Raw genomic sequence first — 52873 nt, 5'->3', positions numbered from 1 at the left:
CTCCTCGTCATTCTCAATGCAAAAGCACGCGATGCGCGCATGGAGTTCGCCAATGCAACTTGACACCACAGATAGTCGCTCATTGTCCTGCCGGACATTTCTCCCCGTATAGTGACGGGGAGAAAGGGGCCGGCCGCCACGTTGGCGCTTTTTCTGCGACGCTGGCGATTCGGCGAAATCATCTGACACAGCGTCCTTCTCCCCGTCACTATACGGGGAGAAGATGCCGGCAGGCAGATGAGGGGCGGCACCAGCGCCCGGTGGAGAGCGTATTCAAATCTTGCGGCCACCAGTGCCTCGCGATATCTCCGCACCATGATCACCTTCCGCCGTGCGCAAGCCTCCGACCTGCCTGATATCGTCGCCATGCTGGCCGACGATCCGCTTGGCGCCGGCCGCGAGGACGCTTCCATGCCGCTGGCGCAAGGCTACATCGACGCTTTCAACGCCATCGACGCCGATCCCAATCAGCTGCTGGCGGTGGCCGTCGACGGGGCCGAAGTGATCGGTACCTTGCAGATTTCTTTCCTTGCCGGGCTCTCGCGCAAGGGTGCCTGGCGCGGGCAGATCGAGGCGGTTCGGGTTGCCGGCCACAGGCGCTCGGACGGCATCGGCAGGCAGATGATCGAATGGGCGATCGACGCGTGCCGGGCGCGCGGCTGCAGCCTCGTCCAACTGACCACCGACAAGGGGCGGGCGGACGCGCACCGTTTCTACGAAAGCCTCGGCTTCACCGGCAGTCATCTCGGCTACAAGAAGAGCCTTTAGGCGGTCGGGAAACGCTGCAACACTTTTGTGGAACTGCTCGCGGCATTCGAGCATTGCGCCAGCGCTGGCGCATTCGGGAAATCGTTCAGGCACACTTCAATTCGCGGCGAAGAGGGGATATAGGTCAGCCAAGTTGACCTATATTGCAGCGTCTGGGGAGGCGTGTCGTGGCCCTTATGAATCTGTTGGCTTCGCGCTCGTCGCGCATGAAAGCGTCCGAAATCCGCGAGCTCCTGAAGCTGCTCGACCAGCCGGGCATCATCTCGTTCGCCGGCGGTATTCCCGATCCGGCGTTGTTCCCGGCCGAGGCGATCCGTGACGCCTATGCTTCGGTGCTGGGCGGCGCCGAGGCGGGTGCGGCGCTGCAGTACCAGGTCTCGGAAGGCTACCTGCCGTTGCGGCGCTGGCTCGCCGGGCAGATGGGCAAGCTCGGCGTCGCCTGTGACGAGGCCAATATCTTCATCACCTCCGGCTCGCAGCAGGCGCTGGACTATCTCGGCAAACTGTTCCTGTCGCCGGGCGATACCGCGCTGGTGACGTGGCCGACTTATCTCGGCGCGCTGCAGGCTTTCAACGCCTATGAGCCTCGCTACGACCGGCTGACCCCGGCCGGCGGCAACATGACGCCCGATGCCTATCGCGCGGCAGCGGCAGCAAATGGCGGCAAGGCCAAATTCGCCTATCTGGTGCCGGATTTCGCCAACCCGACCGGCAACACGCTGAACCGTGAGCAGCGCGAAGCGGTGCTCGACCTTGCCGGCGAACTCGACATCGCCGTCATCGAGGATGCCGCCTATCGCGCGCTGCGCTATGACGGCGACGGCGTGCCGCCGATCCTGGCGCTCGACTGCATCAGGTCCGGCGGCATCGACAAGGCGCGCACGCTCTATTGCGGCTCGTTCTCGAAGATACTGTCGCCGGGCATGCGCATCGGCTGGGTTTGCGCCCCGCGCCACATCGTCGAGAAACTGGTGCTGATGAAGCAGGCCTCGGACCTGCACAGCCCGTCGATCAACCAGGTGGTGATGCATCGTGTCGCCGAAGCCGTCTTCGACGGCCAGGTGGAAAAACTTATCGGCGCCTATAGCGAGCGCCGCGACGGGCTGCTCTCGGCACTGGAATCCAATATGCCGGAAGGCGTGACCTGGAGCCGCCCGGAAGGCGGCATGTTCGTCTGGGTAACGTTGCCGGAAGGGGCCGACGCCACCGAGCTTCTGGCGCGGTCGGTGAAAGAAGCGCGGGTGGCCTTCGTGCCGGGCAGCGCCTTTTATGCCGACGGCACCGGGCGCAACACGCTGCGGCTGTCCTTCACGCTCGCCGACCGGCGCGCGGTGAGCGAAGGCATTCCAAGGCTAGCCGCCATCCTGAAGGGATAGGCCGGCGCCGGAGGCCGGCTTTTCCTCCGCCATTACAGTCACCATCCGCTCAAGCTTTGAAAGCCTGGTGCGAGAGAGCTTGCGGACCGGCTTTTCGAAACCTTCTTCGCCGCTTTCGACGACGAAGACCAACGTCATGAAATCGAGCATGAACTCATCTAAGGCTGCCGAGACCTCGCGCGACCTGCCCTTGAACCGGCGCAGCAGAGCGGTTGCTTCCTCGATATCCTCGACACCGGCGCTGTCGACCAGCGCTTCGAGCCTCTGAAAACTATCCAATAGCAATTCCTCCCACCGGGGCACCCAACCCGGTTGTGAGCGGAAAGTTCCAAACTGTGAGTGCTCTCGCGAAGAAATCGCCTCAACCGCTTCCGCGGTTTCGACGGGCCATCGGCAATTTTTTGTTCGGGTGGAACCCCCGCGGCCAACAAAGGTTCTTACCAGGTCTGATCCCCCCTCAGACCCCTGAAGGCTAGACATGCTTTCCAAAGGCCCGCCGGATCCCCTCCCGGCGGGCTTTTTGTTTGCTGGATAGAACAAGTATCCGCATTGACGACGCCCTGTCCGAACCTAAATTCGAACCTCACGAGGAGGCATCTTTATGGAAACCCAGGAATTGCATCGCGGCCGGCTCATTGACCACATCCAACTGGTGGTCAGGGATCTCGCGGCCAGCCGGCGTTTCTACGAGGCGGTCCTGCAGGCGCTCGATGTTCCGATCGGTGGGAGCGGCGACGATTTTTTCTGGGCCGACGAGCTGTTTGTCTCCACTGCCGACAGCCGGGCCGCACAGGGAAAACTCACCGGTCGCCATCACCTGGCTTTCCAGGCAAGGGACCACGCCATGGTCGACGCCTTCTACAAGGCCGGGCTGGCGGCCGGCGGCACGGACAATGGCGCGCCGGGCGAACGGCCCTATCACCCCGGCTATTACGCCGCCTTCCTGCTCGATCCCGACGGCAACAACATCGAGGCCGTCCATCACGGTCCGCATAGTCGCAGCGCCGCTTCGGTGAAGATCACCTTCTAAGCTGCCGATATCAGCCGCCGGGATCGCGGGCGCACGGGCGATGCCGGAGAGAAGCTGCCTTGCGTTGCCAGATTGGTGGCCCCGATGCTAACCGTGCAAATGGCGGGCGGGAATCGGTATCGAAGCAACGCGCGCTGCAAATCCTCAATAAAACTCCCCTTACCCCCTTGGAGATACATTTTTTATGCAAAACCCAACAAGGGCGATCTGTGCCGCCACGCTTTTATTTGCGATCGGGGCCGTGGATCTCACAAGTATATCACCTTTTGCTTATGTTTCATCGGCGCAGGCGCAGGAGGAATATCTTCCGACCCAGAAGGATTTTGTCGGCAAATGGAAACTGAACGGTGGGGCCATCCGGCCGCCGCGCGATATGAAGGATGCGCCGACACCGGAACAGGAAGCGGCCGCCAATGAATTCCAGCAGACGGTAACCGCGTTTTACGGCGCGTTCGACTATCTGGAGATCACGGCGGACGGCCGCTACAATTTTCACCAGCCGGGTGATCCGACGTCGGGGCCTTGCGTCTGGTGCGGAACCTGGTCCTTCAGCAACAGTTCGGCGTGGCTCAAGCTGGAGACGGCGCCCAGGCTGGATATCTACGCCAAGGACGGCGACCTGCAGATGACCTACACTGTCGAACCCGACGAAAAGTCGAAATATGCATGGCTGGTTTTCGGTTGGACGAAGGCCGAGTAGGCGGCGGCGCACGGCTCGCCACACCTAAACGGGCCCAAGCGGCTTTTCATCCATCTCGTATCCTCGTATACGAGATGGAGCCAGCCGCCCGAGGAAGTCCGCATGAGCTCGTTGCCTGAAACCGTGCCGTTTTTCAGCCAGTGGGAAACGCCCGACCTGACGCTGGACGTGCTCGCCGACGGCGCGGATGTCGCGCTGAGGCGCGATCCGCTGTGGCGGGGGTCGGGCGCGGAAACCCTCGATGAATATGCGGTCTGGGCGGCCAACATCTGCGGCATGGCGTGCCTGAAGATGATCCTGGCAAGCCGCGGCGAGATCGTGCCGACGATCGAGCTTGCCAGGCGCTGCACCTTATATGGCGGCTATGTCGTCAACGGGGGATCGATCAAGGGGCTGATCTACGCGCCCTTCGTCAGCTTCGTGAAAGAGGTTTTTGGACTCCGGGCCGAGGTGGTGACCAATGTCGCGACGGCCGAGATTCCGGCGATCATGCAGCGGACGCGCTTCTTCATCGCGTCGGTCAGCAGTTCGATCCGCTGGCCCGAGCGCGAGCCGCCCTCGAAGGGCGGTCATCTGGTGCTGGTCACGGCGGCATCCAATCAGGGTTTCCGCTTCCACAACCCGTCCGGCCATGACCCCGCCACACAGGCAGACGCAGTGTTGGCGCCGGCCGATTTCGACCGCTTCTTCGCCAATCGCGGCATTGCCGTCGCCATTTGATTTTTTGACAGTCGAGGGATTTCGATGACCGGTAAGACAAGAGTGGCCATCCTCTATGGCGGGCGTTCGGCCGAGCATGACGTGTCGCGCCTTTCGGCCGCCAATGTGCTGAAGGCGATCGACCGGACGCGCTACGACATCGTGCCGATCGCCATTACCAAAAGCGGCAGATGGCTGCTGCAACAACTTGATGACGCGGCAGGGGCGCCGGCATCCGAAGATGGTGCCGAGGTCGCGCTGCTGCCCGGCGGCAAGGGCCGGCTGGTCGCCGTGTCGCGGGATGGTACGCAGCCTGACCTGCCCCCCATCGACGTCGTGTTCCCGGTGCTGCACGGGCCGTTCGGCGAGGACGGCTCGGTGCAGGGCTATGCCGAGGTCGCCGATGTAGCCTATGTCGGCTGCGGCATCCTCGCGTCGGCCGCGGCCATGGACAAGGATGTCGCCAAGCGGCTGATGCGCGAGGCGGGATTGGCGGTTGCCCGCTCCGTCACCGTGCATCGAAACGGCAAGCATTCCTTCCAGGAGATTGCCGGGGCGCTCGGCCTGCCGTTCTTCGCCAAGCCGGCGCGCCAGGGCTCGTCCTTCGGGGTCAGCAAGGTGAATGACAGGGATGGCTTCGAGCAGGCCATCGACACGGCTTTCCGCTACGACGGCAAAGTGTTGATCGAGGAGTTCGTCGAGGGCCGCGAGATCGAGTTCTCGGTGCTGGAGCGCGCCGACGGGTCGCTGACGGTGTCGCTGCCCGGCGAGATCATTCCGGCCGGCAAGCACGGCTTCTACACCTATGAGGCCAAATATCTCGATGCCGACGGCGCGCTGGTCAAGGTGCCCGCCGATGTCCCGGGCACTGTGGCCGACAAAGCGAGGGAGATGGCCCGGCAGGCTTTTCAGGCGCTCGGCTGCGAAGCCATGGCGCGCGTCGATTTCTTCCTGCGCGCCGATGGCAGCCTGCTCGTCAACGAGGTCAACACCATTCCCGGATTCACCGACATCTCGATGTACGCCAAGGCGTTGGCCGCCTCAGGCATCGGCTACAGCCAGACCATCGACGTGCTGATCGAGCACGCGCTGGCCAGGCATGCGGCGCGCTGATCCGATCGGTCGAGAGCGGCCGATGCGGCCCGGATCATTGCCTGTGAGCGAGGCGTATTTCATCGTTGGCTAAAGTTGCACGTCCGCTCTATATGCCCGATCATGGCATTTGGCAGGGGAGGCATCACGTGGCCAATCGTCGAAACGGCACGGCGTCTCCGGCTGACGGGCTAGGGGACGCACTTTCAGCAGCCGCGCCCCATCCGCGAACCTCTTTGCCCAATGTGGCGGCCATCGTCACGACGGTGGCCGCACTGTATTTCGGGCGCGAGGTTTTCCTGCCGATCGCGATCGCGCTGCTGCTGACCTTCGCACTGGCGCCGCTTGTCTCAGCTCTTAAAAAAATCGGCATTCCCCGGATTGCCGCCGTCATTGCCAGCGTGCTCGGCGCTTTCGCGGCGCTTGGCCTGTTCTCCTTCATCGTCGCCACGCAGGTCAGCGAACTGGCGCAGAACATCCCGGTCTACCAGACCAACATCCTGACCAAGATCCGCTCGCTCAAGGAAACCGGGGTCGGGGGCGGGATCCTTGCCAGACTGAGCAAGGTGGTCGAACGGGTCGGCCAGGAGATCGACAGGCAGGACCCCTCGCTGCCGGCTGCCACCCCGGAAAAGCCGCCGCGCGAGCCGGTGCCGGTCGAGATCGTCGCGCGCGAAAGGCCGCTCCAGGTCCTGCAGAATATCGTCGGGCCGCTGATCAGCCCGCTTGGGTCGGCCGGACTGATCATCGTCGTCGTCATCTTCATGCTGCTCGAGCGGGAGGATCTGCGCGACCGCTTTATCCGGCTTGTCGGCTACGGCGACCTCCACCGCACCACCGAGGCGCTTCAGGATGCCGCCAAGCGGGTGGGCCGCTATCTCTTGATGCAATTGGTCGTCAACATCGTCTACGCCGTACCGATCGCGATCGGGCTCTGGGCCCTCGGTATTCCCAATGCGCTGCTGTGGGGGCTGCTGGCGCTGGCGCTGCGTTTCGTTCCCTATATCGGCCCGATCATCGGCATGCTTTTGCCGCTGTTCCTGGCGCTGGCCGTTGCGCCGGGCTGGTCGCTCGTGCTGTGGACCGCCGCCCTGTTCGTAGTGATGGAGCTGATCACCGGCAATATCATCGAACCCTGGCTCTACGGTTCGCGGACAGGACTGTCGCCGCTGGCGATCATCGTCGCGGCGATTTTCTGGACGTGGCTCTGGGGGCCGCTCGGGCTGATCCTGTCGACACCGCTCACCGTCTGCCTGGTGGTGCTGGGCAGGCACGTGCCGCAGTTTGAATTCCTCGACGTGCTGTTCGGCAACGAGCCCGTGCTCGAACCCCATGCGCGCCTGTACCAGCGGCTTCTGGCCGGCGATCCGGAAGAAGCCACCGACCATGCCGAGGAGATGCTGGAGGAGAAATATCTGGTCGAATTCTACGACAAGGTTGCCATTCCGGCGCTTTTGCTGGGCGAACAAGACCGTGTGCGCGGCGTCATGGGCGATTTGCAAAGGCGGCAGGTCGCGGCCAGTGCCCTGGTGCTGGTGGCCAATCTCGACGACAGCGCGCAGGAGGAGGCAGGCGAGGAGGAGGCGCCGCCCGTGGCCGCAGAGGCGAGCGACGATGGCGATCCCAGCGGGGAAGACGAGACCGACCTGCCCGATGGAACGGATATGTCCGTGCTTTGCGCCGGTGGGCGTGGCGAGCTCGACGACGCCGCCGCCGCGATGCTGGCGCAGGTGCTGGAGGTCCAGGGCGCGACCGTATCGAAAGCCGGCTTTGCCGATATGGAGCCCGCCAGCATTCGCCGCCTTGAGCTCGAAACCGTCGACACTGTCGTGGTCGGATTCCTGAACCGGGATTCCGTCAAGCACGCCCGTTTTCTGGTTCGCCGGCTGAAGCGTGCCAAGGCCGCACTTCGGGTGGGAATCGTGTTCTGGTCGGAGGCCGGCAGCGAGGACAAGGAGACGGCCGACAAACTGGCCCGTGACTTGAACGCGGATTTCGTGGCGCATGGCATGGTCGACGCCGTGCTGGGCGCGCTGTCAAACGAGCCGCCGGTCGCTCTCAAGCTCGTCGCCAAACGGCGCATGCGGCGACAGCGGGCCGCGTCCAAGAAGGTTACGGCGGCAGCGGCGGATTAGGCCCTGCCTTTGCCTTTTTCGGCAATGTCGGGGTCGACAAGCCAGGCACGAATTGCGGAAAATAGTTCACACCGATGTCGATTTCCGGGAGGCCCATTCGTCTTCACGATAGGGAGCCGAAGAATTCGCCCAATCAGGAACGATGCGATGACAATCACCATCACGGCATTTGAGCGATCGCCCGATCGCGGCAAGGGACTGGCGCGCGATACGCGCGTTCGCTGGGCGCTCGAAGAGGTAGGGCTGCCTTATGAGGTTCGGTTTGTTTCCTTCGCGCAGATGAAGGCGCCGGACCATCTGGCCCTCCATCCCTTCGGCCAGATCCCCACCTACGAGGAGGGTTCTCTCTCACTGTTCGAGACCGGCTCGATCATCCTTCACCTTGCCGAGCAGCACGCGGGCCTGCTGCCCGGCGATCGCGATGCCCGCGCGCGTGCGATCACGTGGATGTTTGCCGCACTTAACACAGTCGAGCCGCCGATCCTCGAATTAACGACGGCAAAGATATTCGAAGCTGACAAGCCCTGGAGCGAGGAGCGTTTGCCATTGGTGAAGGATCGTGTTCGCGCCTGTCTCGACAGGCTCTCGGCTCGTCTGGACGCCGCCGAGTGGCTCGACGATGCATTCAGCGCGGGCGATCTGTTGATGGTATCGGTGCTGCTGCGACTAAGAATGTCGGGCATTTTGGACGAATATCAAAACCTTGCTGCATATGTAGCGCGCGGTGAAGCTCGGCCTGCTTACATCAGGGCTTTCGCTGCGCAATTTGCGATCAACGCTCCACCGGCCAGCTGAAACATTGGCTGATAAAGCCGAGCCGACAGCCGATTTGACATCAGCTGCCGCCGAAGAGTTGAGCGAGAGCATTGCCCTCAGAGCGAGACGGGCGGCGCCCCCTACCGGTCGACCATCGCCATGCCCCGCTCGGTGTAGCGCGGGCCGGAGACTTTTCCCGGCGCAAGCGCTTCGTCGAGCGCGGCCATCTCGGCGGCATCGAGTTTGATTGTGGCGGCGGCGACGTTCTCTCCCAAGTATTTTGTGCGCTTGGTGCCGGGGATCGGCACGATGTCGATGCCAAAGCCGTCGCCCTTCGCCAGCAGCCATGCCAGCGCGACCTGGCCGGGCTTGACACCGCGGGCAGCGGCGATGTCGCGCACCTTGGCGGCTGCCTCGACATTGGCGTCGTAGTTTTCGCCCTGGTAGCGCGGGTCGTTGCGGCGATAATCGCCGTCGGGATAGTCTTCCGCGCGCTTGACCTGGCCGGTGAGAAAACCTCGGCCGAGCGGCGAGAACGGCACCAGGCCGATGCCGAGTTCGCCAAGCAGCGGGATGATCTCCGGCTCCAGATTGCGCTCCCACAGCGAATACTCGCTCTGCACCGCCGACACCGGGTGCGCGGTATGCGCCCGGCGGATGTTGGCCGCGCCGGCCTCCGACAGGCCGAAGAAGCGCACCTTGCCTTGCGCGACGAGTTTGCCGACGGCGCCCGCGACATCCTCCATCGGCACCGCCGGGTCGACGCGGTGCTGGTAGAGCAGGTCGATACGGTCGGTTCCGAGGCGGCCGAGGGAGGCTTCCACGACCTCGCGAATGTGCTCGGGCCGGCTATCGGTGCCGACCTGCTTGCCGTTTTCGATGCGGAAGCCGAATTTGGTGGCGATCGTCACCTGGCCGCGCTTGCCCTTCAACGCCCGGCCGAGCAATGCCTCGTTGGTATACGGGCCATAGACCTCGGCGGTGTCGAGGAAGGTGCAGCCGAGTTCGATGGCGCGGTGCAGCGTGGCGATGGATTCGGCCTCGTCGGCCGGCCCGTAGGACTGGCTCATGCCCATGCAGCCGAGGCCGATGGCCGAGACCTGCAGCCCCTGGCTGCCGAGCTTGCGTGTTTTCAGGGTCATGGCAGGCGTTCTCCGGGAAGGGTCCAGGAATTATAGCAGCCGATCGCTCAATTCCCACAGGGTGTTCGGCCGCATGCCGATGGCTTGAAGACGACGCGGCCGCCCCATGGCTGCTCACCATGCGGCGGCGCTATTCTTCGACGGCCAGGATCACTCCGGCAATCGCGGCGCCGACAAAAGCGCCCACGGATGCGCCGACAAGGGGATCGGCCATGATATGGTTGCCGACCACTTCGCCGACACCGCCTCCAACCAATGTGCCGGCAATTATACCGATGAAAAGGCGGAGAAGTGGATCCGTAGTCAGGCGATTCAGCATCATCATGGCCTTTGCAGCTCGCTCACATGTTGGAGGCGACATCGCGGGTGGACGGAGGCTTGGGCCTATGAGCGGCACGCTGGTTTGACGCCTGCGGCGCAACGCTGGGCGTGGCTTTGGCATTCCCAGCGGTGTTGGACGCTTGCGCCTTGCGGCGCCTGAGCCAGTTGGATGACAGTTCGGCAAGGAGACTGCGCAGAGCCTTCACCACGTCCTCCTGAGTGCGGCGAGGCCAAAACCTCTATGCACCCAGTTTGTTCCACACCGAAAACAATCGTTCGCGAAACGGCGCCTGCCGGTGCGATCGGCCTGTTTGCCGGGTTCTGTCGACGAGTGGATCGGAGGTTGCGGCATGTTCTGCCAAGCAGGCTGGCAGGTGACGTGACGCTGCCCAGGCTCCCAGTGCGCTGAAAGCGGCCGGGCATCACCTGCCGATATAGGCGGCCAGTTCGTCCGGCGTCCCGTTCGGGAAGGCCTGTTTCAGAAAGTCCAGGAAAGCCGACACGCGCGGGCTGAGCAGCCGCCGAGACGGGTAGAGCGTCCACAGAGCGATCTCAGGGCCGTCAATGTCTCCCCAATTCACCAGTGTGCCGTCAGCCAAATCGTGGGCCACCAACGAAATGGGAAGACGTGCTGCCCCGACCCCCGCTCGCACCGCATCGCGCACCATAATGAGCGTTCCCAAAGCGAGGACCGGCTCGATTTTTATCGCCGACCGGCCAGCCTCTGTCTTCACGTGCCATATTTGCCGTTCGCCTGTCCCGCGCGCAACGCCAGGGGCCGGACCACCGGTGCGAGGAAGTTGAGGGCTCGCCACGACGACCAGCCGGTCGCGGAGAAACGCCCGTCCGACCAAGCTTTCGTCGGGATCCGGGTTGACCCGGATCACCAGGTCGTAGCCTTCCTCGATCATGTCCACAGCCCGGTCCTCCGTCGTGACCTCCAGCCTCACCTCCGGAAATTTGAGGGTAAATCCCGCGGCGATCCTCCCCATCGCGGTCTGAGAAAAAAGCAGGGGCGCGCTGATACGCAATCTGCCCTTGGGCTTCCGACCGCCCGAGGCGATCTCCGCAGCCGTCTCGTCCAGTTCGGCAAGCAATACCCCCGTCCGCTCGAAGAGCGCCCGTCCTTCTTCGGTCAGCTTCAGGTTGCGCGCGCCCCGTTCAAACAGGCGCAGGTCAAGGCTGCCCTCCAAGTCTCCAACCCGCCGCGACAAGGTTGCCTTGGGCCGGCCGGTGGCCCTTGCCGCTTTGCCGAAACCGCCATGGCGGGCAACGAGGTTGAAATCGGTGAGGGCCAGAAGATCCATGAGTGTTCCACCAGTGAGACGGCGCGTCTAAAATTTCGGCCTGTTTGACTGTTTGTGAGCCACACATATTGGGCCTGTCAAGCAACCCAACAGGAGAAATTCCATGACCATCCTCGTTACCGGCGCCACAGGCAATGTTGGCCGCCAAGTCGTCGAACACCTCGTCAAGCGCGGCGCCGACGTCCGTGCTCTCGTCCGCGATCCGTCGAAAGCCAGCTTTCCGGCAGGCGTATCGGTCGCGCAAGGCGATTTTCTCGATGTCGATTCACTGCGCAAAGCCATGTCCGGCGTTTCCACCCTGTTCCTCTTGAACGCCGTGGTGCCGGACGAATTCACCCAGGCTTTGGTCGCGCTGAACGTCGCCCGATCGGCGGGCATCGAGCGGATCGTCTATCTCTCGGTGATCCATGCGGACGTCTATGTGAACGTGCCGCATTTCGCCGGCAAATTCGGCGTCGAGCGAATGATCGAGCAGATGGGCTTCCAGGCCACGATCCTGCGCCCGGCCTATTTCATCCAGAACGACCTGATGATCGAAGACGTCATCACCGGCTACGGCACCTACACAATGCCGGTCGGCGCCAAGGGGCTCGCCATGGTTGACGTGCGTGATATCGCCGAGATCGCCGCTCTCGAGCTGCTGCGCCGCGAACGGTCCGCGGAGCCGCTTGCGCTCGAGCGGATCAACCTCGTCGGTCCGCAGACACTGACCGGGACGGATATCGCCGCCATCTGGTCCGACGTGCTCGCCCGCCCGATCAGCTACGGCGGCGACAACACCGAAGGTTTCGAGCAGAATCTCAAGCAGTTCCTGCCTGCCTGGATGGCGTACGATATGCGCTTGATGGGCGAGCGGTTCCTGACCGACGGAATGCTGCCCGAGGCCGGCGACGTCGAGCGCCTGACCGCGCTTCTGGGCCGCCCGCTGCGCCCCTATCGCGACTTCGCCTCACAAATCGCCGGCTCCGCCTGACGGAACGGCTTCGGTCATCACCAAGTACGGAAACAGCAGGGCGGCCTTTTGAGGAGGCCGCCCTGACTGGCATGGGACAAATGCGCGTTCAGCCGGAATTGCCTTACTGCAGGGTGGCCTCACCAGGTCTGTCGAGTTGGGCGTTGACGCGCTCACCATCGTCGCCACCGAGGCCATCCACGAACAGACCAGCTACGCCGTCGAAATTGGTGAGCCCGTCGAATTCAATTGCCGCGCCAATCAGCTGGGCTGCCTGGAAGACAAGGTATTCGACGTCCTCGAGGGCGACGTTTTCGGCCAGATTCCTGACCCTTACATGCTCCGCCACCGCCGTGATGCTGACGATGCCGGTCTTCCTGAAGGCGACCTGGACTGCTGAACGGACGTCATCGCGCAGTCGCGCCGAGTAATCATACCGCATCGAAACCTCCCAAAGGGAATGGTTTTCTGTTCAGGTTGCACAATGCGGCAGGGGCTTGGGCTTGGCAAGTCACTAATTAAATAATACCCAAACAAATCAAATAGTTAGCATAGTTGTGCAACTGTGTGTGTTACGCCGAATACGCATCAGGCTCTTCATGAGCATGACAAGCGGTTCACCCATCGCGAGGTCTTGACGCGCTAGGAGCGGTTTCCTAACTATGAGTTGAGTAAGTTGAATACTCATTCTACGTATTCATGGTGCGGAGCGAGGGAAGCGCGATGACTGAACTGGAACGCCCGGAACGGTTGCAGATCATGCTGACGTCAGACGAACTGGCGGCGCTGGAAAACTGGCGCTTCGACAAGCGCATGCCGAGCCGTTCGGCCGCCGTGAGGGAATTGCTGCGGCGCGGTCTTGCCTCGGATGGCTTCCTGACGGCGGAGCAAGGGACGAAGTCGCAAGACTTCGGCATCCTGCCAACCGCCGGCGGCAACGGCATTTCCGACGGCGGCAAGGAGTAGGGCGGTTCACCGTGCCTGAGCCGCCCTGGTCCCGCAGGCCGGTCGGCGGTTGCCGCGACGCGGCGCCGGCTGGCGTACCGGGACGAGACTCTCGGTTCAGAGGATGTTGGTCGTCACTTCGACGATTATCGCGGCACCTTCCAGGCTGCCATTGGTGACGTGCACGACGCGCGATACCCGCAGATCCTGCGTGGTTCCGTCGATCGACAGCGCAACACTTTCGCCGATCCGGGGAACCGCCTGGAAAACGGCGTCCGTGGCCTCCGGCCGGTTGTCGATCGATATGCGGCAGTTGACGGTCATGAGATGTCTCCTGTGTCGGCCCGGTGGTCAACGCAGGGTCCGCGAAATGGTTTCAGGAGCCGGACGCAACTTAATGGCGCCTGGATTCGTAAAGCAGTAATTGCTCCATCGTTCATCGTAACGGAGCAACAGCTCGCTGGGGAGGGCGTTGGGGCTGCCCCGGCGAGCTTGATCCGATTTGCCCAGGGGCGTGGCGTCACCGAGGCATGGAGACGAGTTTCGGAGCCCGCAATTCCCCGGCCATCCTTGCCGCCTGGAAGATTGTCATCAAAACCAGGATGGGCTCACCCTCGGTCGGGTTGATGGTCAGGACGACGCGGCCGAGCTCGTCGCTCATGCCGCAAGACCAATCCTTGACGGCTATCACTTTTCTCGCGGCCATATGCCTTCTCCTGAACCGGAGATCCCCTGCGGGCTACGCCGTCTGGAGTTGGTCGACAGAACCTTTGCCTGACATTGCAACCAGCCGAAGTGCGGCAAATGCGGTCAATATTATGAAAACCGCCGTGACGTTCAGGGACATCGTCGATGCAAGGACGCCCCCGTCAAAGCAACTCAGTTCCATGGCGCTGCACCCCTTCAATCCACTGACGGACTGGATGATGATCCTGCTTGGGGCGAAATACAAGCGTTCTCTAATACGCCGATGCGGCTGGCCAGCCCTGCGCGCTTTGAGCAGGCGAACGGTTGGTTGCTGGTTCCCGCTCAAGGGCTCGAACCTCGATTCACGCCTTCAAAGGGCGCTGTCCTACCATTAGACGAAGCGGGAAAATGCACGTTGCGCCCCACCCCTAGCCGGTTCGCGCGCCGGGATCAACGCACGGGGGCGGCAAAGCCGATTGGAAGCGCGGTGTCAGTCCGGAAAGTTGGTGACAGGTTCCTCGCAGCGGTAGACCGGGCAGCTGCCGTCGCGGGTTGGGACATAGGCCGACATCGGCACCTCCGGCCAGTCGCATTCGTTGCCGAACTGCCTGACATAGCGGTCATAGGTGTTGGGTCCGGTGGTCAGCACCACGGCATGATGGCTTTGGAGCAATTGCCGGAGTTGGTCGCAACTCATCGTGCGGGTGTCGGGCCTGGCTTCGGCAAGGCCGGTCGCGGCCAGCAGGATCGCTGCCGTCATCAAGGCAATTCGGTGCATCGGCATGGCTATTCCCTCGAATGGAAGTATCGGCCGAAACTCGCATCCCGGCGGGTGGTTCCGCAACCGCCGGCTGGCCGTCTGTGGCGGCGCAACCAAATGGTTCGTCGCGCATTGCTGGGGATGGATGGGAGGAAGCCCTACGAGACCCCGCAATGGCGGCCCGGAAACGGGGACCGCGAGGCCATGTGCTGTTCTTTCTGCGGCGGGCGCGACCACAGCTATGAGGACTGTCCGCAAAGGGATACTGACGCCGATCCAGTGCCGAATGCCCCTGACCCTCCCAAGCCAGACTGATCCGCGCCGGTATGCCGCCAGCAATATGTCAAATGCGACCCGCCGGCATTCGTACATCTGACTGATGTCGTGATTTTCAACGCCGTCCGGCTACATCCTGACCTTACCGGTGTCACCGATTTCCGGGCGGCTGTCGCTGACCGTTGCGGCCAGCATCTTCACATAGCTGACCACGGTGCCGGGGCTGTCCCAATACTGGGCGTCCTTCGGCGTCACCTTAAGCACGCGGATCGAAGGATCATCGGCACTGTCCCACCAGGCCTTGGCCGGGGTCGACCACAACTCCCTGATCTTGGCGCGGTCGTTCGAAACCGCCGCCAGACCGCTGACGGAAACATATTTCTGGCCGCCTGAATCGGCGAAGGCGAGGCCGACATTAGGCTCGGCTTCGATTTCGTCATCCTTGTGACTGTCGACATCGGTGAGGAAGTAGATGGCGTTTTCGTCGCGCACCACATGCGCCGCCATCGGTCGCGAGCGGATGTCATCGCCTTCGCGAGTGGCGAGCATACAGAAACCGATCCTGTCCATCAGTTTCCAGACCCGGTCGAGATCGCTGTTGCCGTCGCTCATTGTTTGCCTCCTTATTAAGCCATCCATGGGGGGTGTCGGGTGCAACTCGCGCAGGCGCGCAAGGTTCCGGTCGTGAACTGCCCGGACTGTTCCTGGGAGGAATGTTGGAGGCGATTGCAACCAAAACGCACCGCGGCGCATTGGTGGCCATGCGCGCGATCCGCGCATGAGGGAGAAGGGGTCGACAGTGACAGATTTGGCGGGCCGTGATGCCTTGATCGCCATCACCGCCGATGCGCGGCTGGCGGCGATTGTCGATTCGTCCTTCGACGCTATCGTCAGCAAGGATCTGAACAGCATCATCACCAGTTGGAACGCGGCGGCGCAACGCATGTTCGGCTACACCGCCGAAGAGGCCGTCGGCCGCTCCGTGCTCATGCTCATCCCCGATCATCTCAAGGATGAAGAGACCGACATCATCAGCCGGGTTCGCAGGGGCGAGCTGCTGGCCAGCTACGAGACGATCCGCCGGCGCAAGGATGGCGGCCTCATCGCCGTGTCGCTGACCATTTCGCCGATCAGGAACGCGTCCGGCGAGATCATCGGCGCCTCGAAGATCGCCCGCGACATCACCGCCAGCAAGGAGAGCGAGCGCCGGATCAGGCTTTTGCTCCGCGAGGTGAACCATCGCGTCAAGAACCAGTTCGCGGTGATCCTCTCGATGATCAGGGAGACCAGCAAACGCTCGACCGATCCGCGTGAATTCGAGGAGTTGATCCGCTCCCGCATCATGGCGCTGTCGCGGTCGCACGATCTGCTGGTGAACTCGGAATGGGCCGGCGCCAGCCTCTTCGACCTCGCCCAGGAGCAGCTCAAGCCGTTCGGTCACGAGGCGCGGGTATCGCTGTCGGGACCGCTTTTGACCCTGCAGCCGAATGCCGTGCAAAATCTCGGCATGGCATTTCATGAGCTCGGCACCAACTCATCAAAATATGGCGCGCTGGCGAGCGAGGCCGGGCGGCTGGAGATCACCTGGCGGATCGTTGAAGGCGTTTCTGACAAGCGGGAAATCCATCTGCTGTGGGACGAGACGATGCCGGTGCGCGAGGGAGAGCGGTGGGACGAAAGCACGCGCAAGGGTTTCGGCACCGTCGTCCTGCAACGGGTCGCGCCGCAATCGCTGAACGGCTTGGCGGTGCTGGATCGCAGCCCGGGCCATCTCAAATGGTCCCTGACGGCGCCGCTGGCTTCGATCATCGTTCCGCAGCTCGGCGCCGACGTGCCCGAAACCGAAACGTCCTGAGGCCTTGAGGATTGGCTCCATCAACCTCCCTTTGGCAGATGCGTATTCAAAAGCGGCCGCATCCTTGCCGCACCTGGCCGTGGATTCAGGAACCGCGACCCGGTGGCCGCGTTGTGGCGTCAAGCTTTTGGAGGGGACATCATGGAACAGCTCGTCGAGGAATTCGGCCATTCCACCTACACCTCGTTTCCGGTCATCGCGGCGCGGCTGTTGCTGGCCACCCTCTATGGCGCGGTCATCGGTTTCGAACGCGAATGGCGCAATCGCCCGGCCGGACTTCGCACGCATATTCTCGTCTGCGTCGCCGCCGCCACCTTCGGCATCCTGACGGTCGAGATCGTGCACGCGCCGATGTTCGCGGGGGAATCGGTCAAGGTCGATCCGATCCGGGTGGTCGAGGCGGTGACCGCCGGCGTCGCTTTCCTCGCCGCCGGCTCGATCATGTTTTCGCGCGGCGAGGTGCATGGGCTGACGACCGGCGCCGGCATGTGGCTGGCGGGCGCGATCGGCGTCGCCTGCGGACTGGGTCTTTGGCAAGTGGCCGGGTTCGGCACGCTGATCGTGCTGATAGTTGCCGGCTTTCTGCGCCGGTTCGAACGCGGGCCCGGCCTTGCCGCCGGTGATGAAGGCAGTCAGGCAAAGGCGGAGAAGGAGGGGGCCTCGGCCCGATCAAAGGGAGGGCGAAGGTAATCCCGTTCGCCGAGAGATGCCGTGACTGGTTTCACCGAAGAAGCCGGCCAGCAGATCGGCCGTGCGCGCCGGGTTCTCCTCGGGAAAGAAGTGCCCGCCCGGCATCGCCTGGCCGCGCACATCGTCGGCCCAGCCGCGCCACAGCGCCAGCGGCCCGCCTTCGCCGGCATACCATTGCGCCAACGCGCCCTGACCGCTCCATAGCGCCAGCAGCGGGCAGCGAATGCGCCGGCCGGCTGCCTTGTCGGCATGGTCGTGCTCGCGATCGAGCGTGGCTGCCGCCCGATATTCCTCGCAGATGGCATGGGCGTGGGCAGGCGCGCGCAAGGCCTCGACATAGGCCTGACGCACTTCGGCTGGAAACGCCGATGACGACGAGCCCCAGCCGTTGAGCGCATTGTCGACGATCGCCTCGGCGGCGCCGGACAGGATCTTTTCCGGCAACGGCTCGGGCTGCGCCAGCAGCGACCATGGCCAATAACCCAGCGCCAGCCTGGCGTCGGCCCGGTCCCAGGCATCGGCGGTCGGCACGATGTCGAGAACGGCGAGCTTGTCGATGCTGCCCCGATGATCGAGCGCCATGCGGTAGGCGACACGCCCTCCGCGATCATGGCCGGCGACCATGAAGCTGCTGAAACCCAGCTTCTCCATCAGCCTCATCATATCGGCGGCCATGGTGCGCTTGGCATAGGGGGCGTGGTCGGGAGTGGATGCCGGACACGAACTGCGGCCATAGCCGCGCAGGTCGGCGCAGACGACGCTGAACCGGCTGGCCAGAGCGGGGGCGATGTCGCGCCACATCAGATGCGTTTGCGGAAAGCCGTGCAGCAACAGCAGCGGTGGCCCGCCGCCGGCGCGCAGGCAGAATATGTTGGCATCGCCGGTGTCGATTTCCGCGCCTTGGAAACCCTCGAACATGATCGCCTCCGGCACGCGCAACGGCGGCAAACGGGTTTGGTTGCAATGCCGCCCGGCGAGGCGGCCAACCTTTTTCGTCGACAGACGTTGTCCCTGTGAAGGGAAGGTCGCCGCGGGCGACCGTGCAAGAAAGAAGGAGGCAGTGATGAGAATTCTCGCCATCATGCCAATCGGCCTCATGCTGGCGCTGGCAGTGCCGGCCGCGGCCCAGCAGCAGAACGACAGCCAGGCACATGCCGACAAATGCAGGGCTCAGACCGAGCAAGGGGCAAAACAGCAGCCTGGACAGCAGGCCGATGACGGCAATTTGACCGCGAAGCTCAACGATTGCGGCGGCGTGCTGAAACCGCCCCCGACGGGCGACCAGGGCATGGCGGCGCCGGCCCCCGAGGAAGGCAAGACGCCGGTGATCAAGCCGGGTGAAGTGCCGCCCCAGCCGCCGAAGCAATAAACGCCGCTGGCTGGTATTATCGCGCAAGCTAATGGAACCTCGTTATCCCAGGAGCGTTTCTCTCACGACTTGGAATTCGGAGAGATTATCGTGAGAGATATTGCGACCACGGCCACGTTGCTTGCCTCGATAGCCATCGTGATTGCCTTGATTCTTCTGGCGCCGAAGAGTTTTGGCTTCGAAAACTCTCAGCCGATTGTCCAGGGCGAGCTTCCGGCGGAATAATCGGATCGATTGTTCGAAGTGACCAAGACCGATTTGCGCGAAGCAGGCGAGGTACGATGCCCCGCCTGCTTCTTTTTATGGAAACCGCTATTTATGGAAACCGCTATCGCACCAGCACGCCGGCATGGCTGCAGAGCGCTGCGAACGCTTCCTGCGCCTCGGCGGCGCCCGTCCCGGTTTCCAATGCGGCTTCGACCTTCTCGCGCGCCGCCTGGTAGAACGGGCCGCGTTTGGCCTGCGGCCAGTCGATCAGGATTTCGCTGGCATCCTTGAGCGTGGCGACGTCGCGGATCGTGTCCGACCCGTGCGGCTTGATCCGCATCGGTGTGGGCAGGATGAGCTCGGACATGTCCTGTTTTCCAACTACTGGAGGAGTTTTGCTTCGCGCGCGGCGTCGATCATCGCCCGCATCGCTTTTTCCGCCGGCGTCCAGCCATCCAGCGCATCGCGGCAACTGCGCAACGCCGCCCGGTAGCGCCGTCCCTGGCCAGACGGCCAGTCGCCGAGGCATTCCAGCCCTTCCCAGGCGCTGCGGATGATGCGCTCGCGCTCAGGCGCGAATTTCAGCCTGATGGGGCGGGGAAACATCTTGTCGTTCAACGGTCGTCTCCATGATTGCCGCAAGTGTCGCTGGCGACATGCGTGAGAGGCGATCGGTAACGTCGCCGGCAGGACAGGGTTCCCTTGCCAGGAGATCAAATCTCGGCGTCGATGTCCGACAGCGATCTCGGCGTCGGCGCTTCGGCGTTGTGCTGCGCTGGGCGGTCATGCTCGAACTGTTCGGTGCCGGGCAGAGCGTGCAGCCAGGTCTCGCGCCTGGAGGTCCACAATTCATATTCGGGCACGAGATCGGTCGGCGCGATGTCGAGGCTGCCGATCGCCACCTCGGCCTCGTTGTCGTCGACCCAGGCGACGCGGCCGCCGCATGTCGGGCAAAAGCTCCGCGTGCCATAGGAGCTGACGAGGCCGGTGGTCTCGAAAGCCTCGCGCGGCCAGATGGCAAAGGCCGAATAGACCGAACCGCCGGCCTTGCGGCAATCCTTGCAGTGGCACAGGCCAACGCGCAATGGCGGGCCGTGAACCTCGAACTGCACGCCGCCGCACAGGCAGCTGCCGGTCCTGCGTATGGTGTCGGACATGGCGACCTCCCTCAATGCGTGGCGCTGCCGGCCGGGTGGGACAGATGCTCGTCTGCCGTTTCGTTGGCCAGGATGAGAAACCGGGAAAAAGACATCCTGTTCACCGTACCACCAGGCCCGGTTGACGCGGCCCGCAGCATCTTCAACGCCGCCCAGGCGAAATGGTTTCGGCTAGCCGCGGGCCGCCATATGGGCGTCGAGCTTCTTGCGCGAGGGGCCGTAGCGCTTGATGATGGTCTGTGCCTCGCTTGGCGGGATGCCGTATTTGCGGGCAAAGGCGGCAACCTCGTAGGGCTCTTCACTCGAGACCTGCTTGCGGTCCTGTTTCGTCTTCGACTTGTCGTCAGCCATCTCAGGCCTCGCTTTCTGTTGTCGGGGACGCGCAGTCTTCGGCGCCCGCGATCAACACGACATAACACAGATTGGCGCCGCCGGTTCCACCAGACGACACGGCCTGGGCTGCGATAGGCCTGTATCAGGCCGAGGGCCGCATGGTATCGGCGGCGGCAGCGTGGTCGCCGTCACATTCGGAGCATGCCGCGCTGAGGCCGGGGCAGCCGCGCCGGTGCGTGCCGGCGGGGCAGCAATGGCCGTTGGAACTCGTCCAGCGCGGGCATTCGAAGACCTGGCCAGCGCCACCGCAGCCGCTGCACTCCAGCGGCGCCGACCGCTCGCCATGAGATGTCGCCCCAAACCTGACGCTTGTACGCAAATTTCAGCCCACCCAAAATCGCTGCGTCGGCACGCCGATGCATTAGCCCCGACTAACGATAGCACTTCCGTGATTACCAACAAGTTTCAATCGCGGCGGCGCCGGAAAGCCGTTCGGGCCGTCGTCAGGCCGGCTTCAGCCGCATCGCGGCGAGATACATGAGCGCCGAGGCGGCCTGCCCGCGGTCCCAGCCGGCGGCCTCGACCTTGCGGAGCAGGGCGTCGAGATGCGGAACCAGCATATCCCTGCATTCCTGTTCGTAGACGGTGCTCGTCGCCGGATGCCGCGGTGAGCCGATGGTCAATGCCTTGGCCATGTCCGATTCCCCCTTGGAGCGAGCAATAATATGCCGTCAGCCGGCAAACCGAAAATCGCTCTTGCCGTACGGTGTGACGCTTCGAAACCCCTCTGCGATCCTGTCGAGAAAAATTGGCCTGATGTGTCGGACCTGGCGCCGGTCGCGCGTCCTAGGAGCGATCAACCTGCAAAGCTGGAGAACGAGCATGTCGTCGCAAATCACTCAATCACCGTGGCAGACCGCGGCCCTTGTCGTCGCCCGGCTGATCTTCGCCGGCGTCTTCCTGATGGCCGTGACCTTCAAGTTCATGGGCATGGACGCCACCACCGGCTATATCGCCGCCGCCGGCTTTCCGTTTCCGCTGTTCCTGGCCTGGTGCGCGGCGATCCTGGAAGTCGCGCTGGTGCTGTGCTTCCTGACCGGCGCCTTCTTCTCGCAGGCAGCCCTGGTCGCCGCCGCCTATGTGCTGTTCCTCGGCTTCGCCTTTCACGGACCCAGCCACTGGGCCGGCAACCAGGCCGAGTTCGGCTTCTTCGTCGACCATTTTTCGTTCCTGGCCGGACTGCTGTTTGCGGCCGTGCATGGACCGGGCAAGGTGCTTTCGCTCAATTCGGGATGGCCGGGCAGGGCTTGAGGCGAGGCAGCGGGCCACCGCGGACGCACGCCGGCCCGCTCACAGCTGGTCGTTGTAGGGTTCCTTTATCTTGCCGACCATGCGGGCCAGCTTCGAAAAGGACGGCATATCCGCCTCCGGCTGGCACTGGTTAGCGAGTTCCAGCAGCCGGATCGGAAAGTTGACGGCGTCGCGGCTGGACGCGGACATGCCTTCGGACCGCTCCTGGTTGGTTTCGCCGGCCTCGGTCTTGCGCAAGGCCAGGTCAATTTCCTCCGCCGTCAGCACCCCCTTTTGAACCAGGAGGCGGTTGATCGAGGCGACGGCCATCAACAGGCCTTCGAGTTGCAGGTTGGCGACATTCATGGCGATTGCTCCCGTGGCTGGGGTTGAAACGCGCGAGCGGCATTTCCGCTCCAGAAAGGCTGCGGGCGAATGCCTATTCCTGCGTCAGCCGTTCGCCATATTCGCGCCACAGCGCCTTGACCTCCAGGTTGCCGAGGCTGCTGATCGAAACATCCCCACAGCTGATGGCGACGGCGGTGATGTCGTATTGGGGGTAGGCGTTGGCGACGAAACGGATGGCTTCGCCCAGCGAACGCACGCGGATGACTGGATCGGCCTGACCCTGGCCGGTGCTGCGCACGCCGGAAACCGTGGCCGGTGCATGCCGCATCCTGAACACGGATGCCATGGCTGGTCTGTCCATCGTCCTCTCCCACAAGGCCGTGCGACGGGAATCATTCCATGAGCTTCGACGAATGATTTCACACCTGCCGGCTTATGACCAGCCGCCGGCAAAAGCAGGGTTTTACGCGCTTGCCAGCGTCGCTCCGAGTGGGAGTTCCGACCGGTCTAGGAATTTTTTCTCAAAAAACGGTTGACGGGGTGAGTGCAGCTTTGCCTTCCAGACGCTGAACCCTGTTATCGGAACCGATGACATTGTGCTGTCGTTCTATCAGTCCGACGACACAGTCGGGGATATCCAGGCAGCCGCGCAAGGCATCATCGACCAAGCCCAGGCCGCTGCGGACGTAGCGACGGGCGCCATGACAACCGTGCTCGATCCGCAATTCGCGACCAAGGCGACGGCGGAGGCATTTTCCCCACCGATAGCACCAACATATATCCGCACCGCCTTCTACGACAGCTCTCAGGTGGCAGGCAGCGGCGCTGTGTACCGCAAGAATGGAACGAATGTCGGGGATTTGGTGATCACGCTGAGCGATGGCATGACGAAAACAGGCTATACGCTCGCCTCAACCCCGGTGACGGCATCAATGCTCGGGGCGCGTGGTGGCGGTGCGAATGCCACGGCTGCTATCAGTGCACTGCTCGCGGGCAGCTATCCGCATGTGCTGATTGACGGCTCCTACCAGACCGACGGCAACCACACGATCTCGACAGCGAAGAAGCGCGTCGAATGCCTGGGCGGCTCTGCCCTGATCCTGCGCGCCCCAGTCGGTGCCGTTACCGGCCACCATCCCGTCATCGATATCGCTGCCGATGACGTCCTGATAGACGGGGACCTCACGATCGATGGTGGATCACATGCCGGCTATCAGGCTTCTATCGGTATTCGCGTCGGCCTCTCTACTGGTGCGCGCCGGAAGCGGCCGACAATCCGCGGCGTGAAGGTTCGCAATCTTGGCCTTGCCGGTGTGATGGCGCTCTGTGTCGACAGCCCGACGATTGAGGACATTGACGGCTATAACATCTTCACGCCAACCGGCGGCGAGTTTGGCGACACGGTTTACGTGGCCGGCGTCCGCAAGCCGATCGTGCGCAACATCCGGTCGGCGAAGTGCAAACGCGACGGTGTCGTATTGACCTATACGGGAAATCTAAACACCACCGACGTGTTGGTCGACGGGGTTTTCGTGGACGCACATCTCGACAGCCCCTCCGCCGGTGTGTGGGTGGAGATGACCGGTGCGCGAGATCCACGAGGGATCATAACTAACGTGGTGGCGAATGACTGTCTGGTTGGCGTAGCCGCGACTGACGCCAACAGCGAGATCGTCATTTCGAATGTCAAGGCAATCGGCAACCGGCTCTCCGGTAGTTCTGCCGGCAACGTCTTCGGCGTTCAGATTCAGTCGGGCCGGCTCGATAACTGGTACATCGATCGCTACAACACCGCCCTGCAATTGGAGCCAAACGGCGAATATCAGTTCGCCCTCAGCTCGCAAGTTGGATCGTTTGCGACTGGCGAAACGGTCAGCGGCGGCACCTCTGGTTCCACCGGAACCATGCGGTTCCAACATTTTGAAATCGTCATCACCGGTTCAACCGTCGACTATGAACTCGGTGAGACGGTGACAGGCGGTTCATCCGGCGCGACGGGCATCTTGGTCGACTTCTTTGCCAACGTGCTGAGGGTCTTGCCGACAAGCGGGACGTTTCAGGCCGCTGAAACAATCACTGGAGGCACCTCTGCGATTGCCAAAACGGCAAACAGCGCGACCCGGCGCATCTATGTGCGCGGTTCGGCCGGCATCTTTCCGGCTGGCGAGACGATCACGGGCGGAACGTCGGGTGCCACAGCCGTAATCGCCGCGCCCTACCAGACGCCTCTTGCGATCGGCCCGGGCACGTTGATGAACTGCTCGACCGATGCCATTGTCGTTGCGAACGTAGTGACACCGGCGAGCCTTAGCCTTTCTGGCATCAGGGGAAACACCCAGTCGCATGGCATCCGGTTCAACCTTTCCGTGGGCCAACGGCTGCGCAAAGCCAGTCTCAGGGACATCGCCCTGAAGAACTCGACCTCCATTGGCGTTGCCTTTAGGGTAACCACCGGCGGCGCGATAGACGAAATGCTGGTCGATGGTTTCGACATATCGGAATGGGTTGGTGATGGCACCGGCAGTTCCATCACGGCCGGCATCGTGACCAAGTTTATTGGCGGCAACAATCCCGGTCTGCAGGGGACGTCGAGTGTGCCGATCAATCTGACCGTCAACACAACGCTGTCCGGGCTTCACAACCGGGCACTCTGCCACAACAACGGGGCCGGCGCGACGTGGACACATACGCTGCCGCCTGCCGTGCCTGGCCTTCGGATCGGCTTTGCCGGAGTACACGCAACCCATGTCATGAACATCGAACCCAACGGGACGGACACGATCAAGGGCGGCGGTGCAGGAAAATATCTCATTCTCGATCCCGGCGAGCGCGTAACCCTGGAGGCATACGCAACGGGCTCATGGGTGGTCAGCGCGACATTCGGCTGGGCGGGCGATTTCGAGTTGTAGACTTTGTCGTTGTGAATGACCGAATCGCCTAGGTTGCTTTTTTGATCCAAATGGTCGAACGAAAGATATGGTCCTCGCTCTGTGGTCAATGGTGGCCGTGACCACCTTTATACTTGTGGCCCGCCACAATCGGGTTTCTGTTGTAGCGATTGGCTATGTCGGCCTTCTTGCTTATTCGGTGCCCGCGCTGATTGGCTTCACGCGGCCTGTGAGCGCGAAAGGATTAGTGCCATATCTCGAGCCGGCCTCGTCGGAAGCAATTCTGGTGATGGTCGCTGCTTGGCTAGGGTTCGGGTTGGCGCTGCTGCTGCTACCTTCGTCTGTGGGCGGGGGACGTCCCCCTTGTTACCAGTTGCACCCGATGCGGGTCACCTGGTTCATTCGGTGCGCGCTGATCATTTCTTTAGCCTGCTATGCATGGATGGCAAACAGGGCTGGACTTGAGTGGTACGCGATGGAGCGTGCCGACATCTATGACGCCGTCGGTGGGCTCATTTCCATCGTGTGGCGTTGGGTCAGCGGCATCGGTCTTCTGGCATCGATCTATTTCGATAGGCTATGGGGTCGCGGCGCTCGTATTTATCAAGCCATCTTTGCGTTAATGGTCGCACTTAATGCGATCGCGGGTGATCGGACTGTCCCGGTGATCTTGGCAATGGCGTTTGCCATCGTGTTATTGTGGGAGTGGCCGATAACGAAGGCGGCCCTGCATTGGAAGGCATGGGCGATCGGGCTGGCGACGCTTGCGATCATCTTCTTTATGAAGCCCTTCTATCTGGCCTACAAACGCGACCTGCCGTTTGGCAGGATGCTGACAGGCGGTTCTGATCCGATGGCTATGGTGGCCTCCTGGGAAGCCTTCGGCACTCATGAAAACATCGAAGGGCTGATTAGGAGTAGCACGACCTATCCATGGTGGAACACGGTTCGCGATACCTTGGCGCAACTGCTAATTCAGCCGTCGGCCTTCGGCTTCGACAGCACTGGGTTCAACACGGTGCTCCAGACCCAGATATTTTCGCAGGCGTTGTACGGCTTGGCTGGTACATTCTGGGGGCAGGCGTGGGCGATTGGTGGTATTCCCGTTGTGATCGTATTTGGGTTGATCTATGGCGGAGCGTTGGTGGCGTTGCATCATGCTTCGCTCAAAAGTAAGGGTATGTGGTTCTTCTTCTGGATCATCCTCGGCAGCGTGATTGGGGTCTATGCGCACCGGAATGCCTTGGAGAACGTTCTTGCGCAGGCACGGCAGCCATTCGTCGGTTTCGTGACGATTCAGGTCTTGGTGTGGGTACTGCTCTTCGGGCGCTTCCATACCAGCGTTCCGGCTGTTCCGATTGTGGGTCGAGACTACGGCAAATGAACTGATGTTGAGCAGCGCCTTGGGGGAGGCATGAAATGGTGGAGCAGGTATATCTTGATCGGCAGCATGATCGTCTTGTATTCATCGACCGACCAGCCGACGAAGGATTCTGGGACGATCGTTGGGCGCAATCCCTAACAGCAGCGGACATTCGGAAAAAGAGCGTCTTTGTCCAGCATGTTACCCGAAAGTATTTAAGCCCGCCTGATCGAGTGATTGATGCAGGCTGCGGTGTGGCAAACACAGTCTTTGGGCTCCATCACGCAGGGTTCGAGGCATACGGATTAGACTTTGCCCCCGTAACCATCGCTAGGATCAAAAAGCACGCCCCCGAACTTAATATCGTTCTCGGTGACGTCCGAGAAATGCCATTCGAGGATGCCTTTTTCGAAGGGGTGTGGTCCTTGGGGGTGATCGAACACTTCAAGGATGGTTACGCATCGATCATCGAGGAGGCACGCCGAGTGCTGAAACCTGGCGGACTCCTTTTCCTAACTGTCCCCAGCGTGTCGCCATTGAGGCGTCTAAAGATGCGGCTCGGTCGATACGAAGATGTGAGTGCCGCGGACATGGCCCGATTTTACCAATTTGCCTTCACCCCGAACGACACAATTAGAACGATCAGCGAGATGGGGTTCCGGCTTTTGGAAAGTCGGTCCAGGGGCGGATATCTGGGGTTGATGCGGGAAAGCAACTTGTTAAAGCGCGTGCTTGAACCATTGTATGAGAGCCGGTCGCGACCGATGGTGACCTTACGACGCGCGATCGACTTAGTGATCAGTCCAGTATCCTTTCATACAAAGCTGTTCGTCTTCAAAAAAGCTAACTGAAACTCACTGAATTTTCGAACTCAGACCTAAGTTACTTGTACCCAGCACTATTTGTCGCGGGATCGTCTTCGTACGGTATGAACGTGACTCGGCGCTTCGACTGAAGTCCTATTGATCATTTCCGCAGCGTCAACGCGCAGAAGGCTCATTCATTGATCTTATCCTGACGGAGCTTCTCATCGATGTCTCTCAGGCTTTTGTTGTACGCGCGCGTCTCTCGCCGCACCCCTATCGTGGCAATAACTACCCACGCGATAGAGAAGGCGCCGATGAGGCCTCCTAAAACTAAATATTTTATGTCAGCCATATGTGCTTTTACGCGTCCTAGGTGCGTCAATGACTTACCGAGCGCACGAGTCTCTTGCCGATACTCAGAATTTAAAGTCTGTATCTGCCAACTTGGCGAATGATATCCAGAATCATAATCGCCCGCGCCAAGCCTAAGCTCCACGTGGCGAACATACCAAAAATCAAAAAGTGAACAACTGCCCGGAAGGGCAGAAAGGAAACACCATGGACCGCAACTTCGCGCGGGCGCTTGCGCTTGTTCTCAAATCGGAAGGCGGGTGGTCGGACAATCCGGCTGATCCCGGCGGCGCCACCATGAAGGGCGTGACGCTTGCCAGCTTCCGCCGCTATGTGAAGGCCGACGCGACAAAGGCGGATCTGCGTGCGATCAGCGACGCGCAGCTCGCCACCGTCTATCGCCGCTTCTACTGGGATGCTGTGCTCGGCGCCGAATTGCCCGATGGCGTCGACCATGCGGTGTTCGATTTCGCCGTCAACAGCGGGCCTGGCAGGGCAGCCAAATATTTGCAGGCGGCCGTCGGCGTTGCGCAGGACGGGCGGATCGGACCGGTCACCGTCGCGGCGGCCAAGGCAAAGCCGGCCGGCGTCACCATCGATGCGCTTTGCGATGCGCGGCTGGCGTTCCTCAAGCGGTTGCCGACATGGGCGACATTCGGGCGCGGCTGGTCGGATCGGGTCAGGTCGGTGCGGGTTCAGGCCCTGCTGATGTCGGCGCAGCGCCCCGCGGCACCGGTGACCGCGGCGCCGCCGCCCAGGGTCGAAACATTGTCCAATGGGGCGTCGTCGATCCAGCCCGTGCCGCCGGCGCCTGGCGGCAAGGCGGCTGCCGCGGCCGGCATCCTCGTTCTCCTGGCCGGAGCGCTCGCGGCTTTCCGGCATCAGGTCGCCGCTTTTTTGGGGAGCCTGTTCCAATGACATGGTTCAACACCAATGCGCTGCACAATCTCCTCAACACGCTGATCGCCATCATCTGCGGCGGCGCGCTCGCCGGCTTCGACTGGACGCTGCTCGGCGTGAGCGACCGCACCGCGCTTCAGATCAGCGGCGCCATTGCCCTGGCCAAGATCATCATCAACGCAGTCCGTGACGGCCCGCGCGGCATGGTCGCGCCGCCGGCCAGGGAGACATGAGATGGGAACACTCGCGCTCGCGCTGCTTGGCCAGGCCTGGCCGTATCTTCTGGCAATGGGCGCCGCGCTTGCCGGTGTCTGGACAGCTTATGCCAAGGGCAAGGCCAGCCAGAAGGCCAGGCAGGATGCCGCCGACGCCGCGGCGCGCACCGAAGCCCAGAAGATCGACGATGCCGTCGCCGGCCGGGCGCCGGACGACAACAGAGGGAGGCTGGCCAGATGGTCAAAATCATAGCGCTCTCGCTGCTGCTGGCCGGCTGCACCACATCAGGCGGGTCGTTCTGCGCGGCCGGGCATCCCATCCGACCGACAAGGGCAGAGGCGGCGGCCCTTTCCGACGCGTCGGTGGCGGCGATCCTGGCTCACAACGAAAAGGGCCAGAAACTTTGCGGCTGGAGGCCATGATGAACGATCTTTTCGACCTGCTCGGCATCAAGGGACCGGTCGTGGCGGCGGGGCTCGCCGGCGGCGTTCTGCGCGCGCTGTCGCGGCATCGCTACAAGCTGCGCGAAATGGTGGCCTCGCCGATCTGCGGCGCGCTTGCGGCGGCCTACCTGACGCTGCCGGCGGTTTCCTACGCCAGGATCGCCGGCCTGCCGATGCCCGATCCCGCCGACGACACCACCACGCTGGCGGCCGCCTTCCTGATCGGCGTCTGCGCCATGTGGATTTCGGACGTCCTGTTCGAGTTCGTGGTGCGGAGAGTCAGCCGCGCGCGGGACGAATAGCTGGTGCGGCGGCGATTGCTTGGCGGAATTGCCGAGGCACGTTTCCCGCGGCATCGAACCATCGAAGACAACCCAAAATAGCCCGTTCCGGTTCGCCGGGCGGGCTATTTTCGCGTGTCGGGTCGATCAAGCGAGGATGTTGACCGCGCGTGCCGCGACCAGCGCGATGGTCAGCAGCGAGATCATGGCCTCGGCCATCATCAGCAGCTTGGCGCGCTGGGAGAGCGGCAAGGTATCGGTCGGCGAAAATGCGGTCGCATTGGTGAAGGCGAGGAAGAAATAATCGACGAAGCCGGGCAGCCAATCTCGAAGCTCACGGTCGTTCAACGTCATCTGCGCGAACAGGAAATCGGCCTGTGCGAGCTTGACGAGGCCGCAGGTCGGCGGACCGCCGCGGTCGGTGCTCCAGAACCACAAGGCAAAAACGATGACGTTGGTGACCCAGATGTTGAGCGCGTCGATCAGCAGCGTCGTACCGCTACTGCCGGCATGGCCCTCCAGCAAGGCACGCACCAGCAGGATCAGCGAACCGCAATTGATGATGCTGATGATGGCGGTCATGGTCAGGGCTGTTCTGCGGATCATGACCCGAAACTGGCCGATCGCATGCCACTCGTGGTCCTCGACCGCCTTTCGGGTGGCGGCCTGCGTCCAGGCGGTGGCCACCGACAAGGGCAGCAGCAGGGCCGCCTCCAGCGCGGGCGCCACCCAGCGCGGCCCGAATGAGAGATTGTTGATGACCAGAAGCTGCAGGCAGATGATGACGAGAACGGCCGCACGGGCCATCCAGAAATCGAGCGCACGGTAGTGAATGACGGCATGGTGGTGGCGCATTTTTCAAATCCTGGATGCTTTTTGGGGACGGTAACCGGTCAGGCGTAGGCGACGCCTGCCGCGATCACGCCCAAGGCGCCATGCCCGGCATGTTCAGGGTGCTGCGCGATGGCGTGTTCCATTGTTGTCTTGCTGGCATGTGATGACGGGAGAGGCGGCATGGTGGCGCGAAACTCTGCCTCAATCTTGGTTTTGCCATGGTCGGCCAAGTATACATTTTCGTAAGCTTCAAGTTCTGGGCTGTTCGTAAAACCGTCCGGTGTGATTTATCCACCGCATGACGCGAATCGACGAACCCATGAACGGTTGGCTGCCGGTCGGCAGTTCTGTTCCAGGCGACTGGTGGCAGTCGTCGATCTGGCCGGGGCTGACGCGCTATCCAGAAGCCGCCCTGGCGCTTTTATGCCTGACGCAGATCCTGTGCTGGACCGTGGTGCCGGCGCTTGTCGATGCCGCCCCGCCCGGCGATGTCGTCGAGAGCTTCATGTGGGGCCGCGAATGGGTGCTTTTGACCTATAAGCATCCGCAGCTCCCCGGCTGGCTGCTCGAGATCAGCCATCTTCTGACCGGATCGTTCCGCTGGCCGCAATATCTGCTCGCCCAGCTTGTCGTCTCGGCGACCTTCGTCTTCGTCTACCTGCTGGCCCGCGACATGCTCGGGAGAACCCGCGCGCTGGCCGCCGTGCTTTTGATGCCGTCATTGTATTTCTTCGGCTGGCCGACACCGCAGTTCAATCATGATTACGCGCAGATGCCCTTCTGGGCCGCAATCTGCTGGCTGCTGTGGCGTGCGGGCCGTGGCGGTGGGCCGGGCTGGTGGCTGGCGCTCGGACTGGTGTCGGGCGTCGGGCTCTATGCCAAGTTTTCCACCGGGCTGCTGTTGCTCTTCGGGGCGATCTGGCTGTTGTCGGACACGCGGGCACGCAATCGGCTCGCCACGCCCTGGCCCTGGCTTGGGCTCGCGGTTTTCCTCGCCGTCGCCGCGCCACTGGCCATCCAGCTCTACCGCATCGATTTCCTGCCGCTGACCTATGTCGCCGGCCGCGATGAATGGGTGTTGGTCCACCGCGCCCGCCTTTACTATATCGGTGTCCAAATGGCGGGGCTCTGCGGCTTATTGCTGGTGCTGTCGATATCGGGGCTGTTGCGGCGTTCGCCCGCGCCGGAACAGCCCATTGAGCGCGGCGCGCTGGCCTATCTCGTGTGGATGGGGCTTGGTCCGGCGGTGCTTGTCATGGTGGCCTCGCTGTTTACCGGCGCCGGCGAGGCGTGGGGCGCGCCGATGTACAATCTGGTCGGCGTTGTGGCGATCGCCTTGCTGGGTCATCGGCTTGGCGCCGTCGAACTGCGACGGCTGGCGATCTGCGCGTTCGCCTGCATCCTCGGCATGTCCGGTGCCTATGCGGGCATCCGCTGGACGAGTTGCAATTTGCGCGGGCGCATGGATGCCGTCTGCTGGCCAGCGCGGCAGATTTCGGACGAAGCCGAGGCGGTCTGGCACGCGGCGGTGCCCGGTCGGCTCGACATCGTCGGCGGCGATACCCGCATCGCGTTGCTGGCGGGCCTCAACGCCTATGACAAGCCGTCGATCTTCACCGACCTCGACATGCGGCTCGCCCCCTGGATCACCAGCCAGCGGCTGCGCGATCACGGCATGCTCCTGGTCTGGCCCGGGAGCGGCGTGCCACCTCGGCTGCTGGCGTGGCTGGGAAACATCCCGGTCAAGACCGTTCTTTTCGACTGGTCGCTCAGGGCACCACCGGTGGCGATCAGCTTTGCCGCCATTCCGCCTGGCATGAAGCTACCGGGTTTGATCGACAGCCTCGCCCAACCGAGCAATTGAGGTAGATCCACCGCGTCCGCTGGACGAAGCAGGTGACAATGCCCATTTATGGCGAGACCACTTGCTTTCACGCAATTCCAGACGGAAAACCGCTACACACTTTTCCTGGAATTGCTTTTGAGGAGACGTGACATGGCGACTTCGACCGAACGTGCAGTCCTTGCCGGCGGCTGTTTCTGGGGCATGCAGGATTTGATACGGCGCTATCCCGGCGTCATCTCCACCCGTGTCGGCTACAGCGGCGGCGACGTGCCCAACGCCACCTACCGCAACCACGGCACCCACGCCGAAGCCATCGAGATCAATTTCGATCCGGCCATCATAAGCTATCGCACGCTGCTGGAGCGCTTTTTCCAGATCCACGATCCGACGACCCGCAACCGCCAGGGCAACGATGTCGGGACGAGTTATCGCTCGGCGATCTATTACACCAGCGACGAACAGAAGCGCGTCGCCGAGGACACCATCGCCGATGTCGATGCCTCGGGCCTGTGGCCGGGCAAGGTCATCACCGAAGTCGCACCCGTTGGTCCGTTCTGGGAAGCCGAGCCCGAGCATCAGGACTATCTGGAGAAATATCCCAACGGATACACCTGCCACTTCGTCAGGCCAGGCTGGAAGCTGCCGGTTCGCGAGACGGCGGTTTCGTAGATTCGCAACTGCGATTTGCCCTGCATTGCTGCTCGACGGTGTCGTCGAGCAGGTCATCGCATCCAAACCCCTTTCAGTCAGCGCACCGTGTCGCGCCGGCCATTGAGCTTTCACAATATCCGAGCGCTCTTCGAACGCCTTCGTCAACGGCGAATGCGGATGCGGTAGGCAAACACGGTCAGGTGGTTGACAGCCTGCCGTATCGCAGTCCAATTGCGCAGGAAGAGCTGATTTCGGGAGACGGGCCGTGAAGAAAATCTGCGAAAAGCCAGTGTTTGTAAAACGCGAGCGTCTTTCGGTTGTCACTGCCTTGGCATCGCCTTCCACTCAGCCGACCTGACAAGCTCGCCCTGATCTGTCGGCCCGTTTGAGCCGCCGAAGATGAGGCCGATCGAATCGACCGATCACTCGGAGCCGATCACAGCCGTTTTTGTCCTCGATATCTCTAACCATACGGGGCCTCTGCTCGCCGGCTGGCTAGAGGCTGGAAATGCAATTGGCGCGATCATCGTGCCCGGGTTCCGGCGTCGTCCCACCGGTTTCAGCATCGGCAATTTCCGACGAAGGCTTCAACGCAAGCTACTGCTCAGGCGGTTTGTCGGTAACACGCCTGTCAAGTTGATCGAATTTGGCCGCCCTTACGATTGGAATGCGCTTGGTCGCCAATTGTCTGACCTCCGCGCCGATGTGCTGGTCTGCTACACTTTGCCTGTCTTGATCCCTCAAGAGGTTCTTGGCCATTTTTCCAAAGGCGGGGTCAACCTCCACCCGGCGCTGCTCCCCGACTATCGAGGGCCACATCCGACCCAGCGCTTGGCCGTGGACGGCCGGTGTGCGGCTCATGGCGGCGTCACGCTCCACAAGATGTCCGCCGGTTTTGACGAGGGTGACATTCTCGGGCAGGTGCCGTTTTCCGAAGCTGACTGGACCTCGAGAGAAGCCTTGGCCGACAGCACGGCAACCGCTATGCGGATTCTGGTGAGCGAGGCGGTGCCGGCCTACTGCCGGGGGCTGTTGTCAGGAATGCCGCAGCCGAAAGGCGACTTCGTCTGGGCACGGCTTCAGCCCAGCCACCTGATAATCTCGCCGGCCATGTCGGTCGAGCATGTTGTACGGCTATGGCATGTGCTCGGCCTTCTGCCAGGCATCTATCTTGAAATCGGAACGCGCAAAGTCAGACTGGGATTCCAGATCAGAAGGCTGGGGCCTTGCACAGGAAAGGCTCCGGTCAGGCGGTGGGGAACAGTGGAATTCGATCTCGCCAACGGTCGGGTCCTGTATTTTACCTACGGTAGAGTGCTCAAACGGCTGCTCAATTCAAAACACCTGTTTTTGCGCCCGCCCGCCGGAAAACCCGCTCCACAAATCCGGCTGTTCGGCAAAACGAGTGCTGCGGACCAGAGAAACGGATGAAGCCGCTGGGCGATGCCCAGCGGCTTCGTCCGTGTGCGGTTACTTGCCACAATTATTATCGTTTACCGTTGGCGCCGTCGCGTTACCATCGGCGTCCGTCTGCGCGCCTTGCGGGTTGGTCGGGCAATTCTGATCCGCGTTCGAATTCATGTCCCCTACCGTGCCAGTCGTGCTGTTGGTCGTGCCCGGGTCGACAGTGTCCGGCTCGACCGTATTCGGTGAAGCCGGCGTGTTCGGCTCAACCGTCACCGATTTGCCGCTGCCGCTTCCATTTGCGTTGTTGCTGCCGGCGCTTTGCGCCATGGCTGACGTGGCCAGACCAATGGTGAGAACCGAAGCTGCGAGGATTTTCATGAACATGGTTTGTCTCCATTTCTGTGAAGTCGTCGCTTGTTTTCTACGAAAGTGATCGCGTTGCGACTGTGGGGACAACCGGTCGCGGCGGCGAAGGTTCCCGACAAAATTCCGCTCAGGCGCACCGTGACTGGCGCAATGCTTTTGGCGCAGTGCTCTGAAAAAACGGCTTTCCCTTGAACTCGAATGATGCTTTAAGGCGCACATCCACAGGGGTGCTCCGTACGGTCGGGGCTGAGACGGGGGCGGCAAGCCCACAGACCCTAGAAGCTGATCTGGGTAATACCAGCGGAGCGAGGCGGGCGATGTTTTCAGGCGCACAGATTTCCCTATACCCCATGACCGACGAATTCGTCGGTGTCATTCTTGGCGCGCTCGGTGCGCTCGATCCCTGGCGCGACAAGCTCAGGATCGAGACCGACGACATCTCGACCTTGCTGGTCGGGCCGCCCGAAGTGCTGTTTCCCGCCATGCGCGACCTCTTCGTGGCGGCGGCACGCAGCGGCAAACATTGCGTGTTGTCGGCCGCCATCTCGCGCGGGTGCCCTGGCGAGCCGGATGACCCGATCTGCCGCTCCGATGCACTTGGCGGGCCTGTCGGGCCACTCGGCCCGCGCAAGGATGCGGCCATCGCGGCGGTGCGCAATGCTGCTGCCACCGGCCAGCCGGCGGCGGCGCAGTTCTCGCTCTATGTGATGGGCACCGACGACCACATGGACGAGATCTACGGCTGCATCGATTTTCTCAAGCAGTCCGGCGTCTATGAGCGTTCCAAGCATTTCTGCACGAAACTGCGCGGTGATGCCGGTGCGATCTTTTCGGCGCTGGACGAGGCCTTCTGCCGCTTCGGACCAGGCGCCGGCCACGTAACCCTCGACGTCACGGTCTCGGCCAACAGCCCGTCGGCTGTCTGAACCAGCCGCGCTTTCGCGCTGCCGTCAAAGGTTGTCTCCCGTGGCCACATCATCAGTCGCTTCGCGCCCGATCGCGAGCCTTCTTGTCAAGGCAATACCGGCCATGATCTCGGTCGGTTTGCTCTTGCTGGCGTGGGAGCTTTATGCCACCTATTCCGGCATCAGGCCGACGACACTGCCGGCGCCGTCGCGCGTTTTCGAACAAGCGCTGCTCAATCGCCAGGCGCTGGCCGACAACGCCATTCCGACCATCGGCGCCACGCTGCTCGGCTTTGCCTGTTCGCTCAGCGCTGCCTTCGTGCTGTCGATGCTGGTCGACTTCTTCCAGCCGCTGCGGCGTGCGCTGTTTCCTGTCTTAATCGTCAGCCAGACCTTGCCGCTGGTGGCGATCGCGCCGCTGGTGGTGCTCTGGTTCGGCTTCGGGCTGGCGCCCAAGATCATGCTGGTGGCGCTGGTTACCTTCTTTCCGATGCTGGTTGCATTGGTCGAGGGTTATGAGTCGACCGAGGCCGAGATCGGGCAAATGCTGCGCGCCATGGGGGCAGGGCGCTGGCGCATCTTCGTGCTGGCACGGCTGCCTTCGGCGCTGCCCTATTTCTTCGCTGGTTTGAGGATCTCCATCACCTACGCCGTGGTCGGCGCGATCTTCGCCGAATATGCGGGGGCCGCGAAGGGGCTGGGCATCTACATGCTCAACGCCAAGAACAATTTCCGTCCTGACCTGGTTCTTGCCGCCGTCGGAGTGAGCGCTGCCCTGACCCTTGTCCTGTTCGGGTTGACTGTACTGCTGCAGCGCCTTGCGATGCCCTGGGAGCGGGCCGGCAAGGAAACCGTCGGGAAGGGGCCCTGGCGATGAGCCGGCTCGAACTGCGGTATGTGCGCAAGGCGTTCGGTGGGCTCGACGTGCTGGCCGATATTTCGCTTAGCGTCGGCGCTGGTGAATTCGTCTCGATCCTTGGACCCTCGGGCGCCGGCAAATCGACACTCTTCCAGCTTCTGACCGGCGCCGAGCATGGCGAGGGCGAGATGTTGTTCGACGGCGCGCCGCTCGACGACCACGGCAGGCATTTCGCTTTCATGCCGCAGCGTGACGCGCTGATGCCGTGGCGGCGCATCCTCGACAACGCAACGCTCGGGCTCGAAGTGCAAGGCATGAGGAGACAGGCGGCGCGGGCGCGCGTTGCGCCGTTGTTTGCCGAATTCGGGCTTGCCGGCTTCGAGCGGCATTTTCCAGCGCAACTGTCCGGCGGTATGCGCCAGCGCGCGGCCTTGCTGCGCACGGTGGTGCAGCAACGCGACATGCTTTTGCTCGACGAGCCGTTCGGCGCGCTCGACGCGCTGACCCGCACGGCCATGCAGCGCTGGCTGGAACAGATGTGGCGGCATCATCGCTGGACGGCGCTCCTGATCACCCATGACGTGCGCGAAGCCGTGTTCCTGTCCGACCGCATCTATCTGCTGTCGGCGCGCCCGGCCCGCATCGTGCGTGAAATCAAGGTGCCGCTGCCGCGCCCGCGCAGCCTTGGCGGCGATGCCGCGCGCCAGGCAAGTACGCTCGAGGCCGAGATTCTCGACATCATCCTCAACGCCACCCCATCCAAAGGACACGATCATGACTGACTTGACGCGCCGGCAGGCCTTGTTGCTGACCCTTGCCACAGGCCTTCCGCTCGTTGCCGGATCGGGGCGAGCCCAAGCACAATCGGCACAAAAGGTCACCGTTGCCCTCGACTGGACTGTCAACACCAACCACATCGGACTGTTCGTCGCCCGCGACAAGGGCTTCTATCGCGAGGCCGGGCTCGAGGTCGACATCCTGCCTTACAGCGATACCGGTGCGGGCACGCTGGTTGCAAATCGCGTCGCCGATTTCGGCATCAACGGCACCATCAGCCTGTTCACCCAGAGAACCGCCGGAGCGGACCTGAAGGGCGTCTATGCGGTGGTGCAATCGGAAACCGGCCGCGTGGTCTTCAATGCGGCCCGCAGCGAGATCGTAAGCCCGAGAAACCTCGACGGCCTGACCTATGGCGGCTTCGGCAGCGCCTGGGAAAACGCCCTGATATCGACCATCATCCGCCATGATGGCGGCAAGGGCAATTTCGAGACGGTGACGCTCGGCACCTCAGCCTATGAGGCGCTGGCCAATGGTTCGGTCGATTTCACGCTCGAAGTCTCGACCTGGGAGGGTGTCGACGCCGAGCTCAAGGGCGTCAAACAACGCAGCTTCGTCTATGCCGATTACGGCGTGCCTGACGAGCACACGACACTGATCTCTTCGAGCGAAGCCTATCTCCAGGCAAACCCCAAGCCTGCGGCCGCCTTTGTCCAGGCGACGCGGCGCGGCTACCAGTTCGCGGTCGATCACCCCGAAGATGCGGCAGCCCTGCTGATCGCGGCCAACAAGGATGCGTTGACCAATCCGGCGCTGATCCACGCCTCACTGAAGGCGCTGATCGACGGCCATTATCTGCGCAGCCAAAGCGGTGCCATCGGGACGATGGATCCGGCCAAGATGGGAGCGATCGGCGGCTATCTCTTCGCGTCCGGCATTTTGCGTGATGCCGACGGCAAGCTGGTTGCTCAACGCCCGGATTTCGGGAGCTATTTCCGCAACGATTATCTGAGCTAGTCTGGCAAAACCAAATGAGATGGGTCGCCAGTCTTTCTGGGCGACCGCGTGGAGCAGGTCGTCTGGGAGTGGCGCCCTGGCTCCCCGACAGCCAGTTTAATGCCGATCTGATCTTGTTGATTAACTGCCCGGCAATGGTTGCGTGCAAAGGTCGCCCTGAGGGATCATTGGGGTGTTTGCATTGCTCATATCAAAAAGCGAGGCGCTTTCGCACATCAGTGACGGCAGGATTTTGTCCGCAGCCCGAACGCGCGAAATCCTGGTGGATTTGCGCGAAGGTTTCTTTCGGATCTGCGCGCTGGCCTTCGCGGGCATGTTCGTCTACCGCGGCGTATCTCACCTGATGCTCGACCCGACCCGCATCAATGTGGCGCTGATGGCAATTTCCGAGATCCTGACCTTTACCTGGCTGCTTCTGTCGCGGCGACCACAGGTACGCGACTGGAACCCGCTGACGGTGGTTGTTTCGGTGGTCGCCAGCTTCGGTGTCGGCTTCATCGACCTGGAACCGGGCGTGGCCATCATCCCGATCTATGCCGCCGCGCCGCTGCAAGTCCTGGCGTTGGGGTTCGTGATCTGGGGGAAGATATCGCTAGGGCGTTCTTTCGCCATTCTGCCGGGCAATCGCGGCGTGATGACCGACGGTGCCTACCGCCTGGTGCGGCACCCGATCTATGCCGGATACCTTGCCGGTCATGTCCTGTTCCTGCTGTCGGCCTTTTCCTTCTACAATCTTGCTGTCTACGCCGCGATCACCTTCTTCCAGGTTCATCGCATCCTGCGCGAAGAGGCGCTGTTAGCCGCGACGCCGGAATACCGGGACTATATGAAGCGCGTCCACTACAGGCTGTTCTATGGGATCGTCTGACAAGCCGGCCAGCGCAGAATCGTTCGGCCTGCAATCACGCTTGCACTCTCTCGCTCCCGCATCCGCCGACAGACTCTGGCCACTTGCAATCATCGTGGCGGTCTTGCTGATCTTGCGAGAGGCTCATGCCCTGTCCGGTGCGGTGTACGGCCTCGCAGTAAAGACGAGCAGAGTAACGTCCGATCATCAATGGCCTTACGCACTGTTAGTGTAAAGAGAAATTATTCCAACTTTATTATAATTTTATTTCAGAAATTTTGTTGATGTATACCACGCTTCAGGTTGAGTATTCTCTCTCTGAAACTGAAATTCACCACCTCGCGTAGTTGATCTTGCAATCGGCCTCTCGCCAATTGCTTTAGCGCAACGACAACAGGAGAGTGTTATGGCTCACACCATCAAGACAGTCGCCAACATGTTGGCGGGTAGTGCGGTAATCTTAGCCCTTTCCCTGCCCGCCAATGCTGCGGGAATCGGCCTTGGCGTTGGTGCCTCGGTGGGTGGTAGCGGCGGCGTCAATGCCGGCGTCGGGGCTTCCGTTGGCGGCAGTGGCGGCATCAGCGCCGGAGTGGGCGCCTCGGTGGGCGGCAGCGGTGGTGTAAAGGCCGGGGCCGGTGCCAATGTCGGCGGCTCGAGCGGTGTCAATGCCGGTCTCGGCGCTTCGGTCGGCGGCAGCAATGGCATCAATGCCGGCGCGGGCGCCAATGTTGGAGGATCTGGCGGCATTGCTGCCGGACTCGGCGCCAATGTGGGCGGGACGAGCGGCGTCGGCGTCGGTGTCGGTGTCGGCGTGGGTATTGGGGGCGGCATCAATCCGTCCAATCCGTCGAACCCGAGCAATCCGTCCAATCCGTCAAACCCCAGCAGGCCGAGCCTGCCGGGTGTCGTGGCCCAGATGTCGGATAGCAACGTGGCGCGAATGAAGAAGCGCTGCGTCGACGTGCTCGGCAGCGAAGGCGCTTACGACCGCGACCTCCGGCAACTCTGCCTCCTGATCGCGCGCCGCTGATGCTGGAGGTGCCGGGACTGGAGGTGCCGAACCGGCCCTGAGGCCCGGCCGCATGTTCCTGGCCTCCGGCTGGTCGGAAGGCCCGCCACACTGGCGGGCTTTCCGCGTTCATTGGCGTGCCGGTATCAAAGTTCTGGCTTCCATCACGTTGGATGGCCGTTTCCGTTGCCACGATCGCACGGAACGGTAGAGCCTTGGGAACGTTCTCGTCCTCGAACATCGCGGCCGCGATGTTCGACCCAATGCGTCAGCGCTAACGGGAGCTGAAAGCCATGAGCCTTGGAACCATACTGATCATCATTCTTATCCTTGCCCTGCTTGGCGGCTTCAGCGGCCTCGGCGGAGGTCCTTTTTATGGCGCCGGCTACTATGGCGGCGGCGGCCTCGGGCTCGTGCTGCTCATCGTCATCGTGCTTGTCGTGCTCGGGCGCATCTAGCCAGGCCCGCCCGGTTGTCGCCGACAGATCGCAATCTCGTGAGCGCCCCCAATGTCGGCGCGCACCGGATTGTGATGCAGGCAAGCCGGCTTGTGATCCTGCACTCTGCAAAACTTTCGTATGGTCATTGCGGTCCACACCCCCCCGTGGAAACAAGAGGAGAGGGTCCCACCCCTTATCCTCCTCCAAGGCCCGCTCCGGTTCACCGTGGCGGGCTTTTGCTTGATGGGCGAGGGAACCGGCTTGCATCAAGCTTCAAGGAAAGGCGGGTGTTTTCTGAGAAGTCTCCGTTCTGGCTGCGGCATTGAGCGCAGGCCGGATCCTGACGCCAGATTACTCCATGTCAGGTACGTCGCCGCTGACGAAGAGCGTGTTCGGCGGGCCGTATTCGCCTAGCGTCGGATCGGCCTCACGGCTCCAGGCGATGACGCCGGCATGCTTTGCCGCCAGAGCCTTGGCGGTGCGTATAGCGCGGTCTTCGCTTTGCTGGTCGGCGGGTCCAAAGGCTGGGAACAGCTCGCCATCCTCACCGCGATCGAAGGCGACCACGACGATCAGCCTGGGATTTTTCTGGCCACTGGAATCGGACATCTTGCACCTTTAGCGCGGAACCTATCACATTGCTCGGGGTTGAAGGCCGCGAATCGATGAATGCCGACTTTGGGGAGTGGCATCGTGCAAGATCAGCGTTTCGATGAGCCGGTCAGGATTGCGCTCGGCCGATCGCGAAACTCGATCTTCAACGTGGAGCGGGTCGCTCAGGCTGCAGACATCCTGCTGAACCGCTGGCCGGTTGCGACCGGGCAAAAGCACATGGTTGCCCGCAAGGTCTGTCTGGCCGTGCTCGAGGGAAAGAAAGAAGTCTCGGCGGCAAGGGCGGCGTTCATCAACGCGGCGATCGAGGCGGACATCCTCGTCGAACCGCGTGAGGTGTCGATCCCGTAGCCTGCCCCGGTGAAATTGAATCAGGATCTGGCTCCATCCCCTTGGATGTGTGCCTCTTTTGGCGACGGCCAACCGGCTTTTCGGGGCTATTGACCTGCCTCTCGGCACGCCCTGCACGGTTATTCCGCCCATTCCGCTGCCTTTCGGTCAGTCTTCAGCATCCGTTGACAAGGCATCCGGGCCTCTGTATTGAACAGGATTATACAGGTTCATTGAACAGGTCCCTTATGAAACGGCGCGCGGTTCAACTGTCTCCCGGCACGGGCAAACCCGAGCAGATCGCCACCGTCCTCGAACATGAGATCCGCTCCGGCGTTCTCGGTTTCGGCGACCGCCTTCAAAGCGAAAACGAACTCGTCCAGCGCTTTTCCGTGAGCCGCAATACGGTCCGCAAGGGCCTCGAGGAACTGTCCAGCCGCGGGCTGATCACCACCAAGGTCGGTATCGGCTCGTTCGTCACCTTCGACGGCAAGCCGGTCGACGACGCGATCGGCTGGTCGCGCGCGCTGGCCGATGCCGGCGCCAATGCCGAGACGCGGACGCTGCGGCTGGAGGTCATTGAAGACCCCGATCTGGCGGCGCTGCTTGGTATAGAAAGCCCGTTCTTCATCGCCGTTGACCGGGTGCGCACCAACGCCAGCGACGGCCATGCGATCTCCATCGAGCGCAGCCGGCTGCCATTGTCACCCGAGCTTGAGGACGTGCCGTTGCGCGGATTGCGCGAGGGCTCACTGCACCAGACGCTGCGCGCCGCCGGCCTCATTCCCGACCATGGCGAGGAATGGGTCGAGATCGAGATGCTCAATGCCGAGGATGCGGCCATCCTCGGCTGCCCGCAAGGCACGCCGTTCCTGCGCGGCCGCCGCCTGACGCGTGCGGCCGACGACCGGCCGATCGAGTATGTCACCAGCCTGCTCAACCCGGCGCATTTCGCGCTGCATATGAGGTTCTGAGCGATGTCGGATGCGACCAGCAAAGCCATTGATCATGCCATGGGCGCGCTTGTCGGTGGAGCGCTGGGAGACGCGCTCGGCATGCCGACGCAGCTTCTGTCGCCGGCCCGCATTGCCGAACTCTACGGCCATGTCGAGGATTTCATCGCACCTTTCGCCGATCATCCGGTATCGAAGGGCCTGGCCGCTGGAACCATCACCGACGATACCGAACAGGCACTGCTGCTCGGCCGCATCCTGGTCGAATCCGGCGACCGTTTCGACCACGCGCGCTGGGTCAATGCGCTGCTCGACTGGGAGCGCGAGGTCAAGGCGCGCGGCAGCTATGATCTTTTGGGGCCGTCGACCAAGCGTGCCATCGATGCCATCAACAATGGCGTGCCGGCCGAGGAAGCGGGACGCAGCGGCGACACCAATGGCGCGGCCATGCGCATCGCGCCTGTCGGCATCATGATGCCGCTTGAACCGTTGGAGACGTTCGTCGGCAAGGTGGCGGAGACTTGCCGGGCGACGCACAACACCTCGATCGCCATAGCCTCGGCCGCAGCCGTCGCAGCCGCCGTCAGCCGCGGCGTCGCCGGCGGCGGTTGGCGCGATGCTTCGGCCAGCGCGGTCGCGGCGGCGAGGCGAGGGGCGACGCTCGGACATTGGGTCACCGGCGGCGACATCGCCGCGCGCATCGTCTGGGCGCAAGACATCGTGCGCGGCAAGGCGATGAGGGATGCGATCCGGCTGATCACCGATCTGGTCGGCACCGGCGTTGCCAGCCAGGAATCCGTTCCGGCGGCCTTCGCCGTGCTGGAGGTCGCGCGTGGCGACCCTTGGCAAGCAGCCGTCATCAGCGCCAATCTCGGCGGCGACACCGATACGATCGGCGCCATCGCCGCCGGCATGGCCGGCGCCTGCAGCGGTTTTTCCCGATTGCCGCAACAGCACATCGCCCGGCTTGTTGGCCTCGACATGTCAGAGGTTCGCGCGCTCGCCGCCGACCTTGTCGCGGCAAGGGCGACGAAAACCGGTTCCAGCAAGGACGCGGCGGCGTGAGCGGCCGTCTCGTCCATGTCGGCAGTGCCGTGGTCGACTATGTCTACCGCATCGACGCCTTGCCGGCGCCCGGCATGGAAAAGACGGCTTCGAGCTTCGCCCAGGTCGCCGGCGGCGGCTTCAACATGATGGTGGCGGCCAGCCGCACCGGCATGCAGGTGGTGTTCGGCGGCCAGCTCGGCAGCGGACCGAATGGCGACTTCCTGCGCGCTGCTTTCATGGCAGAGGGCATCGCGACGCTGACGCCGCCATCGCCACTGATGGACAGCGGCAACTGCGTCGCCATGATCTCGGGCGACGCCGAACGCACCTTCGTCTCGTGGCCAGGCGCGGAGAGCGTGCTCAGCCTCGACATGATGGCGCCGGTCGCGGTGGCGCCGGGAGACTGGTTATTCACCTCCGGCTATACGCTGAGCTATCCCGAGAGCCGCGATGCGCTCACCGACTGGATCGAGGCACTGCCGGCAGATATTCCCTTCGTCTTCGACCCGACGCCGGTCATCTCGGACATTCCGCGCCCGATCCTGTCGCGGGTGCTTGCCCGCACCACATGGCTGAGCTGCAACACGACGGAGGCGGTCGAGATTGCCGGCCCAGGCGATGTCGAGGACCTCGCGGCACGGCTGCTGGGCGACCATTGCCCGACGGCTGCTGGCGTGATCATTCGCGCCGGGGCAAAGGGTTGCCATGTCAGGCTGGCCGACGGCACGGCGCAGACCATTGCCGGCTTCAACGTCAACGCCATCGACACCAATGGCGCCGGCGACACCCATATCGGCGCTTTCGTCAGCGCGCTGGCGCACGGAATCCCGCCCTTCGAGGCAGCGCGCTATGCCAATGCTGCTGCTGCTGTTTCGGTCACCCGCCATGGCGGCTCGTCGGCGCCGACGAACCGCGAAATCCAGACATTCCTGAGCCATGCCGCCGACCCATCGGGAGCAGGCCGGACACAGAAGGCCAATGCATAACAGCTGGAAAGCCTGACAAGCCCGGGAACCGGGCAAACCCACAGAGAGGAACCAACCATGCGCATGCCTGACTTGACTGCTCTGCTGACGGCAACCGCCGTCTTTACCTCCGCACTCGCATTCGCCGCCAAGGCTGACGAAGTGCATGTGCTCAACTGGAAGGGCTACGGCGCCGACGAGCCGTGGGCTGTCGAGGCTTTCGAAAAAGCGACCGGCAACAAGGTCGTCAACGATTTCTTCAATTCCGAACAGGAAATGCTGACCAAGATCCGGACCAATCCCGGCCTCTATGACGTGGTCATGATCAACGCCGCCTTCAACGACCAGGCGATGGCCGGGAAACTGATCCAGCCGATCGACGTTTCCAAGCTGCCGAACTATGCCGACATCAGCAAGGACAAGGCGGGATCGCCGATGCTCGTCCATGACGGCAAGGTCTATGGCGTGCCGTGGGTATGGGGTCTCACCGCACTCGCCATCAACGACAAATCCTTCGACAAGCCACCGACGAGCATCGCCGAAATGTGGGATGCCGCCCACAAGGGCCGCGTCGTCATTCGCGACGATGCCGTTGAAGCGGTGCAGTTCGGCGCCATCGCCACTGGCCAGAACATCAACGACATCAAGGATATGGATGCGGTCAAGACGAAGCTGACTTCGCTGATGCCGCAGATCAAGACCTTCTGGAGCTCCGAGAACGACTGGAACCAGATGGTCGCTTCCAACCAGATCGACATCGGCACCTACTGGAGCGGCTCGGCCGATCGCGCCAAGACGCATTTCAAGCTGCCGGTCTCGCTGGTCGTGCCGCAGGAGGGTGCCGTCGCCTGGCTCGACGCGTTTTCCATTCCGGTCGGCGCCAAGAACGTCGCTGGGGCCGAGGCCTTCATCAACTACATGATCGACCCGAAATTCTACGTCGAATGGGTCACCAAGGTCGGTGCTCCCGTCTCCGCCAACACCAAGGCGGTGGAAGCGCTGCCCGAGGATGCCTTCAACCGCAAGGTCATGGGCGACCCCGAGGTGGCCAAGCGCATCCAGTTCCAGGCGCCGATCACCGATGCCCAGCGCGAAGCCTATCTGGCGCTTTGGCAGCAGCTTAAGGTCGACGTGAAGTAAGATTACAGCCAGGCCAGCCGGCGGTTCGCGTCGGCTGGTTCTTCCAATACTGGGAGGAGGGGACCATGGCAGCTGCGACAGCGTCGCGAAGCGGGCTGAGATCGGCATTGCCGCTGCTGGCGCCAGCCTATCTCTGGCTGACGGTGGCGATCTTCCTGCCGCTGTCGGCCATGGTCTTTTTCTCGTTCATGACCGAACTGCCGCTGTCGGGAAAGCCGTGGGCGTTCACCCTTGGCAATTATGCCGCCTTCCTCTCGCAAAGCCTCTATCTGACGCTGCTGCTGGCCTCGCTGCGGCTTGGCCTCGAAGTGACGCTGTGGTGCGTCGTCATCGGCTATCCCGCGGCTTACGTGCTCGCCAAGGTGCTGAAGGGGCGCAGCCGCGAGGCGATCTTCCTGCTCGTCATCCTGCCGTTCTGGTCGAACGGGCTGGTGCGCATCTTTTCCTGGGCGATGGTTTTGCGCGAAGGCGGCATCCTCGACACAGCGCTTAATGCCGTGCTGCCGTTCAAGATCAACATCGACCTCATGTACTCCTATCCGGCCGTCATCATCGGGTTGGTGCATTCCTATGTGCCCTACATGGTGCTGACCTGTTATCTCACGCTACAGGCCATCGACGATTCGCTGATCGAGGCCGGGCGCTCGCTCGGCGCCTCGCGGCTGCAGGTGCTGAAGCGGGTGATCATCCCGCTGTCCATGCCCGGATTGGTGGCGGGTGCGGCGCTGATCTTCGTGCCGGTCGTCGGTTCATTCATGGAGCCGCGCATCCTGGGCGGTCGCACCGGCACCTTCTACGGAACGGTCATCGAGGACCAGTTCGTCGCCGTGTTCAACTGGCCGCTCGGTGCCGCGCTCTCCTTCATCCTGCTGGCGGTGGTGCTGGTCATCCTGGCGGTGGCGTCGCCGGTGCTGCGGAGGGCCGCGTGATGACGACGACCCGCATCCTCAAAGGACTCGGCCGCCTCTACATCTGGCTGCTGCTCGCCTTTCTTTATCTGCCGATCATCATCATGGCGCTGATGTCGTTCAACGTTTCTCCCTTCTACCAATTGCCGTTCGAATGGACGACCGAATGGTATGCTTCGCTGTGGCAGAATGATCAACTGATCGCAGCGACCTGGAACAGCGTCGAGATCGCGGTCATCACCACGATCATCTGCGTCGTGCTCGGCTCGGCGGCATCACTGGCGCTCTATCGCTATGAGTTTCGCGGCAAGAAGTTCCTGCAGGCGCTTTTGTTTCCGCCGATCGCCATACCGTGGCTGATCACCGGCACGGCGATGCTGATTTTCTTCTTCGGCGTCGGTATCGGCCGTGGCCTGCATGCGATCCTGCTCGGCCATGTCGCATTGGCGCTGCCCTATGTCATCGTCGTCGTCTCGGCCCGGCTGCAGACCTTCGCGCCGGAGCTGGAAGAGGCGGCGCGCTCACTAGGCGCCAACCAGTGGCAGGTGACGCGCCGCGTCACGCTGCCCTGGATCATGCCCGGCGTCATCGCCGGCGGGCTGTTCGCGTTTGCCGTTTCGTTCGACCAGTTCGTGGTGTCCTATTTCCTGGCGACGCCGGGCCAGACGACGCTGCCGGTCGAAATCTACGCCGCGATCCGCAAGGGTTTCACGCCCGAGATCAACGCGGTCTCGACCATCATCATTGTCGTGTCGATGGCGCTGATGCTGCTGACGGCGCGGTTCTTCAAATTCGGCGGAGAGAAATAATGGCCGGCGTGCAGGTATCCGATGTCTCGCGCAGCTTTGGCGCGCACAAGGCGCTGGACAACGTCTCCATCGACTTCGCCGATGGCGGCTTCTACGCGCTGCTCGGGCCGTCGGGCAGCGGCAAGACCACGTTGCTGCGGCAGATCGCCGGTTTCGATTTTCCTGACTCGGGTCGCATCACCATCGGCGGCGAGAGCGTCGAGCGGGTGCCCGTCGAGAAGCGTCGTATCGGCATGGTGTTCCAGAACTATGCGCTGTTTCCCAATATGAGCATCGCCGACAATGTCGCCTTCGGCCTGTCGGTGCGTGGCGAGGCCAAGGCTGTGATTGCGACGGAGGTGCAACGCGCGCTCGATCTGGTGCAGCTCGGCAAGCTTGGTGGCCGCCGGCCGCACCAGCTCTCCGGCGGGCAGCGGCAGCGTGTGGCTCTCGCCCGCGCCATCGTCACCAAGCCGCGCGTGTTGCTGCTCGACGAGCCATTGGGCGCACTCGACAAGGCGCTGCGTGTCGACATGCAGATCGAATTGAAGCGCATCCAGCGCGAGATTGGCATCACCACCATCTTCGTCACCCACGACCAGGAAGAAGCGCTGACGATGAGCGACCGCATCGGCATATTGCGCGACGGCAGGCTGGTGCAGGAGGGGCCACCGGAGGAGATCTATGACCGGCCAAAGAGCGAGTTCGCCGCCACCTTCCTCGGCGACGCCAACATTTTTCGCGGCGATACGACGGGCGATGGCATCCGGCTGGCGGACGGCACGGCGATTGCCGCGGGCGCCGGTGCCAAGCTTGCCGCCGGCGCCAAGGCGAGCTGCGCCGTGCGACCCGAACGCATCCGCATTGCCAGGGATGCCGGGACTTCGGATGGCTCCGCAAACATGCTCAAGGGGCAGGTCTCAAAGCGCATCTTCGCCGGCAACAACAGCACCTATTTCGTCGAGCGTGGCGGCCAGACGTTGAAGGTGATTGTACAGAACACGGGTGTCGACAGGCTGGCGGAAGGTCAGGACGTCGTTCTGCGCTGGTCGCCGGAGAGTACGGTGTTGATCGCGGCGGGGTAGGTAGAGCGGTTCGCCCCCCTCTGTCCTGCCGGACATCTCCCCCTCAAGGGGGGAGATCGGCAGCCTCAACGCCGCCACTCTTTCTTCAACACTGGAAATTTGCGAAAGCGGCAATGACAGCTAATCTCCCCCTTGAGGGGGAGATGCCCGGCAGGGCAGAGGGGGCGCTGTCCCTCCGTCCTTTCCGACAACGAGCCCGGAGCTGCGATGACGCTTGAATTGACCGCGCGCGACCGATCCATGCTCGACGGCGAGCAGGGTCCATCCGCAGCTGCCGCCATGAAGATCGTGGTCGCATTTTCCAATGCGGTTGGGGCGCGCGGTCTGCTCGACATCACTGGCGCCCATATCGATGGTTGTCTCTACCACGGCAAGGCAGGGCTCGATTTCGTCGAGCGGCTGGTCGAAGGCGGTGGCCGCGTCCAGGTGCTGACGACATTGAATGTCGGTTCGTTCGATCTCATCCATCCCGGCATGGTGAAAATGCCGGCGGCGGAAGAGGTGCCGGCGCGGCGGTTGATGAAGGCGCATCTGGAGCTCGGCTGCCAGGCGACCTTCACTTGCGCGCCTTACCAGACGCGGTTCCGGCCAGGCTTTGGCGAGCAGATCGCCTGGGGCGAATCCAACGCCATCGTCTTTGCCAATTCGGTGATCGGCGCGCGCACCAACCGCTATGGCGATTTCATCGATCTGTGCTGCGCCATGACCGGCCGCGCGCCGGCCTGCGGCCTGCATCTGACCGAGAACCGGCGCGGCCGGATTTTGTTCGAGTTGGAGGTTCCGGACCTCGAACCGAGCGACAGCCTGTTCGTCGGCGTCGGGCTGATCATCGGGCAAGCGAGTGGTGACCGCATTCCGGTGATTGCAGGCCTGCCGCGGCCGCGTGACGAGGATCAGCTGAAGGCGTTGGGGGCGGCGGCTGCAACGACGGGTGCTGTGGCGCTGTTCCATGCGGTCGGCATCACGCCCGAAGCCAGGATCCTCGATGAGGCGTTCCAGAGCCATGCGCCTGACGAGACGATCCGTATCACCCGCGCCGATATCGACCATGCGCTGGCCAAGCTGTCTGGCGTGTCCGATGGCGCGCCGCTGGCGGCCGTGTCGCTCGGCACGCCGCATTTTTCGCATGAGGAATGGATGCGGCTGTTGCCACTGCTGCGCGAGGTCGCGCCGGGCAGGCGCATCCCGATCTATGTCAACACGGGCCGTGCGACGTTGACGCGGCTGCAGGAGGAGGGCGCGCTTGATGGCATGGAGGCGTTCGGCCTGATTCCGGTCGCCGACACCTGCACCTATGTCACATCTATTCTGGAACGCCTCGACGGCGTGGTGATGACCAATTCCGGCAAATGGGCACATTACGCGCCGGGCAATATCGGCGTGTCCGTCGCATTCGCCGAGATGGAGGATTGCATCCGCTCCGCTGCCGTCGGGCATGTCGTGCGGAGCGCCTCATGACGCGGCTGGTGGAACGAACCGGCACCTTTCAACTGACCGGTGAGGCCGATGGCCTGGCTTTGGTGTTTTCGCAACCGCTCAGCTTCTGGGGCGGCATCGATGCCGAGACCGGCGAGATAACAGACCATTCGCATCCCGGCCTTGGCCAAAATGTCGCCGGCAGGATTTTGGTCATGCCGAGCGGGCGCGGCTCATCGTCTTCATCCTCGGTCCTGGCCGAGGCGATCCGCAGGGGAACCGCGCCAGCCGGGATTCTTCTGGAGCGGCCGGACCCGATCCTGGCGGTGGGCGCCATCGTTGCCGAATTTCTTTATGACATCCGCATGCCGCTGGTGGTGTGCGACATTGCCGGCATAGCTTCCGGCGACAAGATCATGATTGGTGTTGGCGAGGATGGCGAGGCGGTCATTCGCAAAGTCTAGGGACGAGCGCTTGCTAACCGAACTCAGCGCCGCCCCTCATCTGGCTGCCGCCATCTTCTCCCCGTAAACGGGGCGAAGGGGCTTGTTGCAACGCCGGCGCTGTTTTTTGTGACGTTGGTGATTGGCGAAATCATCGGCGACAGTGTCCTTCGCCCCGTTTACGGGGAGAAGATGCCGGCAGGCAGATGAGGGGCACCGCCGACGCCTCTCAGTTCACGCTGCCATCAACCGCGCTTCAGACCTCAACCAGCCATCAATCCGGCAGAGCCACGCCGCCAATAGGCAGCCGCCAGCGTCTGATCGCGACCAAGTCCCAGCGTGTCGCGCCAGTATTCGCGCACGATCTTGGCGGCAGCGGCTTCCGCCGCAAACCAGCCGAAGACCGAACCGTCCTGCGGCCACGCTACCGAGCGGACAGCCTCGGCCAGCCGTCTGTCCTCGCCCGCCGGCACGCCGTTCCTTGTCAGCCAATGCAACTCGATGCGGGTGGCATTGTTGATCGCTTGCCTTTCGCCATCATTGGCGATCGACAAAGGCGACGCCCTTTGTCTCGGCCGGCAGCGTCTCCAGCAGCCGCGCCAGCGCCGGCAGGCCGGTTTCATCGGCGCCCATGAGATACCACTGCGCCTGTCGTACCGGACGGCCGACCGGCCCCATGATGCCAACCTTCATGCCGGGCGCGGCCTGCATGGCCCAGGCGGAGCCGACGCTCTCGCCGGGATGGACGAGGAAGTCGACATCGATGATGCCCTTTTCCACGTCGAGCGCGCGGATGGTGTAGACGCGCGCCACCGGGCGCCGGTCATCGGCGGGCCAGACCGGCAAGCCATTGCCGCCCAGCACTGGCCACAGCGGATCGGGCACCTCCCTGGTCGGAAACAGCATGCGGATATGCATGCCGCCGAATTTGGCGAAACGCGAGAGATTCTCGCCGGCCAGGCGAATGCGGCGCATATGCGGAGTGAGGTCGCGAACATCCGTCACCACCATCTCGCGGAACTGGGCGAGGCTGGTTTCGCCTGAGAGATCGCCGGTCCAGACGATTTCGGGGTTTTCGTCCCTGGCATAGACTTGCACCGCCGTGGCGAGCAGATCCTTGATGCGGGCCAGCCCGTCGCGATCGGCGGCTTTGGCACGCATCACCAGCCGCTCCATGTCGATGGAGGCGTCGCCGAAGGCGAAGCGGAAATCGATGCGCTGTCCATGATGCGAGGCATCGGCCTCGAAGCTCCGCAGCCTGTCGCTGATGCTGTCCATGTAGTCGGGCAGATGTCGCAGGTTGAGCTGTGCCTCACAGGCCAGGTCACGCACCGATGCTTCGCTCATTGTCAGCCTCCGATCCTGCCGGTGAGCGCCACCTTGAAGGTGCGGCCCTTGCCCTGTTCGGTTGCCGCCGAGGTCGACCATGCGCTTTGCGGGTCGGTGTAGGCGGTGTTGAAGACGTTATCGACGCCGAAATCGAGCTTGAGGTTGTCATTGACGCGCCAGTTGGCGAAGACGTTGACCAGTCGAAGGCGTCGTCGACAATCGGCACGGCGTTGGGATTGGTGCGGCTGGTGCGGGTGATCTTGCCGACGCTGAGATATTGCGCGCCGACCGTGAGCTGGTCTTCCAGCATGCGGAAGCCGATCGTGGCCGAGAAGCGGTCGAGCGGTGTGTTGTTCAGCGCCTGGCCGGAATAGATGCCGCTGACGGCCTTGGCGTCGATCAGCGCGCCGGAGAGGTTCACGAAGCCCCAGCCATAGTCATAGACCATTTCGGCCTCGACGCCCTTGAGGCGCGCGTCGCCGATGTTGATCGCCGTGCGCGGCAGGACGGTGAGGTCGACGTCGATATAGTCCTCGACGTCGGTGTGGAAGACGTTGAGCTTGGCGCGCAACCGGTCGCCCGGCGTCAGCAAATCATCGTATTTGACATTGATGCCGGCTTCCCAGCTCTTCGCCGTTTCGGGCTGCAGCAGGAGATTGGGCCGATAGGTGTCGCCGCCGCCATGCGCGCCGCCGCCACGGAAGACATCCTGCAGGCCAGGCGCCCGGTAGCCTTCGGAGTAGGTGCCATAGAGCTGAAAGCCGTCGAATGGCGTGACGCCGACGGTGAGACGCGGCGACCAGCGGTCGCCGGAGATCGAGGCTTCCTGCGGCGGCACCGTGCGGGTCTCGCCGTCGAGCTGATAGCCGTCATAGCGCATGGCCGCGATCACCTGCAGCCACTCCTCGTAGTCGCCCTGCCATTGCAGGAAGCCGCCATAGCCCTGCTGCTCGCCGGCGCCGAAATGCGCCTCTTCCGAGGAGGCCTCGAGATAGTAATAGTCGAGCCCGTAGGTCAGCGTGTGGGCCAGCCCCCAAGCGTCGAAGCGCGAGGAGTTCTTCGCGTTGAAGCCCGAGGTGGCGACATCATAAAAACGGAAATTGCCGATCGCCGAGGTGGGCCAGACCTGTGTCTGCTCGGCGCGGGTGCGGTTGTGGTAGGCATTGGCGCTGAAGTCGATCAGATCGTTGTCGTCGGGCTTCCAGGTGTAGGCGACGGTGTAGGTCTGGTTGGTGGTGTTGGTGTCGTAGCGGCTCAGCGTTGGCGAGGTCGAGCCGCTGGATCCGGTGATCTGGTCGTTGTAGCGCTGCAGGATGGCGCCGAGCTTCAGCTCGTGGCCATCGGCCGGCCGCAGAGTCGTCTTCAGATAGCCGCTGGTCACCCGCTCGCCGGTCCACGGCACGGTGTCGCCATTGCCGTCGGTGTAGCTGTCGCGGTCGCGATAGATGAGGTTGCC

Annotated in this window: 65 protein-coding genes, 1 tRNA gene, 2 pseudogenes and 1 riboswitch (1 of these 69 running past the window's edge); of the genes and pseudogenes, 43 read left to right on the top strand and 25 right to left on the bottom strand. The window is 62.7% G+C overall.

What is annotated here, in order from left to right:
* A pseudogene (locus NKJ67_RS29215) lies at positions 1-182 on the bottom strand (hypothetical protein); the annotation flags it as partial.
* A gap of 133 nt (positions 183-315) precedes the next feature.
* Here NKJ67_RS29215 and NKJ67_RS29210 point away from each other — a divergent pair.
* Both NKJ67_RS29210 and NKJ67_RS29205 read left to right on the top strand, forming a co-directional pair.
* Positions 316-768, top strand: a complete 453-nt coding sequence (locus NKJ67_RS29210; RefSeq protein WP_127319402.1) for a GNAT family N-acetyltransferase — start codon at positions 316-318, stop codon at positions 766-768.
* A gap of 176 nt (positions 769-944) precedes the next feature.
* Positions 945-2144 carry an aminotransferase-like domain-containing protein gene (locus NKJ67_RS29205; RefSeq protein ID WP_352584671.1) on the top strand — a complete coding sequence of 400 codons (1200 nt, stop codon included), beginning with the start codon at positions 945-947 and terminating at the stop codon, positions 2142-2144.
* Here NKJ67_RS29205 and NKJ67_RS29200 read toward each other — a convergent pair.
* Positions 2121-2423, bottom strand: a complete 303-nt coding sequence (locus NKJ67_RS29200) for a hypothetical protein (RefSeq protein WP_352584662.1) — start codon at positions 2421-2423, stop codon at positions 2121-2123. The genes NKJ67_RS29205 and NKJ67_RS29200 overlap by 24 nt on opposite strands.
* Before the next feature lie 322 nt (positions 2424-2745).
* Between NKJ67_RS29200 and NKJ67_RS29195 the strand changes: the two genes are divergently transcribed.
* From NKJ67_RS29195 to NKJ67_RS29170, 6 genes are all read left to right on the top strand, one after another.
* Positions 2746-3174, top strand: a complete 429-nt coding sequence (locus tag NKJ67_RS29195; RefSeq protein ID WP_352584660.1) for a VOC family protein — start codon at positions 2746-2748, stop codon at positions 3172-3174.
* 184 nt (positions 3175-3358) lie between these two features.
* The gene (locus NKJ67_RS29190) at positions 3359-3874 is read left to right on the top strand and encodes a hypothetical protein (protein WP_352584658.1); all 516 of its coding nucleotides are present in this window, start codon (positions 3359-3361) and stop codon (positions 3872-3874) included.
* Between the two features lie 102 nt (positions 3875-3976).
* Positions 3977-4594 carry a cysteine peptidase family C39 domain-containing protein gene (locus NKJ67_RS29185; protein WP_352584656.1) on the top strand — a complete coding sequence of 206 codons (618 nt, stop codon included), beginning with the start codon at positions 3977-3979 and terminating at the stop codon, positions 4592-4594.
* A gap of 24 nt (positions 4595-4618) precedes the next feature.
* On the top strand, positions 4619-5686 hold the full coding sequence (locus NKJ67_RS29180; protein ID WP_352584654.1) for a D-alanine--D-alanine ligase family protein: 1068 nt from the start codon (positions 4619-4621) through the stop codon (positions 5684-5686).
* 128 nt (positions 5687-5814) lie between these two features.
* A complete protein-coding gene (locus NKJ67_RS29175) occupies positions 5815-7800 on the top strand; it encodes an AI-2E family transporter (protein ID WP_256746870.1) in 1986 nt (661 codons plus the stop codon).
* 147 nt (positions 7801-7947) lie between these two features.
* Positions 7948-8595 (top strand): glutathione S-transferase family protein, encoded by a 648-nt coding sequence (locus NKJ67_RS29170; protein WP_127271145.1) that lies wholly within the window; start codon positions 7948-7950, stop codon positions 8593-8595.
* Positions 8596-8696: 101 nt separating this feature from the next.
* Here NKJ67_RS29170 and NKJ67_RS29165 read toward each other — a convergent pair whose 3' ends face one another.
* From NKJ67_RS29165 to NKJ67_RS29155, 3 genes are all read right to left on the bottom strand, one after another.
* Complete coding sequence (locus NKJ67_RS29165) at positions 8697-9698, bottom strand: aldo/keto reductase (RefSeq protein WP_256746872.1); 1002 nt, start codon at positions 9696-9698, stop codon at positions 8697-8699.
* Between the two features lie 130 nt (positions 9699-9828).
* Entirely contained in the window at positions 9829-10023 is a 195-nt protein-coding gene (locus tag NKJ67_RS29160) for a hypothetical protein (RefSeq protein WP_256746873.1), read from the bottom strand.
* A gap of 418 nt (positions 10024-10441) precedes the next feature.
* Positions 10442-11326: a LysR family transcriptional regulator gene (locus tag NKJ67_RS29155; protein WP_127331678.1), complete on the bottom strand. Its 885-nt coding sequence runs from the start codon at positions 11324-11326 to the stop codon at positions 10442-10444.
* 103 nt (positions 11327-11429) lie between these two features.
* Between NKJ67_RS29155 and NKJ67_RS29150 the strand changes: the two genes are divergently transcribed.
* Positions 11430-12299, top strand: coding sequence for an NmrA/HSCARG family protein (locus NKJ67_RS29150; protein ID WP_352584651.1), 870 nt, complete (start codon positions 11430-11432; stop codon positions 12297-12299).
* Positions 12300-12402: 103 nt separating this feature from the next.
* Here NKJ67_RS29150 and NKJ67_RS29145 read toward each other — a convergent pair whose 3' ends face one another.
* Entirely contained in the window at positions 12403-12720 is a 318-nt protein-coding gene (locus NKJ67_RS29145) for a hypothetical protein (RefSeq protein WP_127269194.1), read from the bottom strand.
* Positions 12721-13001: 281 nt separating this feature from the next.
* Between NKJ67_RS29145 and NKJ67_RS29140 the strand changes: the two genes are divergently transcribed.
* Positions 13002-13244 (top strand): hypothetical protein, encoded by a 243-nt coding sequence (locus NKJ67_RS29140; RefSeq protein ID WP_127269195.1) that lies wholly within the window; start codon positions 13002-13004, stop codon positions 13242-13244.
* A 96-nt stretch (positions 13245-13340) separates the two neighbouring features.
* Here NKJ67_RS29140 and NKJ67_RS29135 read toward each other — a convergent pair whose 3' ends face one another.
* From NKJ67_RS29135 to NKJ67_RS29115, 5 genes are all read right to left on the bottom strand, one after another.
* Positions 13341-13547: a hypothetical protein gene (locus NKJ67_RS29135; RefSeq protein WP_127331684.1), complete on the bottom strand. Its 207-nt coding sequence runs from the start codon at positions 13545-13547 to the stop codon at positions 13341-13343.
* Positions 13548-13743: 196 nt separating this feature from the next.
* Entirely contained in the window at positions 13744-13929 is a 186-nt protein-coding gene (locus tag NKJ67_RS29130; RefSeq protein ID WP_127331685.1) for a hypothetical protein, read from the bottom strand.
* 313 nt (positions 13930-14242) lie between these two features.
* Positions 14243-14316: transfer RNA gene (locus NKJ67_RS29125), tRNA-Gln, on the bottom strand.
* Positions 14317-14400: 84 nt separating this feature from the next.
* Positions 14401-14694 (bottom strand): hypothetical protein, encoded by a 294-nt coding sequence (locus NKJ67_RS29120; RefSeq protein ID WP_256746877.1) that lies wholly within the window; start codon positions 14692-14694, stop codon positions 14401-14403.
* Between the two features lie 381 nt (positions 14695-15075).
* Entirely contained in the window at positions 15076-15558 is a 483-nt protein-coding gene (locus NKJ67_RS29115) for a pyridoxamine 5'-phosphate oxidase family protein (RefSeq protein WP_128307677.1), read from the bottom strand.
* Between the two features lie 187 nt (positions 15559-15745).
* On the opposite strand from NKJ67_RS29115, the gene NKJ67_RS29110 reads away from it, so the two are divergent.
* A complete protein-coding gene (locus tag NKJ67_RS29110) occupies positions 15746-16801 on the top strand; it encodes a PAS domain S-box protein (protein WP_256746878.1) in 1056 nt (351 codons plus the stop codon).
* Positions 16802-16942: 141 nt separating this feature from the next.
* Positions 16943-17491: an MgtC/SapB family protein gene (locus tag NKJ67_RS29105; RefSeq protein ID WP_127271137.1), complete on the top strand. Its 549-nt coding sequence runs from the start codon at positions 16943-16945 to the stop codon at positions 17489-17491.
* On the opposite strand, the gene NKJ67_RS29100 is transcribed toward NKJ67_RS29105, so the two are convergent.
* On the bottom strand, positions 17471-18409 hold the full coding sequence (locus tag NKJ67_RS29100) for an alpha/beta fold hydrolase (RefSeq protein ID WP_352584647.1): 939 nt from the start codon (positions 18407-18409) through the stop codon (positions 17471-17473). The genes NKJ67_RS29105 and NKJ67_RS29100 overlap by 21 nt on opposite strands.
* Here NKJ67_RS29100 and NKJ67_RS29095 point away from each other — a divergent pair.
* Both NKJ67_RS29095 and NKJ67_RS29090 read left to right on the top strand, forming a co-directional pair.
* On the top strand, positions 18408-18860 hold the full coding sequence (locus tag NKJ67_RS29095; protein ID WP_502905244.1) for a hypothetical protein: 453 nt from the start codon (positions 18408-18410) through the stop codon (positions 18858-18860). The two genes, NKJ67_RS29100 and NKJ67_RS29095, sit on opposite strands and share 2 nt — an antisense overlap.
* A 90-nt stretch (positions 18861-18950) precedes the next feature.
* A complete protein-coding gene (locus NKJ67_RS29090; protein WP_352584645.1) occupies positions 18951-19085 on the top strand; it encodes a hypothetical protein in 135 nt (44 codons plus the stop codon).
* A 103-nt stretch (positions 19086-19188) separates the two neighbouring features.
* Here the strand turns inward: NKJ67_RS29090 and NKJ67_RS29085 are convergent, their stop codons facing one another.
* From NKJ67_RS29085 to NKJ67_RS29065, 5 genes are all read right to left on the bottom strand, one after another.
* Complete coding sequence (locus tag NKJ67_RS29085) at positions 19189-19434, bottom strand: DUF982 domain-containing protein (RefSeq protein ID WP_127271133.1); 246 nt, start codon at positions 19432-19434, stop codon at positions 19189-19191.
* 14 nt (positions 19435-19448) lie between these two features.
* On the bottom strand, positions 19449-19685 hold the full coding sequence (locus NKJ67_RS29080) for a DUF982 domain-containing protein (RefSeq protein WP_127270771.1): 237 nt from the start codon (positions 19683-19685) through the stop codon (positions 19449-19451).
* Between the two features lie 95 nt (positions 19686-19780).
* Positions 19781-20224, bottom strand: coding sequence for a GFA family protein (locus NKJ67_RS29075; protein WP_127382568.1), 444 nt, complete (start codon positions 20222-20224; stop codon positions 19781-19783).
* A 171-nt stretch (positions 20225-20395) separates the two neighbouring features.
* Positions 20396-20575 (bottom strand): DUF3606 domain-containing protein, encoded by a 180-nt coding sequence (locus NKJ67_RS29070; protein WP_023813816.1) that lies wholly within the window; start codon positions 20573-20575, stop codon positions 20396-20398.
* Positions 20576-21060: 485 nt separating this feature from the next.
* Positions 21061-21252: a hypothetical protein gene (locus tag NKJ67_RS29065; protein WP_256746882.1), complete on the bottom strand. Its 192-nt coding sequence runs from the start codon at positions 21250-21252 to the stop codon at positions 21061-21063.
* A gap of 187 nt (positions 21253-21439) precedes the next feature.
* On the opposite strand from NKJ67_RS29065, the gene NKJ67_RS29060 reads away from it, so the two are divergent.
* The gene (locus NKJ67_RS29060) at positions 21440-21868 is read left to right on the top strand and encodes a DoxX family protein (RefSeq protein ID WP_352584642.1); all 429 of its coding nucleotides are present in this window, start codon (positions 21440-21442) and stop codon (positions 21866-21868) included.
* Positions 21869-21907: 39 nt separating this feature from the next.
* Here the strand turns inward: NKJ67_RS29060 and NKJ67_RS29055 are convergent, their stop codons facing one another.
* Both NKJ67_RS29055 and NKJ67_RS29050 read right to left on the bottom strand, forming a co-directional pair.
* Positions 21908-22213, bottom strand: a complete 306-nt coding sequence (locus tag NKJ67_RS29055) for a hypothetical protein (protein ID WP_127398150.1) — start codon at positions 22211-22213, stop codon at positions 21908-21910.
* A 73-nt stretch (positions 22214-22286) separates the two neighbouring features.
* Entirely contained in the window at positions 22287-22556 is a 270-nt protein-coding gene (locus NKJ67_RS29050) for a hypothetical protein (RefSeq protein WP_352584640.1), read from the bottom strand.
* 235 nt (positions 22557-22791) lie between these two features.
* Between NKJ67_RS29050 and NKJ67_RS29045 the strand changes: the two genes are divergently transcribed.
* The 8 genes from NKJ67_RS29045 to NKJ67_RS29010 all read left to right on the top strand — a co-directional run bounded on the left by NKJ67_RS29045 (position 22792) and on the right by NKJ67_RS29010 (position 29464).
* A complete protein-coding gene (locus tag NKJ67_RS29045) occupies positions 22792-25104 on the top strand; it encodes a right-handed parallel beta-helix repeat-containing protein (RefSeq protein ID WP_352584638.1) in 2313 nt (770 codons plus the stop codon).
* 97 nt (positions 25105-25201) lie between these two features.
* Complete coding sequence (locus NKJ67_RS29040; protein WP_352584636.1) at positions 25202-26467, top strand: hypothetical protein; 1266 nt, start codon at positions 25202-25204, stop codon at positions 26465-26467.
* 35 nt (positions 26468-26502) lie between these two features.
* Positions 26503-27297 (top strand): class I SAM-dependent methyltransferase, encoded by a 795-nt coding sequence (locus NKJ67_RS29035; RefSeq protein WP_352584634.1) that lies wholly within the window; start codon positions 26503-26505, stop codon positions 27295-27297.
* 513 nt (positions 27298-27810) lie between these two features.
* The gene (locus tag NKJ67_RS29030; protein WP_352584632.1) at positions 27811-28521 is read left to right on the top strand and encodes a glycoside hydrolase family 108 protein; all 711 of its coding nucleotides are present in this window, start codon (positions 27811-27813) and stop codon (positions 28519-28521) included.
* Positions 28518-28736, top strand: a complete 219-nt coding sequence (locus NKJ67_RS29025; RefSeq protein WP_352584630.1) for a hypothetical protein — start codon at positions 28518-28520, stop codon at positions 28734-28736. The genes NKJ67_RS29030 and NKJ67_RS29025 overlap by 4 nt, the downstream gene beginning before the upstream one ends.
* Before the next feature lies 1 nt (position 28737).
* Positions 28738-28971, top strand: coding sequence for a hypothetical protein (locus NKJ67_RS29020; RefSeq protein ID WP_023814075.1), 234 nt, complete (start codon positions 28738-28740; stop codon positions 28969-28971).
* Positions 28956-29141, top strand: a complete 186-nt coding sequence (locus tag NKJ67_RS29015; protein ID WP_013530788.1) for a hypothetical protein — start codon at positions 28956-28958, stop codon at positions 29139-29141. The genes NKJ67_RS29020 and NKJ67_RS29015 overlap by 16 nt, the downstream gene beginning before the upstream one ends.
* A complete protein-coding gene (locus NKJ67_RS29010) occupies positions 29141-29464 on the top strand; it encodes a hypothetical protein (RefSeq protein ID WP_127271121.1) in 324 nt (107 codons plus the stop codon). The genes NKJ67_RS29015 and NKJ67_RS29010 overlap by 1 nt, the downstream gene beginning before the upstream one ends.
* Positions 29465-29590: 126 nt before the next feature.
* Here the strand turns inward: NKJ67_RS29010 and NKJ67_RS29005 are convergent, their stop codons facing one another.
* Positions 29591-30298 (bottom strand): hypothetical protein, encoded by a 708-nt coding sequence (locus tag NKJ67_RS29005; protein WP_352584627.1) that lies wholly within the window; start codon positions 30296-30298, stop codon positions 29591-29593.
* Between the two features lie 38 nt (positions 30299-30336).
* Positions 30337-30507, bottom strand: a complete 171-nt coding sequence (locus NKJ67_RS29000) for a hypothetical protein (RefSeq protein WP_164748724.1) — start codon at positions 30505-30507, stop codon at positions 30337-30339.
* A gap of 89 nt (positions 30508-30596) precedes the next feature.
* On the opposite strand from NKJ67_RS29000, the gene NKJ67_RS28995 reads away from it, so the two are divergent.
* The 3 genes from NKJ67_RS28995 (at position 30597) to NKJ67_RS28985 (ending at position 34205) form a co-directional block, all read left to right on the top strand.
* A complete protein-coding gene (locus NKJ67_RS28995; RefSeq protein WP_352584625.1) occupies positions 30597-32141 on the top strand; it encodes a glycosyltransferase family 39 protein in 1545 nt (514 codons plus the stop codon).
* Between the two features lie 132 nt (positions 32142-32273).
* Positions 32274-32792: a peptide-methionine (S)-S-oxide reductase MsrA gene (gene msrA / locus NKJ67_RS28990; RefSeq protein ID WP_127272383.1), complete on the top strand. Its 519-nt coding sequence runs from the start codon at positions 32274-32276 to the stop codon at positions 32790-32792.
* A gap of 381 nt (positions 32793-33173) precedes the next feature.
* Positions 33174-34205: a formyltransferase family protein gene (locus NKJ67_RS28985; RefSeq protein WP_128309271.1), complete on the top strand. Its 1032-nt coding sequence runs from the start codon at positions 33174-33176 to the stop codon at positions 34203-34205.
* Between the two features lie 39 nt (positions 34206-34244).
* Here the strand turns inward: NKJ67_RS28985 and NKJ67_RS28980 are convergent, their stop codons facing one another.
* Positions 34245-34565 (bottom strand): RodZ family helix-turn-helix domain-containing protein, encoded by a 321-nt coding sequence (locus NKJ67_RS28980; RefSeq protein ID WP_127272385.1) that lies wholly within the window; start codon positions 34563-34565, stop codon positions 34245-34247.
* Positions 34566-34760: 195 nt separating this feature from the next.
* A riboswitch (TPP riboswitch) is annotated at positions 34761-34874 on the top strand.
* Between NKJ67_RS28980 and NKJ67_RS28975 the strand changes: the two genes are divergently transcribed.
* The 7 genes from NKJ67_RS28975 to NKJ67_RS28945 all read left to right on the top strand — a co-directional run bounded on the left by NKJ67_RS28975 (position 34865) and on the right by NKJ67_RS28945 (position 40419).
* Positions 34865-35473, top strand: coding sequence for a YkoF family thiamine/hydroxymethylpyrimidine-binding protein (locus NKJ67_RS28975; protein WP_127271736.1), 609 nt, complete (start codon positions 34865-34867; stop codon positions 35471-35473). (Overlaps the previous riboswitch by 10 nt.)
* Before the next feature lie 103 nt (positions 35474-35576).
* Positions 35577-36329 carry an ABC transporter permease gene (locus NKJ67_RS28970; protein ID WP_127272388.1) on the top strand — a complete coding sequence of 251 codons (753 nt, stop codon included), beginning with the start codon at positions 35577-35579 and terminating at the stop codon, positions 36327-36329.
* Entirely contained in the window at positions 36326-37093 is a 768-nt protein-coding gene (locus NKJ67_RS28965; RefSeq protein WP_127268776.1) for an ABC transporter ATP-binding protein, read from the top strand. The genes NKJ67_RS28970 and NKJ67_RS28965 overlap by 4 nt, the downstream gene beginning before the upstream one ends.
* Entirely contained in the window at positions 37086-38105 is a 1020-nt protein-coding gene (locus NKJ67_RS28960; protein WP_127268777.1) for an ABC transporter substrate-binding protein, read from the top strand. Before NKJ67_RS28965 ends, NKJ67_RS28960 begins: the two co-directional genes overlap by 8 nt.
* Before the next feature lie 262 nt (positions 38106-38367).
* Positions 38368-38973, top strand: a complete 606-nt coding sequence (locus NKJ67_RS28955; protein WP_245466826.1) for a methyltransferase family protein — start codon at positions 38368-38370, stop codon at positions 38971-38973.
* Between the two features lie 385 nt (positions 38974-39358).
* Positions 39359-39982: a hypothetical protein gene (locus NKJ67_RS28950; RefSeq protein WP_352584621.1), complete on the top strand. Its 624-nt coding sequence runs from the start codon at positions 39359-39361 to the stop codon at positions 39980-39982.
* A 272-nt stretch (positions 39983-40254) separates the two neighbouring features.
* Positions 40255-40419: a DUF3309 family protein gene (locus NKJ67_RS28945; RefSeq protein WP_127268780.1), complete on the top strand. Its 165-nt coding sequence runs from the start codon at positions 40255-40257 to the stop codon at positions 40417-40419.
* 333 nt (positions 40420-40752) lie between these two features.
* On the opposite strand, the gene NKJ67_RS28940 is transcribed toward NKJ67_RS28945, so the two are convergent.
* Entirely contained in the window at positions 40753-41010 is a 258-nt protein-coding gene (locus tag NKJ67_RS28940; protein WP_127268781.1) for a hypothetical protein, read from the bottom strand.
* An 84-nt stretch (positions 41011-41094) separates the two neighbouring features.
* Between NKJ67_RS28940 and NKJ67_RS28935 the strand changes: the two genes are divergently transcribed.
* The 10 genes from NKJ67_RS28935 (at position 41095) to NKJ67_RS28890 (ending at position 50109) form a co-directional block, all read left to right on the top strand.
* Positions 41095-41364, top strand: a complete 270-nt coding sequence (locus NKJ67_RS28935) for a DUF982 domain-containing protein (RefSeq protein WP_027035091.1) — start codon at positions 41095-41097, stop codon at positions 41362-41364.
* Positions 41365-41591: 227 nt separating this feature from the next.
* Positions 41592-42317 carry a GntR family transcriptional regulator gene (locus NKJ67_RS28930; protein ID WP_352584618.1) on the top strand — a complete coding sequence of 242 codons (726 nt, stop codon included), beginning with the start codon at positions 41592-41594 and terminating at the stop codon, positions 42315-42317.
* 3 nt (positions 42318-42320) lie between these two features.
* On the top strand, positions 42321-43361 hold the full coding sequence (locus NKJ67_RS28925; protein WP_352584616.1) for an ADP-ribosylglycohydrolase family protein: 1041 nt from the start codon (positions 42321-42323) through the stop codon (positions 43359-43361).
* On the top strand, positions 43358-44329 hold the full coding sequence (locus tag NKJ67_RS28920; RefSeq protein WP_352584614.1) for a PfkB family carbohydrate kinase: 972 nt from the start codon (positions 43358-43360) through the stop codon (positions 44327-44329). The genes NKJ67_RS28925 and NKJ67_RS28920 overlap by 4 nt, the downstream gene beginning before the upstream one ends.
* 57 nt (positions 44330-44386) lie before the next feature.
* A complete protein-coding gene (locus NKJ67_RS28915; RefSeq protein ID WP_027035087.1) occupies positions 44387-45448 on the top strand; it encodes an extracellular solute-binding protein in 1062 nt (353 codons plus the stop codon).
* 65 nt (positions 45449-45513) lie between these two features.
* A complete protein-coding gene (locus NKJ67_RS28910) occupies positions 45514-46377 on the top strand; it encodes an ABC transporter permease (protein WP_352584612.1) in 864 nt (287 codons plus the stop codon).
* Positions 46377-47165: an ABC transporter permease gene (locus NKJ67_RS28905; RefSeq protein ID WP_352584610.1), complete on the top strand. Its 789-nt coding sequence runs from the start codon at positions 46377-46379 to the stop codon at positions 47163-47165. The genes NKJ67_RS28910 and NKJ67_RS28905 overlap by 1 nt, the downstream gene beginning before the upstream one ends.
* On the top strand, positions 47165-48229 hold the full coding sequence (locus tag NKJ67_RS28900) for an ABC transporter ATP-binding protein (RefSeq protein WP_352584608.1): 1065 nt from the start codon (positions 47165-47167) through the stop codon (positions 48227-48229). Before NKJ67_RS28905 ends, NKJ67_RS28900 begins: the two co-directional genes overlap by 1 nt.
* 207 nt (positions 48230-48436) lie before the next feature.
* Positions 48437-49687, top strand: a complete 1251-nt coding sequence (locus NKJ67_RS28895; RefSeq protein ID WP_352584606.1) for an aconitase X — start codon at positions 48437-48439, stop codon at positions 49685-49687.
* Positions 49684-50109, top strand: coding sequence for an aconitase X swivel domain-containing protein (locus tag NKJ67_RS28890; protein WP_292141799.1), 426 nt, complete (start codon positions 49684-49686; stop codon positions 50107-50109). The genes NKJ67_RS28895 and NKJ67_RS28890 overlap by 4 nt, the downstream gene beginning before the upstream one ends.
* 242 nt (positions 50110-50351) lie before the next feature.
* Here NKJ67_RS28890 and NKJ67_RS28885 read toward each other — a convergent pair.
* A pseudogene (locus NKJ67_RS28885) lies at positions 50352-51063 on the bottom strand (siderophore-interacting protein).
* A 349-nt stretch (positions 51064-51412) separates the two neighbouring features.
* Positions 51413-52873 carry the 3' portion of a TonB-dependent receptor domain-containing protein gene (locus NKJ67_RS28880; RefSeq protein ID WP_352584604.1) on the bottom strand. 690 nt of this gene lie beyond the right edge of the window, so 1461 of the gene's 2151 nt are visible here — the last part of the coding sequence; the start codon falls outside the window, past its right edge — the gene reads right to left on this strand; it ends in the stop codon at positions 51413-51415.

This window comes from Mesorhizobium sp. M0088, from assembly GCF_040322895.1.
GTDB lineage: Bacteria > Pseudomonadota > Alphaproteobacteria > Rhizobiales > Rhizobiaceae > Mesorhizobium.
This window is presented reverse-complemented; position numbering and strand designations above follow the sequence as displayed.

Coding starts and splice junctions, on each gene's coding strand:
- NKJ67_RS29210 (WP_127319402.1), top strand. CDS start 316: ATGATCACCTTCCGCCGTGCGCAAGCCTCCGACCTGCCTGATATCGTC.
- NKJ67_RS29205 (WP_352584671.1), top strand. CDS start 945: ATGAATCTGTTGGCTTCGCGCTCGTCGCGCATGAAAGCGTCCGAAATC.
- NKJ67_RS29195 (WP_352584660.1), top strand. CDS start 2,746: ATGGAAACCCAGGAATTGCATCGCGGCCGGCTCATTGACCACATCCAA.
- NKJ67_RS29190 (WP_352584658.1), top strand. CDS start 3,359: ATGCAAAACCCAACAAGGGCGATCTGTGCCGCCACGCTTTTATTTGCG.
- NKJ67_RS29185 (WP_352584656.1), top strand. CDS start 3,977: ATGAGCTCGTTGCCTGAAACCGTGCCGTTTTTCAGCCAGTGGGAAACG.
- NKJ67_RS29180 (WP_352584654.1), top strand. CDS start 4,619: ATGACCGGTAAGACAAGAGTGGCCATCCTCTATGGCGGGCGTTCGGCC.
- NKJ67_RS29170 (WP_127271145.1), top strand. CDS start 7,948: ATGACAATCACCATCACGGCATTTGAGCGATCGCCCGATCGCGGCAAG.
- NKJ67_RS29165 (WP_256746872.1), bottom strand. CDS start 9,698: ATGACCCTGAAAACACGCAAGCTCGGCAGCCAGGGGCTGCAGGTCTCG.
- NKJ67_RS29160 (WP_256746873.1), bottom strand. CDS start 10,023: ATGATGATGCTGAATCGCCTGACTACGGATCCACTTCTCCGCCTTTTC.
- NKJ67_RS29155 (WP_127331678.1), bottom strand. CDS start 11,326: ATGGATCTTCTGGCCCTCACCGATTTCAACCTCGTTGCCCGCCATGGC.
- NKJ67_RS29150 (WP_352584651.1), top strand. CDS start 11,430: ATGACCATCCTCGTTACCGGCGCCACAGGCAATGTTGGCCGCCAAGTC.
- NKJ67_RS29145 (WP_127269194.1), bottom strand. CDS start 12,720: ATGCGGTATGATTACTCGGCGCGACTGCGCGATGACGTCCGTTCAGCA.
- NKJ67_RS29140 (WP_127269195.1), top strand. CDS start 13,002: ATGACTGAACTGGAACGCCCGGAACGGTTGCAGATCATGCTGACGTCA.
- NKJ67_RS29135 (WP_127331684.1), bottom strand. CDS start 13,547: ATGACCGTCAACTGCCGCATATCGATCGACAACCGGCCGGAGGCCACG.
- NKJ67_RS29130 (WP_127331685.1), bottom strand. CDS start 13,929: ATGGCCGCGAGAAAAGTGATAGCCGTCAAGGATTGGTCTTGCGGCATG.
- NKJ67_RS29120 (WP_256746877.1), bottom strand. CDS start 14,694: ATGCCGATGCACCGAATTGCCTTGATGACGGCAGCGATCCTGCTGGCC.
- NKJ67_RS29115 (WP_128307677.1), bottom strand. CDS start 15,558: ATGAGCGACGGCAACAGCGATCTCGACCGGGTCTGGAAACTGATGGAC.
- NKJ67_RS29105 (WP_127271137.1), top strand. CDS start 16,943: ATGGAACAGCTCGTCGAGGAATTCGGCCATTCCACCTACACCTCGTTT.
- NKJ67_RS29095 (WP_502905244.1), top strand. CDS start 18,408: ATGATCGCCTCCGGCACGCGCAACGGCGGCAAACGGGTTTGGTTGCAA.
- NKJ67_RS29100 (WP_352584647.1), bottom strand. CDS start 18,409: ATGTTCGAGGGTTTCCAAGGCGCGGAAATCGACACCGGCGATGCCAAC.
- NKJ67_RS29085 (WP_127271133.1), bottom strand. CDS start 19,434: ATGTCCGAGCTCATCCTGCCCACACCGATGCGGATCAAGCCGCACGGG.
- NKJ67_RS29075 (WP_127382568.1), bottom strand. CDS start 20,224: ATGTCCGACACCATACGCAGGACCGGCAGCTGCCTGTGCGGCGGCGTG.
- NKJ67_RS29070 (WP_023813816.1), bottom strand. CDS start 20,575: ATGGCTGACGACAAGTCGAAGACGAAACAGGACCGCAAGCAGGTCTCG.
- NKJ67_RS29065 (WP_256746882.1), bottom strand. CDS start 21,252: ATGGCCAAGGCATTGACCATCGGCTCACCGCGGCATCCGGCGACGAGC.
- NKJ67_RS29060 (WP_352584642.1), top strand. CDS start 21,440: ATGTCGTCGCAAATCACTCAATCACCGTGGCAGACCGCGGCCCTTGTC.
- NKJ67_RS29055 (WP_127398150.1), bottom strand. CDS start 22,213: ATGAATGTCGCCAACCTGCAACTCGAAGGCCTGTTGATGGCCGTCGCC.
- NKJ67_RS29050 (WP_352584640.1), bottom strand. CDS start 22,556: ATGGACAGACCAGCCATGGCATCCGTGTTCAGGATGCGGCATGCACCG.
- NKJ67_RS29035 (WP_352584634.1), top strand. CDS start 26,503: ATGGTGGAGCAGGTATATCTTGATCGGCAGCATGATCGTCTTGTATTC.
- NKJ67_RS29030 (WP_352584632.1), top strand. CDS start 27,811: ATGGACCGCAACTTCGCGCGGGCGCTTGCGCTTGTTCTCAAATCGGAA.
- NKJ67_RS29025 (WP_352584630.1), top strand. CDS start 28,518: ATGACATGGTTCAACACCAATGCGCTGCACAATCTCCTCAACACGCTG.
- NKJ67_RS29020 (WP_023814075.1), top strand. CDS start 28,738: ATGGGAACACTCGCGCTCGCGCTGCTTGGCCAGGCCTGGCCGTATCTT.
- NKJ67_RS29015 (WP_013530788.1), top strand. CDS start 28,956: ATGGTCAAAATCATAGCGCTCTCGCTGCTGCTGGCCGGCTGCACCACA.
- NKJ67_RS29010 (WP_127271121.1), top strand. CDS start 29,141: ATGAACGATCTTTTCGACCTGCTCGGCATCAAGGGACCGGTCGTGGCG.
- NKJ67_RS29005 (WP_352584627.1), bottom strand. CDS start 30,298: ATGCGCCACCACCATGCCGTCATTCACTACCGTGCGCTCGATTTCTGG.
- NKJ67_RS28995 (WP_352584625.1), top strand. CDS start 30,597: ATGAACGGTTGGCTGCCGGTCGGCAGTTCTGTTCCAGGCGACTGGTGG.
- msrA (WP_127272383.1), top strand. CDS start 32,274: ATGGCGACTTCGACCGAACGTGCAGTCCTTGCCGGCGGCTGTTTCTGG.
- NKJ67_RS28985 (WP_128309271.1), top strand. CDS start 33,174: ATGAGGCCGATCGAATCGACCGATCACTCGGAGCCGATCACAGCCGTT.
- NKJ67_RS28980 (WP_127272385.1), bottom strand. CDS start 34,565: ATGTTCATGAAAATCCTCGCAGCTTCGGTTCTCACCATTGGTCTGGCC.
- NKJ67_RS28975 (WP_127271736.1), top strand. CDS start 34,865: ATGTTTTCAGGCGCACAGATTTCCCTATACCCCATGACCGACGAATTC.
- NKJ67_RS28970 (WP_127272388.1), top strand. CDS start 35,577: ATGATCTCGGTCGGTTTGCTCTTGCTGGCGTGGGAGCTTTATGCCACC.
- NKJ67_RS28965 (WP_127268776.1), top strand. CDS start 36,326: ATGAGCCGGCTCGAACTGCGGTATGTGCGCAAGGCGTTCGGTGGGCTC.
- NKJ67_RS28960 (WP_127268777.1), top strand. CDS start 37,086: ATGACTGACTTGACGCGCCGGCAGGCCTTGTTGCTGACCCTTGCCACA.
- NKJ67_RS28950 (WP_352584621.1), top strand. CDS start 39,359: ATGGCTCACACCATCAAGACAGTCGCCAACATGTTGGCGGGTAGTGCG.
- NKJ67_RS28945 (WP_127268780.1), top strand. CDS start 40,255: ATGAGCCTTGGAACCATACTGATCATCATTCTTATCCTTGCCCTGCTT.
- NKJ67_RS28940 (WP_127268781.1), bottom strand. CDS start 41,010: ATGTCCGATTCCAGTGGCCAGAAAAATCCCAGGCTGATCGTCGTGGTC.
- NKJ67_RS28930 (WP_352584618.1), top strand. CDS start 41,592: ATGAAACGGCGCGCGGTTCAACTGTCTCCCGGCACGGGCAAACCCGAG.
- NKJ67_RS28925 (WP_352584616.1), top strand. CDS start 42,321: ATGTCGGATGCGACCAGCAAAGCCATTGATCATGCCATGGGCGCGCTT.
- NKJ67_RS28915 (WP_027035087.1), top strand. CDS start 44,387: ATGCGCATGCCTGACTTGACTGCTCTGCTGACGGCAACCGCCGTCTTT.
- NKJ67_RS28910 (WP_352584612.1), top strand. CDS start 45,514: ATGGCAGCTGCGACAGCGTCGCGAAGCGGGCTGAGATCGGCATTGCCG.
- NKJ67_RS28905 (WP_352584610.1), top strand. CDS start 46,377: ATGACGACGACCCGCATCCTCAAAGGACTCGGCCGCCTCTACATCTGG.
- NKJ67_RS28900 (WP_352584608.1), top strand. CDS start 47,165: ATGGCCGGCGTGCAGGTATCCGATGTCTCGCGCAGCTTTGGCGCGCAC.
- NKJ67_RS28895 (WP_352584606.1), top strand. CDS start 48,437: ATGACGCTTGAATTGACCGCGCGCGACCGATCCATGCTCGACGGCGAG.
- NKJ67_RS28890 (WP_292141799.1), top strand. CDS start 49,684: ATGACGCGGCTGGTGGAACGAACCGGCACCTTTCAACTGACCGGTGAG.